The sequence below is a fragment of the Mycobacterium basiliense genome (assembly GCF_900292015.1).
Taxonomy (GTDB): Bacteria; Actinomycetota; Actinomycetes; order Mycobacteriales; family Mycobacteriaceae; genus Mycobacterium; species Mycobacterium basiliense.
The window spans coordinates 56,977-114,647 of the sequence record NZ_LR130759.1 but is presented as its reverse complement, the minus strand read 5'-3'; the positions used below and the strand labels follow the sequence as shown (position 1 = coordinate 114,647).

At 63.6% G+C, this 57,671-nt stretch carries 56 protein-coding genes and 4 pseudogenes (2 of these 60 only partly in view); 26 read left to right on the top strand and 34 right to left on the bottom strand.

What is annotated here, in order from left to right:
• A protein-coding gene (locus tag MB901379_RS00595) for an NADP-dependent isocitrate dehydrogenase (RefSeq protein WP_158014837.1) crosses the window boundary here: on the top strand, window positions 1–645 show its final stretch. Its footprint begins 1,593 nt before the window's first position; 645 of the gene's 2,238 nt are visible here — the last part of the coding sequence; its start codon lies beyond the left edge, outside the window; its stop codon occupies window positions 643–645.
• A gap of 322 nt (window positions 646–967) precedes the next feature.
• On the opposite strand, the gene MB901379_RS00590 is transcribed toward MB901379_RS00595, so the two are convergent.
• Together MB901379_RS00590 and MB901379_RS00585 are read right to left on the bottom strand one after the other, a co-directional pair.
• Window positions 968–2,008 carry an LLM class F420-dependent oxidoreductase gene (locus MB901379_RS00590; RefSeq protein ID WP_158014836.1) on the bottom strand — a complete coding sequence of 347 codons (1,041 nt, stop codon included), beginning with the start codon at window positions 2,006–2,008 and terminating at the stop codon, window positions 968–970.
• A gap of 60 nt (window positions 2,009–2,068) precedes the next feature.
• Complete coding sequence (locus tag MB901379_RS00585; RefSeq protein ID WP_158014835.1) at window positions 2,069–2,500, bottom strand: nuclear transport factor 2 family protein; 432 nt, start codon at window positions 2,498–2,500, stop codon at window positions 2,069–2,071.
• A 120-nt stretch (window positions 2,501–2,620) separates the two neighbouring features.
• On the opposite strand from MB901379_RS00585, the gene MB901379_RS00580 reads away from it, so the two are divergent.
• From MB901379_RS00580 to MB901379_RS00550, 7 genes and pseudogenes are all read left to right on the top strand, one after another.
• Window positions 2,621–3,184, top strand: coding sequence for a PadR family transcriptional regulator (locus MB901379_RS00580; protein WP_158014834.1), 564 nt, complete (start codon window positions 2,621–2,623; stop codon window positions 3,182–3,184).
• A gap of 42 nt (window positions 3,185–3,226) precedes the next feature.
• Window positions 3,227–3,415: pseudogene (locus MB901379_RS00575) on the top strand (GNAT family N-acetyltransferase); the annotation flags it as partial.
• A 163-nt stretch (window positions 3,416–3,578) separates the two neighbouring features.
• Window positions 3,579–4,526 carry an NAD(P)/FAD-dependent oxidoreductase gene (locus MB901379_RS00570; RefSeq protein ID WP_158014833.1) on the top strand — a complete coding sequence of 316 codons (948 nt, stop codon included), beginning with the start codon at window positions 3,579–3,581 and terminating at the stop codon, window positions 4,524–4,526.
• Between the two features lie 132 nt (window positions 4,527–4,658).
• Window positions 4,659–5,291, top strand: coding sequence for a TetR/AcrR family transcriptional regulator (locus MB901379_RS00565; protein WP_158018854.1), 633 nt, complete (start codon window positions 4,659–4,661; stop codon window positions 5,289–5,291).
• A complete protein-coding gene (locus tag MB901379_RS00560) occupies window positions 5,288–6,499 on the top strand; it encodes an acyl-CoA dehydrogenase family protein (RefSeq protein ID WP_158014832.1) in 1,212 nt (403 codons plus the stop codon). The genes MB901379_RS00565 and MB901379_RS00560 overlap by 4 nt, the downstream gene beginning before the upstream one ends.
• Window positions 6,500–6,525: 26 nt before the next feature.
• Window positions 6,526–7,734, top strand: coding sequence for a glycosyltransferase (locus MB901379_RS00555; RefSeq protein ID WP_158014831.1), 1,209 nt, complete (start codon window positions 6,526–6,528; stop codon window positions 7,732–7,734).
• Between the two features lie 52 nt (window positions 7,735–7,786).
• Entirely contained in the window at window positions 7,787–8,215 is a 429-nt protein-coding gene (locus MB901379_RS00550; protein WP_158014830.1) for a hypothetical protein, read from the top strand.
• Window positions 8,216–8,312: 97 nt separating this feature from the next.
• Here MB901379_RS00550 and MB901379_RS00545 read toward each other — a convergent pair whose 3' ends face one another.
• The gene (locus MB901379_RS00545) at window positions 8,313–9,476 is read right to left on the bottom strand and encodes an AAA family ATPase (RefSeq protein ID WP_158014829.1); all 1,164 of its coding nucleotides are present in this window, start codon (window positions 9,474–9,476) and stop codon (window positions 8,313–8,315) included.
• Window positions 9,477–9,597: 121 nt separating this feature from the next.
• Here MB901379_RS00545 and MB901379_RS00540 point away from each other — a divergent pair, with 121 nt between their 5' ends.
• The 5 genes from MB901379_RS00540 (at window position 9,598) to MB901379_RS00515 (ending at window position 13,754) form a co-directional block, all read left to right on the top strand.
• Window positions 9,598–10,089, top strand: a complete 492-nt coding sequence (locus tag MB901379_RS00540; RefSeq protein WP_158014828.1) for a MarR family winged helix-turn-helix transcriptional regulator — start codon at window positions 9,598–9,600, stop codon at window positions 10,087–10,089.
• A 24-nt stretch (window positions 10,090–10,113) separates the two neighbouring features.
• Window positions 10,114–10,530 (top strand): DUF5313 domain-containing protein, encoded by a 417-nt coding sequence (locus MB901379_RS00535; RefSeq protein ID WP_158014827.1) that lies wholly within the window; start codon window positions 10,114–10,116, stop codon window positions 10,528–10,530.
• A gap of 292 nt (window positions 10,531–10,822) precedes the next feature.
• Window positions 10,823–11,221, top strand: coding sequence for a Zn-ribbon domain-containing OB-fold protein (locus MB901379_RS00530; RefSeq protein WP_158014826.1), 399 nt, complete (start codon window positions 10,823–10,825; stop codon window positions 11,219–11,221).
• 30 nt (window positions 11,222–11,251) lie between these two features.
• A complete protein-coding gene (locus MB901379_RS00525) occupies window positions 11,252–12,463 on the top strand; it encodes a thiolase family protein (RefSeq protein ID WP_158014825.1) in 1,212 nt (403 codons plus the stop codon).
• A gap of 451 nt (window positions 12,464–12,914) precedes the next feature.
• On the top strand, window positions 12,915–13,754 hold the full coding sequence (locus MB901379_RS00515) for an acyl-CoA dehydrogenase family protein (protein ID WP_232021955.1): 840 nt from the start codon (window positions 12,915–12,917) through the stop codon (window positions 13,752–13,754).
• A 68-nt stretch (window positions 13,755–13,822) separates the two neighbouring features.
• Here MB901379_RS00515 and MB901379_RS00510 read toward each other — a convergent pair whose 3' ends face one another.
• The 4 genes from MB901379_RS00510 to MB901379_RS00495 all read right to left on the bottom strand — a co-directional run bounded on the left by MB901379_RS00510 (window position 13,823) and on the right by MB901379_RS00495 (window position 18,005).
• Window positions 13,823–14,095 (bottom strand): YdeI/OmpD-associated family protein, encoded by a 273-nt coding sequence (locus tag MB901379_RS00510; RefSeq protein WP_158014824.1) that lies wholly within the window; start codon window positions 14,093–14,095, stop codon window positions 13,823–13,825.
• 195 nt (window positions 14,096–14,290) lie between these two features.
• Window positions 14,291–15,010 carry an NUDIX hydrolase gene (locus tag MB901379_RS00505; protein WP_158014823.1) on the bottom strand — a complete coding sequence of 240 codons (720 nt, stop codon included), beginning with the start codon at window positions 15,008–15,010 and terminating at the stop codon, window positions 14,291–14,293.
• Between the two features lie 183 nt (window positions 15,011–15,193).
• A complete protein-coding gene (locus MB901379_RS00500; RefSeq protein ID WP_158014822.1) occupies window positions 15,194–17,527 on the bottom strand; it encodes an FdhF/YdeP family oxidoreductase in 2,334 nt (777 codons plus the stop codon).
• A gap of 115 nt (window positions 17,528–17,642) precedes the next feature.
• Complete coding sequence (locus MB901379_RS00495) at window positions 17,643–18,005, bottom strand: SRPBCC family protein (protein WP_232022175.1); 363 nt, start codon at window positions 18,003–18,005, stop codon at window positions 17,643–17,645.
• A 231-nt stretch (window positions 18,006–18,236) separates the two neighbouring features.
• Here MB901379_RS00495 and MB901379_RS00490 point away from each other — a divergent pair, with 231 nt between their 5' ends.
• The 4 genes and pseudogenes from MB901379_RS00490 (at window position 18,237) to MB901379_RS00475 (ending at window position 21,965) form a co-directional block, all read left to right on the top strand.
• Window positions 18,237–19,196, top strand: coding sequence for a dipeptidase (locus tag MB901379_RS00490; protein ID WP_158014820.1), 960 nt, complete (start codon window positions 18,237–18,239; stop codon window positions 19,194–19,196).
• Between the two features lie 295 nt (window positions 19,197–19,491).
• Window positions 19,492–20,616, top strand: coding sequence for a DUF6777 domain-containing protein (locus MB901379_RS00485; RefSeq protein WP_158014819.1), 1,125 nt, complete (start codon window positions 19,492–19,494; stop codon window positions 20,614–20,616).
• 84 nt (window positions 20,617–20,700) lie between these two features.
• A pseudogene (locus tag MB901379_RS00480) lies at window positions 20,701–21,528 on the top strand (serine/threonine-protein kinase); the annotation flags it as partial.
• A gap of 260 nt (window positions 21,529–21,788) precedes the next feature.
• Window positions 21,789–21,965: an NHL repeat-containing protein gene (locus MB901379_RS00475; protein ID WP_158014817.1), complete on the top strand. Its 177-nt coding sequence runs from the start codon at window positions 21,789–21,791 to the stop codon at window positions 21,963–21,965.
• Window positions 21,966–21,972: 7 nt separating this feature from the next.
• Here the strand turns inward: MB901379_RS00475 and MB901379_RS00470 are convergent, their stop codons facing one another.
• The 18 genes and pseudogenes from MB901379_RS00470 to MB901379_RS25230 all read right to left on the bottom strand — a co-directional run.
• Complete coding sequence (locus tag MB901379_RS00470; protein ID WP_158014816.1) at window positions 21,973–22,854, bottom strand: haloalkane dehalogenase; 882 nt, start codon at window positions 22,852–22,854, stop codon at window positions 21,973–21,975.
• A 98-nt stretch (window positions 22,855–22,952) separates the two neighbouring features.
• On the bottom strand, window positions 22,953–24,392 hold the full coding sequence (locus MB901379_RS00465) for an FAD-binding oxidoreductase (RefSeq protein WP_158018853.1): 1,440 nt from the start codon (window positions 24,390–24,392) through the stop codon (window positions 22,953–22,955).
• Window positions 24,393–24,589: 197 nt separating this feature from the next.
• Window positions 24,590–25,672, bottom strand: coding sequence for an LOG family protein (locus MB901379_RS00460; protein WP_158014815.1), 1,083 nt, complete (start codon window positions 25,670–25,672; stop codon window positions 24,590–24,592).
• Window positions 25,673–25,922: 250 nt separating this feature from the next.
• Window positions 25,923–26,936, bottom strand: coding sequence for a glycoside hydrolase family 6 protein (locus MB901379_RS00455; RefSeq protein ID WP_158014814.1), 1,014 nt, complete (start codon window positions 26,934–26,936; stop codon window positions 25,923–25,925).
• A 112-nt stretch (window positions 26,937–27,048) separates the two neighbouring features.
• Entirely contained in the window at window positions 27,049–28,893 is a 1,845-nt protein-coding gene (locus tag MB901379_RS00450; protein WP_158014813.1) for a flavin-containing monooxygenase, read from the bottom strand.
• A gap of 116 nt (window positions 28,894–29,009) precedes the next feature.
• On the bottom strand, window positions 29,010–30,269 hold the full coding sequence (locus tag MB901379_RS00445) for a cytochrome P450 (RefSeq protein ID WP_158014812.1): 1,260 nt from the start codon (window positions 30,267–30,269) through the stop codon (window positions 29,010–29,012).
• Entirely contained in the window at window positions 30,266–30,787 is a 522-nt protein-coding gene (locus MB901379_RS00440) for a nucleoside deaminase (protein ID WP_158014811.1), read from the bottom strand. Before MB901379_RS00440 ends, MB901379_RS00445 begins: the two co-directional genes overlap by 4 nt.
• A gap of 13 nt (window positions 30,788–30,800) precedes the next feature.
• Window positions 30,801–31,970 (bottom strand): molybdopterin-synthase adenylyltransferase MoeB, encoded by a 1,170-nt coding sequence (moeB, locus tag MB901379_RS00435; RefSeq protein WP_158014810.1) that lies wholly within the window; start codon window positions 31,968–31,970, stop codon window positions 30,801–30,803.
• Window positions 31,971–32,034: 64 nt separating this feature from the next.
• On the bottom strand, window positions 32,035–33,207 hold the full coding sequence (locus tag MB901379_RS00430; RefSeq protein ID WP_158014809.1) for an MFS transporter: 1,173 nt from the start codon (window positions 33,205–33,207) through the stop codon (window positions 32,035–32,037).
• Between the two features lie 2 nt (window positions 33,208–33,209).
• Complete coding sequence (locus MB901379_RS00425; protein ID WP_158014808.1) at window positions 33,210–33,926, bottom strand: HAD family hydrolase; 717 nt, start codon at window positions 33,924–33,926, stop codon at window positions 33,210–33,212.
• A complete protein-coding gene (locus tag MB901379_RS00420; RefSeq protein WP_158014807.1) occupies window positions 33,923–34,519 on the bottom strand; it encodes a class I SAM-dependent methyltransferase in 597 nt (198 codons plus the stop codon). Before MB901379_RS00420 ends, MB901379_RS00425 begins: the two co-directional genes overlap by 4 nt.
• Window positions 34,516–35,181: a molybdenum cofactor biosynthesis protein gene (locus MB901379_RS00415; RefSeq protein ID WP_158018852.1), complete on the bottom strand. Its 666-nt coding sequence runs from the start codon at window positions 35,179–35,181 to the stop codon at window positions 34,516–34,518. The genes MB901379_RS00420 and MB901379_RS00415 overlap by 4 nt, the downstream gene beginning before the upstream one ends.
• Window positions 35,182–35,215: 34 nt before the next feature.
• Complete coding sequence (gene moaC, locus MB901379_RS00410) at window positions 35,216–35,704, bottom strand: cyclic pyranopterin monophosphate synthase MoaC (RefSeq protein ID WP_232021953.1); 489 nt, start codon at window positions 35,702–35,704, stop codon at window positions 35,216–35,218.
• Window positions 35,701–36,072 (bottom strand): 4a-hydroxytetrahydrobiopterin dehydratase, encoded by a 372-nt coding sequence (locus MB901379_RS00405; protein WP_158014806.1) that lies wholly within the window; start codon window positions 36,070–36,072, stop codon window positions 35,701–35,703. The genes moaC and MB901379_RS00405 overlap by 4 nt, the downstream gene beginning before the upstream one ends.
• Before the next feature lie 96 nt (window positions 36,073–36,168).
• On the bottom strand, window positions 36,169–37,227 hold the full coding sequence (moaA, locus tag MB901379_RS00400; RefSeq protein ID WP_158014805.1) for a GTP 3',8-cyclase MoaA: 1,059 nt from the start codon (window positions 37,225–37,227) through the stop codon (window positions 36,169–36,171).
• 674 nt (window positions 37,228–37,901) lie between these two features.
• Window positions 37,902–39,122: a PPE family protein gene (locus MB901379_RS00395; RefSeq protein ID WP_158014804.1), complete on the bottom strand. Its 1,221-nt coding sequence runs from the start codon at window positions 39,120–39,122 to the stop codon at window positions 37,902–37,904.
• A 725-nt stretch (window positions 39,123–39,847) separates the two neighbouring features.
• Entirely contained in the window at window positions 39,848–40,342 is a 495-nt protein-coding gene (locus MB901379_RS00390) for an SRPBCC family protein (protein ID WP_158014803.1), read from the bottom strand.
• Window positions 40,343–40,586: 244 nt separating this feature from the next.
• Window positions 40,587–40,864, bottom strand: a pseudogene (locus MB901379_RS25230) (VOC family protein); the annotation flags it as partial.
• 243 nt (window positions 40,865–41,107) lie between these two features.
• Here MB901379_RS25230 and MB901379_RS00380 point away from each other — a divergent pair.
• Entirely contained in the window at window positions 41,108–41,461 is a 354-nt protein-coding gene (locus MB901379_RS00380; protein WP_158014801.1) for an ArsR/SmtB family transcription factor, read from the top strand.
• Window positions 41,448–42,086, top strand: coding sequence for an SRPBCC family protein (locus tag MB901379_RS00375; protein ID WP_158014800.1), 639 nt, complete (start codon window positions 41,448–41,450; stop codon window positions 42,084–42,086). The genes MB901379_RS00380 and MB901379_RS00375 overlap by 14 nt, the downstream gene beginning before the upstream one ends.
• A gap of 118 nt (window positions 42,087–42,204) precedes the next feature.
• On the opposite strand, the gene dnaB is transcribed toward MB901379_RS00375, so the two are convergent.
• The 9 genes from dnaB to MB901379_RS00330 form a co-directional block, all read right to left on the bottom strand.
• On the bottom strand, window positions 42,205–43,584 hold the full coding sequence (gene dnaB / locus MB901379_RS00370; protein WP_158014799.1) for a replicative DNA helicase: 1,380 nt from the start codon (window positions 43,582–43,584) through the stop codon (window positions 42,205–42,207).
• Between the two features lie 583 nt (window positions 43,585–44,167).
• Entirely contained in the window at window positions 44,168–44,626 is a 459-nt protein-coding gene (gene rplI, locus MB901379_RS00365; RefSeq protein ID WP_158014798.1) for a 50S ribosomal protein L9, read from the bottom strand.
• Between the two features lie 54 nt (window positions 44,627–44,680).
• Entirely contained in the window at window positions 44,681–44,935 is a 255-nt protein-coding gene (gene rpsR / locus MB901379_RS00360) for a 30S ribosomal protein S18 (RefSeq protein WP_158014797.1), read from the bottom strand.
• A gap of 41 nt (window positions 44,936–44,976) precedes the next feature.
• Window positions 44,977–45,504, bottom strand: coding sequence for a single-stranded DNA-binding protein (locus tag MB901379_RS00355; protein ID WP_158014796.1), 528 nt, complete (start codon window positions 45,502–45,504; stop codon window positions 44,977–44,979).
• A 98-nt stretch (window positions 45,505–45,602) separates the two neighbouring features.
• Window positions 45,603–45,893, bottom strand: coding sequence for a 30S ribosomal protein S6 (gene rpsF, locus MB901379_RS00350; protein ID WP_158014795.1), 291 nt, complete (start codon window positions 45,891–45,893; stop codon window positions 45,603–45,605).
• Window positions 45,894–46,024: 131 nt separating this feature from the next.
• Window positions 46,025–46,663, bottom strand: a complete 639-nt coding sequence (locus MB901379_RS00345; RefSeq protein WP_158014794.1) for a DJ-1/PfpI family protein — start codon at window positions 46,661–46,663, stop codon at window positions 46,025–46,027.
• A complete protein-coding gene (locus MB901379_RS00340) occupies window positions 46,663–48,321 on the bottom strand; it encodes a glycosyltransferase family 87 protein (RefSeq protein WP_158014793.1) in 1,659 nt (552 codons plus the stop codon). The genes MB901379_RS00345 and MB901379_RS00340 overlap by 1 nt, the downstream gene beginning before the upstream one ends.
• Complete coding sequence (locus MB901379_RS00335) at window positions 48,318–50,708, bottom strand: transglycosylase domain-containing protein (RefSeq protein WP_158018850.1); 2,391 nt, start codon at window positions 50,706–50,708, stop codon at window positions 48,318–48,320. Before MB901379_RS00335 ends, MB901379_RS00340 begins: the two co-directional genes overlap by 4 nt.
• 145 nt (window positions 50,709–50,853) lie before the next feature.
• The gene (locus tag MB901379_RS00330) at window positions 50,854–51,288 is read right to left on the bottom strand and encodes a DUF5318 family protein (RefSeq protein WP_158014792.1); all 435 of its coding nucleotides are present in this window, start codon (window positions 51,286–51,288) and stop codon (window positions 50,854–50,856) included.
• Window positions 51,289–51,401: 113 nt separating this feature from the next.
• Between MB901379_RS00330 and MB901379_RS00325 the strand changes: the two genes are divergently transcribed.
• From MB901379_RS00325 to MB901379_RS00295, 7 genes and pseudogenes are all read left to right on the top strand, one after another.
• The gene (locus MB901379_RS00325) at window positions 51,402–52,271 is read left to right on the top strand and encodes a DUF1707 SHOCT-like domain-containing protein (protein WP_158014791.1); all 870 of its coding nucleotides are present in this window, start codon (window positions 51,402–51,404) and stop codon (window positions 52,269–52,271) included.
• 188 nt (window positions 52,272–52,459) lie between these two features.
• Window positions 52,460–53,002: a PadR family transcriptional regulator gene (locus MB901379_RS00320; RefSeq protein ID WP_158014790.1), complete on the top strand. Its 543-nt coding sequence runs from the start codon at window positions 52,460–52,462 to the stop codon at window positions 53,000–53,002.
• A gap of 69 nt (window positions 53,003–53,071) precedes the next feature.
• A complete protein-coding gene (locus MB901379_RS00315; RefSeq protein WP_158014789.1) occupies window positions 53,072–54,178 on the top strand; it encodes an inositol-3-phosphate synthase in 1,107 nt (368 codons plus the stop codon).
• 261 nt (window positions 54,179–54,439) lie between these two features.
• Window positions 54,440–55,345, top strand: a complete 906-nt coding sequence (locus MB901379_RS00310) for an alpha/beta fold hydrolase (protein WP_408632403.1) — start codon at window positions 54,440–54,442, stop codon at window positions 55,343–55,345.
• A gap of 94 nt (window positions 55,346–55,439) precedes the next feature.
• Window positions 55,440–56,234 carry an LLM class F420-dependent oxidoreductase gene (locus tag MB901379_RS00305; protein WP_158014787.1) on the top strand — a complete coding sequence of 265 codons (795 nt, stop codon included), beginning with the start codon at window positions 55,440–55,442 and terminating at the stop codon, window positions 56,232–56,234.
• Between the two features lie 370 nt (window positions 56,235–56,604).
• A pseudogene (locus MB901379_RS00300) lies at window positions 56,605–56,970 on the top strand (ABC transporter permease subunit); the annotation flags it as partial.
• On the top strand, window positions 56,970–57,671 hold the 5' portion of the coding sequence (locus MB901379_RS00295) for an amino acid ABC transporter ATP-binding protein (protein WP_158018849.1). The gene runs 45 nt beyond the window's last position; only the first 702 of its 747 coding nucleotides appear in the window; its start codon is at window positions 56,970–56,972; the stop codon falls past the right edge of the window. The pseudogene MB901379_RS00300 and the gene MB901379_RS00295, both read left to right, overlap by 1 nt.

Here is a 57,671-nt window from a genome sequence, read left to right as displayed (position 1 = left end):
CTGGAGCGCCTGATTCGCGGACTGGACACCATCGCCGCGACCGGCAACATCCTGCGTGACTATCTCACCGATCTGTTCCCAATCCTGGAGCTGGGCACCAGCGCCAAGATGCTGTCCATCGTGCCGCTGATGGCCGGCGGCGGGATGTACGAAACGGGAGCCGGTGGCTCGGCGCCCAAGCACGTCAAACAGCTAGTCGAGGAGAATCACCTGCGCTGGGATTCGCTCGGTGAATTCCTGGCCCTTAGCGCAAGCCTCGAGGATATGGGTATCAAGACCGGCAACGAGCGCGCCAAGATTCTCGCCAAGACGCTCGATGCCGCGATTGGAAAACTACTGGACAACAACAAGAGTCCTTCGCGCAAGACCGGTGAGCTGGACAACCGGGGAAGCCAGTTCTACCTCGCCTTGTATTGGGCGCGGGAACTTGCCGATCAGACCGACGACGACGAGTTGGCCAAACACTTCACCACGCTCGCGGATGCGTTGGCCAAGGATACGGACACGATCGTGGCCGAACTCGCTGAGGCCCAGGGCGATCCGGTCGACATCGGTGGCTACTACGCACCGGACCGTGAGAAAACCGCGGCGGTGATGCGGCCGAGCAAGACGTTCAATGCTGCGTTGGAGGCCGCTCAGCGCTGACGTCGACCGCCTGCGCAACTCCGGCCACAGCAGTCACCAGCGGAAGTCGGTGGCTTTGTGTCCGCCTCACAGCGACTCGGGCGCTAACGCGGCGCGCCAAACGCGCGGTTGTCGCTCCGAGGCGGGCAGATCGCACATCCTGAATTCCCTGTGACAGGTGGGAATCCGGAGTTTGGCGACATCGGCGACAACGTCGACATCGAGACGTCGACCGGGCCATCGCCGCTCAAGAGCTGCGCAAATACCTTTTCCGAGCACGTTCCCGCAGGCATACACCGAGCCCGCAGGCCACTCGCATCGCCGCGGGAACCGCGGCGCAGTCCTAGTCGAGTAGCCCGCGCAGCGCCTCGATCAGCTTCACCCGCTCCGCGGGCGTTGCCGCGATGGGTGCCACGTTCAAGGTGGTGACGCCGGCCTCCCGGAACGCGGCCACCCGTTCTTTGACGAATCCGGGTGTGCCGATCAGGTTGACGTCGCGCACCAGCTCGTCGGGAACCACCTTGGCGGCGCCCTCTTTATCGCCGGCCAGGTAAAGCTCTTGGATCCGGTCGGCCTGCGGTCCGTAGCCATATCGGGTCGCCAGTGTGTGATAGAAATTCTTGCCTTTGGCGCCCATTCCGCCGATGTATAGCGCCAGATGGGGTTTGACGAACTCTCGTAGGGGCTCCACGTCATCGCCGATCGCCAGTGCCGGCCCGGCGTACACTTCGAGCTCCCCCAAGGCGGGGTCGCGCTTGGCGCGGCCGGCCGCCAGCGCCTCGCCCCACACGTCCTGCGCCTTCTCGGGCAGATAGAAGATGGGCTGCCAGCCCTCGGCGGCTTCGGCTGCCAACTCGACGTTCTTGGGCCCCAGCGCGGCCAGCAGTATCGGGATACGTTCCCGGACAGGCGTATTGATGAGTTTGAGCGGCTTACCCAATCCTGTGCCCTGACCGGGCGGCAGCGGAATCGTGTAATTGGCGCCCCGATGTTCCACCCGCTCGCGCCGCCACACCTGACGACAAATGTCGATGACCTCGCGGGTACGGGCGATCGGGGCGTCGTAGGGCACCCCGTGGAAACCCTCGATCACCTGCGGTCCGCTGGCGCCCAGCCCCAGGGTGAACCGGCCGTCGGAGACGTAGTCCAACCCGGCCGCGGTCATCGCGGTCAAGGTGGGCGTTCGAGTGTAGAGCTGCAGGATTCCCGAGGCCAGTTCAACCCGGTCGGTCGAGGCCGCCAGATAGCCAAGGGCGCTGACCGCGTCGAACGAATACGCCTCGGGGACAAAGACGATATCCAACCCGGCACGTTCAAGGTCGGCCACTTCGGCGGCCACCTCCTTGAAACCGCCCGCATAATTGATGGCCAATCCGATTCGCATGATCAGACCCTTTCTCCAAGATCGTCCGCGACTCTACAGTCGAGCCCGGCGGTAAGCGCCCTACGCGCTGGTGAACTGGTCGGCCAGGTCCAGCGCGTCTTGCTGGATCCGCTCGAACTGGGCACCCATCGCCTCGGACAACGCCATCGCACCCGACAGCGGCCGCACCATCACCATAAAGTCATCGATAAGCCCGTCATCATTGAAGTGCAAGAAATCGCAGCCAACGACCTTCTTGCCCGATGACTCGGATCCCCCAGAAATAGTTGCCTCGAACACGAAGGCATGATCGCGGCCGTTGGCGTCGTGGATCTCACGCAGATAACGAAAGTCCTCGAAAACGCGCAACACACCACGCAGGAGCGCGGCGGTGATCGGCTTGCCGACATATGGCTTGAAAACCACCGGGCTGGTGAATACGACGTCGTCGGCCAGCATCGCCTGGATGGCGGCCTCGTCGCGCTCTTCGACTGCCTTTCGGAAGGGATGCATCGAGCACCTCACATAGTCAACTTGTTGAGTAGGTTTGATTGACGGTAGAGGTTGGTCGGCTATATGTCCATACACGATTAATCACATTGTTGATTAGTCGCATCGTTGTACGATAGGCCGATGTCGCTCCGTGATGCGGTATTGGCAGCCCTGCTTGGTGGCGAGTCTTCCGGATACGACCTGGCCAAAGAGTTCGATGCCTCGATGGCCAACTTCTGGATGGCCACACCGCAGCAGTTGTATCGCGAGCTGGAACAACTGGCCAAGCAAGGTCTCATCCAGGCGCGCGTCGTTCATCAGGAGCGCCGGCCGAACAAGCGCATGTACTCCCTTACCCAGGCCGGCCACCAAGCGATCGGGCACTTCACCGCCAAGGCGCCCAAGCCGTCGGTAATTCGCGACGAGCTACTGATCAAGGTTCAGGCCTCCGATGCCGGCAACGCGGCAGCGGTCCGCGAATTCATTTTGGAACGGCTGCAATGGGCCGAGGCAAAACTGGAACGCTACGAGCGGTTGCGGACTCGCATGCTCGACGGTTGCACCGAGCAGGACTATCTCGCCCAAGCCGAACGTGTGGGTCCCTACCTCACCCTGCTGCGGGGAATATTGTTCGAGCAAGAGAACATTCGATGGGCCGAGCGGGCTCTGACAATCATCGAGCAGCGCCGGCTGGCGCGGGCATAACTGTGAAGGGGGCGGGACATGACCCCCGAGATCCGTGTTCTCGACGCCGCGTCTGGCGGCCTGACCCTTCCCGGCGGTGCGATCGTGGGCCACGCGGCCGTGACCCATATTGGCGTGCTGCCGTCATTCACCCGACAAGGGGCGGCAACGGCCCTGGTAGACCACCAGCTGCGTGATTTTGCCGCCCACGGCGAGGCGGTCGCGACGGCGCGGGCCTCGGAGGCGACCATCGTTCGCTACCGCCCAGTCGACACCGCGTCGTGGTTCGTCAGCGAACAGCAAATCTTGCAGTCGCCGGGTTGGCGCGGGTGATCGATCCGTCGGCAGTTGAAGTGGCTGACCAGTTGTTCGCAGTGCGTGAGGCACCGCATTCTTCTAAGGGGCTCGCACGGCCGTGATCGTCATCATTGGTGCGGGGATATGCGGACTCGCTACCGCCTACGAGTTGGCGCGGCGTGGCGAGCAGGCAATTGTGTTGGAGCGCGGAGAACCTTTCGGCGAGCAGTCGACAGGTCTGGCGCGAATTTTTCGCGTCGCGCACCGACGGCCGACATTGTGCGATCTTGCGCTGCGGGCCCGGGCCGGCTGGCAGCGTTGGGAAATGGAATTCGGCGCCGGGTGCCTCCTTGGCTGCGAGGGCTTTGTCGCCGCCGGTCTCCGCAACGACACCGCAGCGGCCATGACGGCTGCCGGCGCCGAGTTCCGCTGGCTCAACCGTGCCGAGATCGCGGCGCGCATCCCGTTCGCGGCCGCGCCCTGGGACACCGGGGTTTTCGATCGGTCGGGCGGCTGCCTTCGCATCCGACGTGCGCTGAGGGCCCTGTCCCGGCGGGTAGTGACTCGCCGTGCACGAGTGGTGTCGGTCGCCGACGACGGCTCGACGACCCTTGCCGACGGCACGGTGGTGCGAGCCGACCGGGTGCTGATCTGCGCGGGGGTGGAAACGCCGACGCTGTTCGGCCCGCTTGGCCTCGAATTCGTGCCACACACTCGCTTCAGCTACCAGGGCGCCGACGCCACCGGTGCGGCATGCCTGTCCGCGCCCGAAGGCTACGGCCTACCACTAGGCAGTACCGGCCGGTGGGCCTTCGGCCAGGAAACGCCCGACCCCGCGACCGTACGTGCGCTGTTCCCCTCGCTGGTACCGGTGGGACAGGTGGACTGTGTCACCGTTCGGGCATCATGGCTCGACTCCGGCGGAGACGGATGGACAGTGGCACGTCGCGGCCGTGTCGTCGCGTTTGTCGGCAGCAACCTGATGAAGTTCGGGCCGCTCCTCGGCGAACTGCTCGCCGAGGCGATGCTGGGCGACGAACTACCCGGTGACCTGCGCATCGACTGACCGTACTTGCGCGCCGAGCGTGTTCTGACTGCGAAATTTTGGCGATATTTTCGCACTGCTTTCACGTTCGACGACGCCTGCGGTACCGGCCGCGGCTTGCAGTTCGACCTGGTGAGTGAGTACTCTCTCACCATGCTTGTGTCAGGTCGGGACCGGTTGCTGGCCGCAGCACTGAGGCTTTTTGCCGAGAAGGGGTACGCGGCGACGTCGGTAGCCGACATCCAACGCGCGTCCGGGCTCGCGCCGGGGTCGGGCGCGCTCTACAAGCATTTCGGGTCCAAGCGTGAACTGTTGGAAGCCGCCGTCACGCACCGCATCGACAGCATCGTGGCCGCGCGGGAGCAGTACGACGCCGGAGATCCGGGCAATGTCGAACAGGCGGTGCGCACCGCGGGCCAGCTGATTTGGAACAACCTGAAACAAAGCGAGGATCTGCTCAAAGTGATGTTGCGGGAGCCCGATGAACTCGGCGATCTCGATGAGAAGACCTGGCAGGTTATCACCGACAACTCCTACCAGCGGTTCGCCGACGAACTGGCAGCGTCTAATCGTGCTGGCCGCACGAACATCCCGGATCCCGAAGCGACGGCGGCGGTGGCGATCGGGTCGCTGTCTTACGCCGCCACGCTGCGAGCGTTGACCGGCCGCTCTCCAGGCAACGTCGACGACGATCGCTATTTCCAAGCCTGGGTCGACCAGACAGTCACTGTTCTTGCCCGCCATACAAACCGTAGCCGTCAACCTACTTCCGGAGTAAAACCATGACGTTCTCACTGCAGCTCAGCGACGACTTGATCGAAGTCCGCGATTGGGTGCACAAGTTCTCGGCGGAGGTCATCCGCCCGGCGGCCGCCGAATGGGACGAACGCGAGGAAACCCCGTGGCCGGTGATCCAGGAGGCCGCCAAGGTCGGCATCTATTCGCCCGACTTTTTCGCCCAGCAGTCCGCCGACCCCACCGGATTGGGCATGCTCACCGCGCTCGAGGAGCTGTTCTGGGGTGATGCCGGCATCGCGATATCCATCATGGGCACCGGACTGGCCGCGGCGGCGCTGGCGGGCAATGGAACCCCCGAGCAGTTGGGCCGCTGGCTTCCCGAGATGTTTGGTAGCGCAGACGATCCCAAACTCGGCGCGTTTTGCTCCTCGGAACCCGATGCGGGTTCTGACGTCGGCGCGATCCGCACTCGCGCACACTACGACGAGGCGGCCGGCGAGTGGGTGCTCAACGGCACTAAAACGTGGGCGACCAACGGGGGCATAGCCAATGTGCACATCGTGGTGGCGTCGGTCTATCCCGACCTCGGCACCCGAGGCCAGGCCACATTCGTGATTCCCCCGGGTACAAAAGGTCTGTCCCAGGGGCAGAAGTTCAAGAAACACGGCATCCGCGCCTCGCACACAGCTGAAATAGTGCTCGATGATGTGCGCCTAGCCGAGGACCTAATCCTGGGCGGCCGAGAGAAATTCGAAGCGCGGATCGCTCGGGTCAAGTCCGGCGCCTCTGCACGCGGGCAGGCAGCGATGAAGACCTTTGAGCGCACTCGGCCCACCGTAGGGGCGATGGCCGTTGGCGTGGCACGGGCCGCCTACGAGTACGCCCTCGAATATGCCTGCCAACGCGAGCAATTCGGTCGCAAGATCGGTGAGTTCCAGGCGGTGTCATTCAAACTGGCCGACATGAAGTCTCGGATCGACGCGGCTCGGTTATTGGTATGGCGAGCCGGCTGGATGGCGCGCAACAACCTGGACTTCGACTCGGCGGAGGGCTCGATGGCCAAGCTCGTGGCAAGCGAGACTGCCGTGTATGTCACCGACGAGGCCATCCAGATTCTGGGCGGAAATGGCTATACCCGCGACTACCCGGTGGAGCGGATGCACCGTGATGCAAAGATTTTCACAATCTTCGAAGGGACCAGCGAGATCCAGCGGCTGGTCATTGCGCGGGCGCTCACCGGCCTGCCAATCCGCTAGGCAACCGTGCTCGTTGGGTTGCACCGATGAAGATCGTGGTCGCAAGCTACGGAAGTCGCGGCGATGTCGAGCCCGGCGCCGCGGTCGCTCGCGAATTGCTGCGGCGGGGTCACGACGTGCGCATGGCCGTGCCGCCCAACATGCTCGACTTCGTCGAGTCGGCTGGACTCGCTGCGGTCAGCTACGGTCCTGACGCGCGCGAGCGGATGAACCCGGCCCAGGATTTGGTGCGCGACCTGGCGACGAAGCTGCACAATCCCATCGGCATCCTGTCCGAAGTGACCGAGCATGTCAGCCGGGTTACCGCGGACAAGAGTGCGGCGCTGACGTCGCTGGCGCACGGGGTCGATCTGCTGCTGGCCAGCTTCAACGAGCAGGGGCTGGCCGCCAACGTCGCGGAGTATCACGGCATTCCGCTGGCAGCGCTGCACTTCTTCCCGAAGCGGATCTGGGCGTCGGGACAGCTTGCACCCCTGGTCACCCGGGAGGCCGAACACGCTCAACGCCGTCTGCTGGGGTTACCGGAAACGAGCGAGTCCGCCTTGCAACGGAGGGCGCAACGCGGCTGGCTCGAGATCCAGGCATACGACGAGTTCTGCTTGCCCGGACCGACCGCCCAATGGGTGGAGCCCGACGGCCTACGACCATTCGTCGGCGCCTTGACGCTGGAGTTGCCGACGGAAGACGACGCCGAGGTCTTGTCGTGGATTGCCGCGGGAACACCGCCGATCTACTTCGGGTTCGGTAGCACGCCGATCACCTCCTGGGCTGAGACGGTCACCATGATCGGTACGGTCTGCGCCGAACTGGGTGAACGTGCGTTGATTTGCAGCGGCGCAAATGACTTCAGCGATGTCTTGCCCCCCGAGGGAGTCAAGGTTGTGCGGGCGGTGAACCACGCGGCGATCTTTCCGGCTTGCCGTGCGGTCGTCCACCACGGCGGAGCGGGAACTACCGCCGCAGGCATGCGAGCCGGAATCCCCACGCTGATCCTGTGGCTTTGGCTCGATCAACCGATCTGGGCGGCCGCGGTCGAGCGGTTGCAAGTCGGCTTGGGGCGGCCCTTCTGGGCGGCCACAAGTCAATCGCTGCTGGACGACTTGCGTGCCATCCTTGCGCCGCAGTGCAGCGCTCGAGCCACTGAGGTTGCCGCTCGGATGAGCACGTCCGCCGATAGCGTGGTCAGGGCCGCCGATCTCCTGGAAGACGCCGCCCGTCTGGACTCCGTCGACTGATCGGCCATCCCGCCATCGCGTTCGAAGCCGATCAGCTGAGATGATGGGGCGCATGGCAGTCGCATGCGAGTCGACGGTGTCCGCCGACGCGGGCACCGTTGTGGGCTCGTTGGCCAGCCAAGACAGCATTGCCGTCGCGGGGTCGATCGCCACCGCGGGTGCGGCCGCGGTGGCCGGATCGGTGTCGACCGCGGGCAGCGTGGCGGTGGCGGGTTCGGTCGCGACCGCGGGCAGCGCGGCGGTGGCGGGCTCGGCGGCCACCGCGGGCTGCGTCGGAGTGCTTGCCAGTGCGTTGACCGTGTTGTCCGTAGCCGTCCGGGAATGTGTGGCGTGCGTGGCATGCGTAGCCTGCGCCCGGTGCGTGGCGTGTATAGGGTGCGTGCGCTGCACCGACTGTGTGGGCTGCATCGGCTGCGTGAATTGCTCGGGACTACGAAACGCTAAGGGTGCCAGGAATATTCATGCGCAACCCGCTGAGTGAATGATTCCCAGCCCCGCGGTTGGCGTGGCCAAAACTCCACGCACCGATTTGCTGGGGCGCTATGTGACCTTGCCCTCGCAAGGCCAAGGACCGTCGTCTACCGTGGCGGCCAATGCCATGGCGGCTGGTCAATCATGCGCTGCCCCACTATCCGGGTTTCGCCAAGTTCTTTTGCCAGGCGAATCGTGTGCACATCAGCGGCCTCCTGCAACGAGGACACCAGAGATTCCGAGTGGGTGACGACGATCATCTGACTGTGTTGGGCAGCTGTGGCAATCAGTGACGCCAAGGCCGGCAGCAGATCGGGGTGCAAACTGGTCTCAGGTTCGTTGAGTACCAGCAACTGTGGTGGGCGCGGCGTCAGCAGGGCCGCGGTCCACAGGAGGTAGCGCAACGTGCCGTCGGAGAGCTCGGCCGCGCACAATGGCCGCAACATTCCGGGCTGTTGCAGGGCCAGCTCAAAGCGACCGTTTTCGCTCACGATATCGACACGACTGCCTTCAAACGCTCGATCGATGGCCGCCACCAACGCGACGTCGTCGCCGATCTCGCGGATCGTTTGAATCGCCGCAGCTAGATCCGCTCCATCGTGACCCAATACTGTTGTGCGCGTGCCTATTCGGGCCTGCCTCGCGGGCGCGTCGACGTCGGTCCGCAGGTGATCGTAAAACCGCCAGTTGCGCATGCGTTCACGCATTTCGATGAGTTCCGGCGCCCGCACCGGATCCGCCAACTCACTCAGCATCGAGTCGAACGGTCGCAGCGCATCGGTGATCAGTTGCCAGTTGTCATCACCATCGCGCAGCTGGACGACCGGGCCGCCGCGGTCGGCGATCGCTGTGGCGCGACGCCACGCCGGCCCCACCCACAGCGATTCCACCTTGACCTCGGGATCGAGCTTGAACTTGCTGCTCGTCGGACGGGGTAACCCGAGATCCATCGCATAACCGAAATCGGACCCGGCAAAGCCGAGTTTCAAGCTGACCGATTCGTTACGGAGCGTACCCTGGACCGGCTGCCGCCCCTGGCGCACGGACTTGCCGATCACAGCCGGCCCGGCCCACATCGTTGAACTCAACCCGCCTTCCCGGGCCAGCGCAGCGACCGCGCCGTTGCGCGCCGAGTTCGCCAACAGGCGCAGCGCTCGGTACAGGTTCGACTTACCACTGCCGTTGGGTCCGGTTACGACATTGAGCTGGCGCAATGGCAACACCAGCTGGCGCAACGAGCGGTAGTTTTCTACTGCTACGGTCACCAGCATGCGGCCACGCTAGTCGACCGTTGGTGCCGACCCGAAGCCGCCACCATCGACTCGATGCCAGCCCGGAAGTGTGCCGATCGCCCTGTTGCTAGCGCACTAATCGATCGTGCACTATCTATCTGTGGCCACCCGGACCGCACCGCCGATTGATCCGCTCGCCCTTGAGCACCAGGTTTGTTTCGCACTGGCCATCACCAACAGGGCCGTGTTGGCCGTTTACCGGCCGCTTCTGGAGCCATTGGGCCTAACCCATCCGCAGTATCTGGTTATGCTGGCCCTCTGGGACCACCACAGGGCAAGGCCCGAACAGCGGCTTGCGCTTTCGGTCAAGCAGATCGCCGAGGCGCTGCAGCTGGATTCGGCTACTCTCTCGCCGATGCTCAAGCGCCTGGAAGCACTCGGCCTGGTTACCCGGACCCGCAACGCCGCCGATGAGCGCTCCACCGATGTCAAGCTAACTCACGCCGGAATTGCTCTGCGGGAGCGGGCGCTTGAAGTCCCGCGCACCGTCGTCGAGCGTCTGGGCGTCGACATGGCCGAACTCGAGCACCTCCACCAGGTGCTCACTCGCATCAATTCGGCCGCATTGGCGGCCGGCGCGCTACAGTCTTGAATCACCGTCCCCACAGGAGCTCCCATGGCCACCGGTAAGCCCAGTTTTTGGCAGTACATCGCCTACTCATACGGGCGGTGCCTGCCGGAGTCGATGCGGGCCTGGGTTGCCCAGGATTTGGCCGGACCGGGAGCGGTACGCCGACACATGATCCGGTGGGCCATCCCGCCGATCCTGGTCCTGGCCCCGTTTTGGCTGTTGCCGGCTTCGGTATACGTACACACCGAGATGACAGCCCCGCTGTATGTGTGGTCACTGCTGATTTCGCTCGCGCTGAACAAGGTTTGGCGCCGGCACCGACTGGCACAGCATGGCCTGGACCGCAATCTGGTCGACGTGATCAAACGCAAGAAGGACGCGAAGATGCACGAGGACTACGCCCGCCGGTACGGCCCGCGACCCGAATCGGCGGAGTGGCAGTCCAATAGCAGCCCCTTCTGAACGGGCTCAGTAGTACTGGGCGTCAATCGCCTCGGCGAGGTCCGTACCGGGGCCGGGCCGGGGAACGACATCGTGTGCACCCGGGGTGCGCGAGTCGGCCATTCAACAGCTCGACCGGCTGGTCACCACCGGAGCCATCGATCCGCTGGTGGGTTCGGCCTATTCGCTCGACGACATCCAGTAGGCACTCCGGGATCTGGCCGAGCGCCGGTCCGCCGGAAAGTTCGTCCTCGAGCTCAGTTGATCGCCACCTCCCGCGCTACGGTCGGTAATAGACATCGCGGAGGTATCTATGGCCGGGCAGATCCCATTGGTCGACTATCTGGTGCTCGACGACGGCGAGCCACACCTCGTCGCACAGGAATGCACCCACTGCGGTGCCCGGTTCTTCGACCGACGCAATGCGTGCGCTAATTGCTTCGCTACCAACTTTATGACCGTCCCGATTGCGACCGAGGGCACGGTGCGGACGTTTACCATCGTCACCTTCGCCGCACCCGGGATTCCCACTCCGTTCGTCGCGTCGGTGGTCGATTGCGGCGGAACCCAGGTGCGGGCCAACCTGATCAACATCGAGCCCGATCCCGAGCACATCCACGACGGGATGAAGGTACGCCTGGCCACCTTTCCGATCGGCACCGACTCCGAAGGGACCGAAGCGATTGGCTTTGGCTTCGAGCCTGCCACCTGACCATCGATCACCGACGAAGGAGCAGCGACGATGAGCGCCAGCGACGAGGTTTGGATCCTCGGAATCCGGATGACCAAATTCGGCAAGCACCCCGACCTGGACACCGTTGACCTGGCAGCCCAGGCGGCGCTGGGCGCACTCGCCGACGCCGGCGTGACCATGGCCGACGTCGGTGTGCTGGCGGCGGGCAACCTGATGCAAGCGAATGCCGGGCTCGGTCAGCAGCTTCAGAAGCAAATCGGCCAGACCGGAATCCCGGTGTACAACGTGGCCAACGCCTGCGCCACGGGTGCCACCGCGTTGCGAACCGCGATCATGGCGGTCAAGGCCGGCGAGGTCGACTACGGCATGGCGGTGGGTGTGGAGAAACTGTCCGGCGCCGGGCTGCTCGGCGGAGGCGGAAAGAAGAAGAGCGACGCCGATGTCTGGACACCGGCCGGACGCTACGGCGCGGTGGCGCCGGTCGACGGGCGGATCGGCACCGAAACCATGCCCGGAGTGTTCGCTCAAATCGGCACCGAGTACGGCCATAAGTACGGTGGCACCAGCTTCGAACTGTTCGCCAAGATCAGCGAGAAGAACCACGCCCATTCGACGCTGAATCCGCTTGCCGCCTATCAGAAACGGTTCACGCTCGAGCAGATCATGAGCGACGTCATGATCGCCTACCCCAACACTCGGCCGATGTGCTCGGCCAACTGCGACGGCGCTGCGGCCGCGATCGTGTGCAACGGCGAGACCTTGAAATCCTTATCGCTGCACCAACGTCGGCGCGCGGTGAAGGTGTCGGCGTCGGTGCTGACCACCGATCCCTACGAAGCGGGCTGTCAGGTCCTGCCGAACGTCAACACATTGACCCGCAATGCCGCCAAGACGGCGTACGAACAAGCGGGCGTAGGCCCGGGTGACCTCGACTTGGTCGAGTTGCACGACTGCTTCGCTACCGCTGAGTTGGTGCACTACGACAACCTGATGCTGTGCGAAGAGGGTGGCGCCGCGGACTTTTTCGACTCAGGCGCCCCCTGGCGCGACGGCTCTACGCCGGTGAACGTGTCGGGTGGACTACAGTCGAAAGGTCATCCGATTGCGGCTACCGGGATCGCCAACATCTGGGAGGTCTGCCACCACCTCCGCGGTGAGGCCGGCGATCGTCAGATCGAGAACGCCGCGGTGGGGCTGGCCCACGTGATCGGCCTGGGTTCCGCCTGCGGTGTACACATCCTGGAAAAGTCGGCGGCATAACACCGGGCTTCACGTATGCGGCTGGCGGTCCTCGAGCAGGGCACGTGCGACCCACTCGACATGACCGAGCGATTCGTCCCTTACCCTGCCGGTGAGCAACCCGGTCAGCCCACCGGTCAGGGTGGCGTTGAGACCGAAACTGACGTTCGAATATCCTCCGGGGCAACACCATGCAGCAGGCGATTGAACATCTCAACATTCGTGCGATCCGTCTGGTCAATCGTCGCTTTCGCCTCCGGATCGGTGGAGGTCATCATCTGGAGCATCAACGCCGTCATCTCGGGATTGCGATGAAGGCACGTAAGGCACGTCGCAGGTAGTCCAGAATGCCGGACAACGAGTCGGGTTCAGGTGAACCACCGGCCGGCAAGACATATGACTCCAGGGATCCTGGTCTAGCGCACGGATCGCAGCGTGACCTGCTATCCGAAGCGGGTCTAGCCGCCCCGCAGTGACCAAGCCGTCACTAGGCATCACGGAGTGGATGTTTCCGACGATTCTTGAGCGCGGGTCCGAGCTCCAGCGCGAGCGGTTCGGGGTGGCCGATCCCGCGGGGCACCCAACGATGGTGTCAGTTATTCAGCGAACCAGCGGCAAGCTCGGACCTCGCCTCGCTGAGTACCGCGCCGTCAAGGTCGACGACGGGTGGCTGGTCAACGGGCACAAGATCTGGACCTCGATGGCCGATCGCGCCCAGTTTGGGGCGCTGCTGGGGCGCACCGACCCGCACGCGCCAAAACACCGCGGGATCAGCTACTTCCTTGTTGACGTGGCCACGCCGGGCATCGAGGTCTCACCGATCCAGCAGGCCAGTGGCCGGTGCGACTTCAACGAGGTCTTTTCCACCGTTGTCTTCGCGCCCGACGACATGCTGGTGGGCAACCCCGGCGAGGGGTGGGAGCTGGCGGTGTCGACCATGGCCATCGAGCGCACCGCGATCGGAAACTACGTGAACATCGATCGCACCGTCGCACTTCGGCGGGTGGCGGCCATCGGCGGTCCCGACCAAGACACGGCGCTGCGGGCAATCGGCGACGTCGAGGCCCACACGACCGCGATCAAGGCCATGGTGTTGCGCGAGACCTTGCGGCTGATGGAGGGTCAGGTTGCCGGCCCGACCTCGAGCATCGCCAAGTACGCGATGGTGATGCTGCTGCGCCGGGCAGGGACGGCAACGTTGGGCCTGACGAGCCGCATTTCGACATGCCATCGGAGCTCATCGGCGGGCGGCACCGCCGAGATTCAGCTGACCGTTATCGCTTCGATGATCCTGGGTCTGCCCCGCAAATAGCCCCGTTGCCAACCGCCGTCCGCATGACGCGTCCAAAGCCTCGATCCGTCGGCCGGTGTAACAGCAGCCTATTTCGCCCGGCCGGTGCGCTCGCGATGCTTGCACCCCGGCCAGCAGCAGGGCCGGCGCTGGCCTTCTTCCAGCTCTTCCTGGGTCCGGCGAATGCGGCGATCTCGTGTCGTCTGTTGCTTGGCATCCTCGACCCAGCAGATGAACTCGTTGCGTGCTAGGGGCGTGATGTCGTGCCACGCGGCCAGCGCTGTGGAGTTGGCCACCAGCGCCTCGCGCAGGTCCCCAGGCAGCTTGTGTACCACCCCACCGGGTATTTGCTTGCCGCTCACCAGCACAGCCTAGGCGATCACCTCGGCCCGCATGCAAGGGTCAGCAGCGGATGCCCTAGCCACCGCGCTTGGGCCGCGAGGCGCGGTCATGGCTCCGCCCGCGAGATCGACGTTTTGCAGAAAAAGTGCGAGAAGGAGTCTGCAAAACGTCGATCTCGGTGAAGGTGGTGACGGTATTGCCCCCTACCGACTTGCCTACTGCCAGGCGAAGACCGGTTGCTCAAGTTCGTCGACCGGATCGTCGCGGCCTTCCAGGCACAGCCACCGCAGCTGCAGCAACACCGCGCCCGTCGGCGCGTGGATCAAATCGTTTCCCAACGGGACTTGGACCACCGGTCGCGGGCTCTCCGGGATGGCGACAAATCGCGGCGAATCCTCGCGTTGCAGTTGGTGCAGCCCAACCCGGTACACCGCCACCACCTCGTCGGGCACCGGCCGGGGATCGAGGCGACCCCCGCCCCAGATCACCACCGGGGTGATCACATATCCCGATCGCGTTGGGTAGTCATCGAGCAGACCAAGCACCGTCGAGTCGGGCAGCGTGATGCCGATCTCTTCGTCTAGCTCGCGCAAGGCAGCGTCGACCGCGCTTTCGCCCGGGTCCACGCGACCGCCGGGCAGCGCCCATTGTGCGGCGTGCGTACTGAGCCGAGATGCTCTGCGGCACAGAAAGAACGACGCTCCCCCCGACACGTTGACCATGTGCCCGTCGAGGCCGGCCTCCGGCATCGGGCGCTCACCAATCCACTGCTCAACCGGCGCCGGATCCACCCTGTCCTCGCCAACCTCGGAGTCGACCAGGACCACCGCAACGGCCGCGTGCCGTTTGGCTGGGTCGGTTACCGCGCGGCGCTCGTGCGCACACAGGTGCGCCCGGATCCGCGTCCGCAGCGCATCGTCGTATGTGATCGTCACCGGTCGACTCTATGTCGAGCGCGCCCACCACAGTGCGGTTTCCCGACGGTTCGACCGCGCCTCCCGAGTTCGCTCAAGCCGCCCTTCGAGCATTCGACGCCGGTGTGCCAGCGCATCGTCGGCCAACCGGCAAAGGCAGCCGCTATCCCCAGCCAAACCCTCGCCCTCCAGAGCTAGCGGCCGTCACCGCCCACTCGAACCCGACTCCACCCGGATGACGATCGCTTTCGAAACCGGCGTATTCGATTTCTCCGCGGTATGGTCCAGTGGCACAAGCGGATTGGTCTCCGGATAGTAGGCTGCGGCGTTGCCGACCGGAATCGAATAAGCGACGACCAGAAAGTCCTTTGCCCGCCGTTCCTGTAACCGGCCATCCGCATCGTTCCACTCGGACACCAAGTCGACGCGCGCACCCGCCTTCAGCCCCAGCGCTTCGATGTCGGAGGCATTGACGAACACCACGCGCCGACCACCCTTCACTCCGCGATAGCGATCGTCGAGCCCATAAATCGTGGTGTTGTACTGATCGTGGCTGCGCAGCGTTTGCAGGATCAGCCGCCCCGGTGGCACCGAAACCCACTGCAGGGGATTAACGGCGAAATTTGCTCTGCCGGTGCTGGTTTGGAATTCGCGTGCATCCCGCGGCGGGTGCGGCAATTGGAATCCATCTGGCTGCCGAACCTTGCGGTTGTAGTCGGTGCAGCCGGGCACTACCGCGGCGATGGCGTCGCGAATGGTGTCGTAGTCGCTTGCGAATCGCTCCCACGGCACCGGGTGCTGCGCTCCGAGCAGAGCCCGCCCCAGCTGGCAGACGATTTCCACCTCGCTACGCACCTGGTCACTCGGTGGATGCAGGCTGCCGCGTGACAGGTGCACCATCGACATCGAGTCTTCCACCGAGACGACCTGCTTGCGCCCGTTACGGATGTCGCGGTCGGTGCGACCCAGCGTCGGCAGGATCAGTGCCGTCCTGCCGTGTACCAGGTGGCTGCGGTTGAGTTTGGTCGAAATCTGTACGGTTAGTGAACAATTGCGCAACGCCGCTTCGGTGACCGCGGTATCTGGCGTGGCCGATGCGAAGTTGCCGCCCATTGCCATGAACACCTTGGCCCGCCCATCACGCATGGCCCGGATCGCTGCCACGGTGTCGTAGCCGTGCTTGCGAGGACTGACGATGCCAAACTCTTCGTCCAGCGCGGCCAGGAACATCTCGGGCATCTGCTCCCAGATGCCCATGGTGCGATCGCCTTGCACGTTGGAATGCCCGCGCACCGGACACACACCGGCACCCGGTTTGCCGATCATGCCGCGTAGCAGCAGCAGGTTGGTCGCCTCTCCTATGGTGGCGACGGCGTGGCTGTGCTGCGTCAAGCCCATTGCCCAGCAGACGATGGTGCGCTGCGACGCCATCACCAATGCCGCCACGCGCTCGAGCTGCCGGGCATCTATGCCGGTGGCGGCCAACACGGTGTCCAAGTCGATCTGCAGAGTGCGACGTCGATATTCGTCGAACCCGGCACAATGTTGATCAACGAACGCCTGATTCACCACCGTGCCGGGGGCGCGTTCCTCGGCCTCGAGCAACAGCTTGCCTAACCCGGCGAATAACGCCATGTCTCCGCCGATACGGATCTGCACGAATTCGTCGGCGATCGGCACACCGCGTCCCACCATCCCGTTTACCTTCTGCGGGTCCTTGAACCGGATCAAACCGGCCTCAGGCAGTGGATTGACGGCAATAATCTTGGCACCGTTGGCTTTTGACTTCTCCAGTACCGAGAGCATGCGCGGGTGGTTGGTGCCCGGATTTTGGCCGGCGATGATGATCAGGTCGGCCTGCTCGACGTCCTCGACGGTGACCGATCCTTTTCCGATACCGATCGACTCGCTCAGCGCGGCGCCCGAGGACTCGTGGCACATATTGGAACAGTCCGGCAGGTTGTTGGTCCCAAAGCTGCGGACCAGCAGTTGATAGCAAAAGGCGGCCTCGTTGCTGGTACGACCCGAGGTGTAGAACACCGCCTGATCGGGACTGTCCAGCTTTTTGAGGTGGTCGGCGATCAACTGGTAAGCGTCACGCCAGCTGATCGGCCGGTAGTGGTCGTCCTCGGGCCGCAAGACCATCGGGTGGGAAAGACGGCCCTGCTGTGAAAGCCAGTATTCGGGCTTGGCCGACAATTCGGCTATGGAATGCCGGGCGAAGAATTCCGGTGTGACAATGCGCTTGGTGGCTTCCTCGGCGACGGCTTTGGCGCCGTTCTCGCAGAATTCGGCCCATTTTCGTCCACCGTGGTCCTCGGGCCATGCGCACCCTGGGCAATCGAAGCCGGTGCGTTGATTCAGCCGGGCCAGGACGGCGGCGGTGCGCATGGCTCCCATCTGCTCCAGCCCGCGCTGCAGCGAGACCAGCACCGCGCGGGCACCGGCCGCCTCATGCTTGCGCGGCGTGATGGTGATCGCGTGCTCGTCGTAGTCGGCAGCGACGTCGTTGGACGGGGCTGAGCGCTTGAAACCCACCAAACCAAATTACAACGATTCGGCTTTCCGGATTCGGCGTACCCAGGCGCCGTGTCTACCGCACAACGGACTTCACCCGACCCAGCCAGCGGACTGCTGCTGTCGTGCCCGACGGCTAGCGCAATATCTGCGTAAGCCTGCGCCACCGGCGGTGGCGGTGGCGGAACATGAGCCTGATGAACAACCGCGTCGGGGCGCCACGTAGGCCGTCGTCGGTTTCGATCTCGTCGGTGTAGCGGCAGTGGTGAGCGTCAATGGGTTCGAAGATCAGGCGATGATTCCAGGTGCGCACGGGTCCGCCATGTTCGTTGGTGTAGATCTCTGTGGGGTCGAGTTGTTTGATGGTCAGGTGGTGGGTCCAGGCGGGTATCACGCCGAACCACCACAAACGCATTGATGCTCGGGTACCGACCTCGATATCTTCGGGCACTTCAAGGTGGAAAGCGCGCACAATGGGGCTTAGCACGTAGGTCATCATCGCGGGTTTGCGCGCCAGCGCCGCGGCCGTTTCCGCCGAAATCGGCAGTTCGGTAGTTAGGGTCACCTTACTCACCCGTCGATGGTGCACTGTCCGGTGACCATCAGGCAAGGCAGGCGGTGGGGCCACGCGGAGAACGAGCGACGGGGCGATCACCTGCCCGACGACGGGTAACAAGGATGTCCGGATGTCCCGGTCGCCAGGTCTGACGGCCGGGCGCACTATCGGTCTATGACTTCGTTCCTGTGGGATCAACACACCTGCCTACCGCTGACGACCGACGCCAACATCGAGGAGCTGACGCGTTACCGCCATCGCGACGTGGCCGCGTTGGTCTCAGTCAATGCCGGGTATTCACCCCACAGGTTCAGCGACACGATGGCGCTGCTGCGGCACTTCCGTGCAGCGGTCACCGCACACCCCGATCTCGAATTGGCCTCCAGCACAGCTGATGTCGCTGCGATCGTGCGCGCCGGGCAAATCGCGGTGGTGTTCGACCTCGAAGACTCGGGCCCTCTCGACGACAACCTTGACAATCTGGCGACCCTGGCCGAGATGGGGCTGCGCACGTTGCTACCGACCTACAACCATGCCAACCGTGCCGGCAGCGGCTGTCTGGACACCACCGATGGCGGTCTGACCAGCTGGGGCCGCGCGGTGGTCACCGAAATGAACAACGTCGGCATCGTTGCCGACGGATCTCACTGCAGCGTCCGTACCGGGCTCGATATGTGTGAAATATCTTCCAAACCAGTCATTTACAGCCATTCCTGCATGCGCACTGTTTGGGATCACCCCCGCAATATCACCGACGAGCAGGCCCGGGCATGCGCAGCTACCGGTGGGGTCATCGGGATCACCGGCGTCGGAATCTTTCTTGGCCCCAACACCCCCACCCTCGAGGCGATGACGCGACATCTGGAGTACGCCGCCGACCTGGTCGGCATCGAACACGTGGGCATCAGTACCGATTTCTCCTTTGACCTCGCCGATTTCTACGACGAACTCGACCGCAATCCACACCTATTCGATGACAGCTACACGCGCTGGGGGCCGATCCAATGGATGTCGCCCGAAACGCTGCTGACGCTTGGCCAGCACCTCGACGGGCGCGGTTGGACCGATGATGACATCCGCGCCGCGCTCGGGGGCAACTTCCATCGCGTGGCTCAACAGGTGTGGCGCACCTAAAGCTACGGCCTACCCATCCCGAAAAGGCCGGAACCGGTATGTCGTCATCCTGCTCATCATTTGCGCACTCAGCGCATTCGAACATCGTCGGTGGTCGCATCTTTCATCGCCGACAGCGGTATCGCCCACTCGTCATGCGTTTTGTCCGCATTCCGTCACGCGTGGTGAGCCAGCAACTTTGCCAATTCTCTGAAATACGCCGACGCGCGGCCCGTATCGTAACGATATGTCACTAGGCCGACATGTCCGCCTATCGCATCCAATGTCGTCCCACTGTGCGCCGCTGGACCGTGCAATGCGTTTAGGTCTGGCGATTGTCCTATTGATTGGCCTCGTCGGTTGCACTAGCCGAGGAGACGGCAAATCGCCTGCGGCCGGCGGGGAGCTCTGGCTCACCGCCGCCGACGATCCTGGCCCGGATCCGTTCATGCCGTCGGTGGCTTCGCCGCAGTCGGGTAAACCGCTGCCGGGGCCGAATTTGACGCCACAAGGCAACGGCACCGACGTGGTCGCGCAGCAACAGCCTGGCGACAAGGCCGGACTCTACGGCGGGTCGCTGAACAACTCTTCATGCGACCGGGAAAAGATGATTTCGTTTCTCAAGACGCACGATGCCGAAGCTCGGGCGTTCGTGGCTGCACTCAATTCCGATGTGTCGTTGCGGTGGTCAAAAGGAACATCGGTTTCTGTCGATCAAATCGAGCCGTACATCCGTGAACTCACCCCGGCCTTCCTGCGGGTAGACACACGAGTCACCCTATACGGCTTTGACGGCACCAATCCGGTTCCGCTGCAATCGATTCTGCAGGCGGGCACCGCTATACTCCTCGATATCTACGGGGTTCCACGGGTGCGTGGTGCCGGCGGCAACCCGTTGACGGCACCCGTCGCACTCGACGTGAGGCCAACAGTGCGCGGCACGGCGTGGGCCGGTTACAACCCCGGGGTGATCGTCGTCGTGCAACCCGCCAAGGCTGTCATCACGGTGTTTGTGCTGTTCGATGTCTACACCGGTGTCACGTTTGACCGAATGGCCGGGACCAGCGGCGCGGACGCTCAGCGCAGCGGTCCCCCCGCCACCCAGCCCGGTGGCGAGAACACCACCTATGACGGCACTTATGTCTCGGTGAACTCGCCGTCGACAGCAACGGTGGTGGTTCGCAATGGCCGGATCATCAGTTTTGCAGAAGAGGCGGCCGCGGCTGGCAAATGCGAACTCGCCGTCAAAGCCGACTTCCTCATCGCACCACCAAACGGGGAATTTTCGGGGAATTACCAGGGTTCGGTGAGCTCTGGTCCATTTTGGTGCGTGCCCACCAATGGGACCATGTCCGGGCGGGTAGACGGCGCCCAAATGACCATGACTTACACCAACGCGGCGTCTGGGGCGTCGTTCGATCTGCAGTTGGTGCGCAAATAGCCGCTTTAGCATTCCGATCGGGCGGGGTCGTCGATCGCGCTTGGCTACTGTGAGGTGGTTGATCCTCTGAACGAGAGGGCGCTGGTGGAGGGCACAGCGTTCGGACGCTACCGGCTGGTGAGCCTGTTGGGTCGCGGTGGCATGGGCGAGGTGTGGCGTGCCTACGACACAGGCACCGACCGAGTGGTCGCCCTCAAGTTGCTCCCGATGAACTTCGCGCAGGATCCGAAGTTCTCGCAAAGGTTCCGCCGGGAAGCCCACGCCGCCGCCCGCTTGCAGCATCCGCATGCCGTGCCCATCCATGACTACGGCGAGATCGACGGAAACCTGTTTGTTGACATGGCCTTGATCGAGGGCCGCGACCTTGCTTCGGTGATCACCGCCGGGCCACTGCATCCGGTGCGGGCGGTGGCGGTCGTCGAGCAGATCGCCCGCGCGCTGCACGCCGCGCACAAGGTCGGCCTCGTGCATCGCGACGTCAAACCGTCCAACGTGCTTCTCGACGAGGACGATCACGCCTACTTGATCGACTTCGGCATCGCCCGTGCCACGGCCGACACCAAACTCACCGGCACCGGGGCCACCATCGGCACCTGGGCTTACATGGCCCCCGAGCGGTTCACCGCCGACGAGGCCACACCCGGCTGCGACATCTACGCGTTGGCCTGCGTCCTGCACGAATCCCTTACCGGTACCACGCCTTACCCGGGTGAGAGCTTGGAACGCCAAGTCGCCGGACATCTGACGTCGCCACCACCACGACCGTCCCTGGTGCGGCCCGGCCTACCTCCGGCATTCGACGATGTCGTTGCCACCGGCATGGCCAAAGATCCGCAACCGCGCTACGCCACCACCAAAGAACTGGCCACTGCCGCCCGCGCCGCCCTCACCGCGCCCGCGCAGCGAGTTCCCCGCACTTCGAGTGACCGACCCGCGCTTTCCCGAGCGGCCAACCCACCGACGGTGGCCACACCGGCCGCGCTCGGGCCGCGAGCGACCCGAACGAATCGCAGGGCATTCGTCGTCGCGGCTGCCACGATCCTGACCATCGCCGCCGCCCTGACAACCGTCCTGCTCATCGCCAGGAGCGGTCCCGCCGCCACGGGTTCGGTGTCGTTGCCGTTTTCCGGGCTGTACCGCCGCAGGGGCTGGCGGTCGAAGGTAGCGGCACCGTGGACGTCACCGATGTCTTCCACGACAGGGTGCAAGCGCTGACGACTTCCGACAAGGAGACCGTGCTGCCATTCACCGGATTGAAGTCTCCGCAAGGGCTGGCCGTCGACCATGACGGCGCCGTGTTGGTTGTCGATGCCGGCAATCGTCGGGTGCTCAAGCTGCCGGCCCGCTGATCGTCTTTCAGGGGATTGAGGTGAGCCACTGGGCGATCGCCTCGCCGATCTCGTGTGGGCTGTCCTCCTGGATGAAATGGCTGCCGGACACCGTGACCTCGGTGAGGTTGGCCCAGCCGCGGCAGAACGCACGCTGCGGACCGGTGAGAATTGCGCCAGGTTCAGCGTTGATGAACAGCTTCGGGAATTCGGTGCTGGGCAGCCACTCGGCGTAGGAGGAGACGATCTGATGAACGTCGGCAGGCTCGCCCGCTATCGGTATCTCGCGCGGCCAGGAGAGGGTGGGCCGGCGGTGTTCGGGCGCGACGAACGGGCGCCGGTACTCGTCGTGCTCGGAGGGCGCCAGGCTGCGCAGGATCGAACCCGGCAACACCGCTTCGACGAACAAGTTCTTGTCGATGACCATCTGCTCGCCCGCATCGGAGCGAAATCCCCGAAAGATTCCCGCGGCGGCTTCAGGCCATTCGTCCCACGTCACCGGCCGCACGATCGCTTCCATGAAAGCGATGCCGCCAACGCGATTACGGTGGCGATTGGCCCAATCAAAGCCCAGGGCGGAGCCCCAGTCGTGGATCACGAAGACGACATCATCGCCGAGGTCGAGCTGGTCAAGTAGTCCATCCAGGTAGTGGCGGTGCTGGACGAAGCGATAACTGTCTGCTCCGGTGTCGTCGAGTTTGTCCGAGTCGCCGTGACCGATGAGGTCGGGTGCGATGCAGCGGGCGCGATCGGAGACATGCGGGATGATGTTGCGCCACAAATACGACGACGTCGGGTTGCCATGGAGGAAGACGACCGAGCGGCCCCGTCCGCTTTCGTGGTAAGCCATTTGCTTGCCGTCGACTGCGCGGTAGCGCTTGGTGAGCGGGGCGGTACTGATCGCGGTCATCGTGGCCTCCAAGAGCGTCGGTATAACCGGCACGCTATGTGAACCCGGCAGCGGACGACAATGGGGCCACTGGCCCCGGTGTGGCTTCGCCGGTACACCTAGAAGTTCAAACCGGAGAACATGACGCGGCCGGGGTCATACTTCTGCCGCACGGCGCTCAGCTTCGATAGGTTGGGCCCGAAGTACCGCGACGCCGGTTGGTTCGCCTCGAGATAGTTGACGTAGCCGCCAACCGAATACGGTTGCACCGCTTGGTGTGCCGTGTTGAGCCAGCCGGTCGCCGTCGACGGAGAACCGGAGGTTTCGACGTACCACTGCACCAGCGCGGACTGCTTGCGCCACGGGAAGGCGGTTGCTCCCGGTGCCACAGTGGCCAGGGCACCGTCGAGTGCATGCATGATCGCCAATGCACGACCAGCCCCGCGGGGAAAGGCTTCGATTGCCGAGGCGATTCCCTTTGCGGTGCCCGCGTTGATGGTGGGCAGCACATCGGAGCCGCCGACATAGCCGAGCGGTGCGGGATTGAGGTTCCCGACGGCCAGATGCCTGACCAGGTCCAGGTAGTTGAACGTGTGGTTCTCGGTACCGAGCGGTTGCACTCCCACAGCCGTAGTGATGGCCGACGCCACGCTGCTGCCCGAACCGACCGGACAGGTCGCCAGGATTCGACAATGTGTACCCATCGGGTCGACGGTGGCGTCCGCCAAGGCCCAGCTGTTTCGGTCGGCGGTACGCAGCCATTGCTGCCAACCGAGCAGGACCTGAGCGAATGCCTGGGGCGGGAAATTCAGGTTCACGACGTCGAGATCCGTGCTGGCGAACGTGGCAAAGGTGAGCGATGTCGTCACCCCGAAGTTGCCGCCGCCACCGCCGCGCAACGCCCAGAACAAGTCGGGGTTGCTGGTAGCAGACGCGGTGACCGCCTGGCCGCTGGGCAGCACCACCGACGCAGACGTCAGGGCGTCACAAAGCAGGCCCGCGTGTCGCGAATTGGCGCCCAGGCCGCCGCCGAGGGCGTGACCGCCGGCACCGACGCTGGGGCAGGTCCCGGTCGGGATGCCCCGACCAGCCTCGGCCAGTGCCTGGTGCATGGCGTACAGGTCGGTTGCGGGCGCAACCGTAAGCTGCCCGGTCGCGGCATCAAGGTTGATTCCCCCCGGAAGTTGGCGCAGGTCAAGCACCATGGTTCCGTCCGCCGTGGACGCCCCCACATAGGAATGTCCACCGCTACGTGGGGCGACCTTGAGATTGTTGGCGGCAGCGAATGCCATCGCCCGTTGTACGTCCGCCTGCGACGTGGGGGTGACTATCGCCGCAGGCGTCAGGCCGTTGTAATTGGTGTTGAAAACCTGTTTAGCCGTTGCGAATTGGGGACCGTCGTCCGGTCGCAGCACCTTCCCACCCAGGGCGGACGAAAGGCCTTCCCACCCGGAAACGTTCGGCTCGGCGGTGGCGCGGACCGCGCCGAAAACGACCCCGGCCGCCAACGCGCCAGCGGCGCCCCGCAGGAATGCCTGGCGCGAGATCTCAGCGGCCAACGCCGGCCCCCCGCCGCCATGTGCCGGTCGGCGCGGGCCGGCACCATCGAACACTGTCGGTCGGTGCGGGCCGGCACCATCCCGCGATTTGCGTCATGCTCGGCATTGTCATCCACGAGAACCTCTGTGGCGCATGACGTGTCAAGCGCCAGCCGAAACGTGCCCGAACCGTTACCTCGGCCCGGCCGAACTACCGTTTACTGGGAGCGCGGATTCGGAGCCCCGTTGGGAGCACTGCCGGCGGCCGCCATGATCGGTCCGAACCCCACCGCTTGCATGCGGTTCATCATTTTCTTCGTTGACGGATGATGCTCCAGCAGGGCGTCGACCGCCTCCTCGGCGGTGTCGACTATCCGGACCAGCCGACGGAATTCCATGGGGGTCAACTTCTCGTTATCCACGAACAGTCCTTCAAGAACCGGCAGCACGGGTAGCTTCTCGGTCCAAAACTCCCTGCCGAAGAAAATCATCGGGGAGAACGCCTGATCGTTTCGGGGGTAATAGTTTTGCGCGGCGTTCTGGAAGACTTCCTGCAGTGTGCCCGACGCGCCGGGCGTGTAAACAATCCCATTGGCGGCCAGCGACAACAGAATGTCTTCGCGGATGCTGTTCTGGAAGTACTTCGCGACATGGGTGGCCAGCGGGGTGAGCGGTTCGCAGCCGTAGTACCAGGTGGGAACGGCGAGGCTACGCCCTCCGGTTTGGGTGAACGTTTGGGCGATCTCGAAGGCGGGTTTGGCCCAACTGTGCAACTGACACACGATCGCCGTATCGACCTCGCCGGTCTCTGATACCACCGACTCGCTGGCGGGCAGCGTCGGCCGGGACTTCAATTGCTTCAACGCGTCTGCCACATCTTGATCCGATGTCGGCGCGAGCAGTGCACCTAGATGGGTGGCTTCCATCGCGCCGGGCCCACCGCCGCTTGCCACCAGGCAGCCACATTGAGTGAGGGCCCGCGCGATGCGCATCACATCCACGTACTTCTCCGTGCCACGCGCCTCATCATGGCCACCCATGATGGCGACCGTCGGTGCGTCAACGCTGGCGAAGAACTTCGAGATGGCACGCATGATCGAGTGGTCGTGCAGTGCCTGCATCATCCCCGCGTACGGGTCGTTGGGACACGGGCCACCGTTAGCGGTGAAGTAGCGATAGGACTGAAAGTCCAAGGTCTCGGCGGCGCTAAGCGGACGGTCCGGATCGAAGCCGCTCATCAGCTCCATTGACGTGTATAACGAATTCCGCAGCGGCTGAAACGGAATTTCACGGTTCGACATACTCACTCCCGAGTGTGCAGAGCATCGCTAAGCACTGACGCGACCGTACTACTCCCGCAACGGACTCGCCGCGTTTCGGGGAACTCACCCCATGCACCGGCCATCCCCGGCGTTGGCGTCGGGGCAACCAGGCCCGCAGAAGCGCCGTCCTCAAGTTATTGGTGACTGACCGCAGGCGGGTCCCTGTTAGGGGGCACCCGAGGCAGCGAGCTATGCGCAGCGCACGCCGGTTAGGCCTGCGTGTGGCCCGCTACTGACCCGCGTTCTGGGCCAGGTCGATGGCGTACTGGCTGACGAATCGACCGGCCTGAGGCTCCCCGCGGCCGCATGATCCGTCGGATTCACCGGGCCGTTTGATCCACAAGTAGGCATCGGCGTGCGCGCCCGCGGTATCGGTGGTGGGCGGCACGCCCAGGGCACGGCCACCAGGGTTGCACCAGTTGAGCGGTGACTCCGGGGCCGGGCCGGCACCGTTGCGCCCCGTGTCGATCACGTAGTGCGAACCATTCGTCATGCCCGAAATCGCTTCGCCGTAACCGATTTCCTCATCGGTAGTGTAGAAGTTCGAGATGTTGAGGCTAAACCCCCGCGCGTGACCCACATCGACTTGGTTAAGTCTGGCGGCCATCTCCTGGGCGTTCACCCAGCGTGAGTGTCCCGCGTCGACGTACACGGCGGCGGCCTGATCGCGGGTCAACGTGTCCACAGCGTAGCGGACCAAGTCGAAGCGTTCCTGGCGCTGCTCGGCCGAAAGGCAGTCGGCCATGGCCAGGGCATCGGGCTCCACGATGATCGCCGCGGGCGATGCGCCCAAGCCAGCAGCGACGGCGTCGATCCACGCACGGTAGTCCGCGCCCGTCGCGAAGCCGCCCGAGGCGAAACTACCGCAGTCTCGATGCGGGATCCCGTAGAGCGTCAGGATCGGCATGGCACCGGCGGCCTGCGCGGCACCGGTGTATTTGGCAACCGTGCCACCGACGGTGCCCGCGGGGAACGCCTGGTCAAGCCAGTAGGACTGCGGCGTATTGGCGACGGCGGTCAGCTGGGAACTTGGCGGGTTGGCGTTGCGCGCGGCGACCATGGCGGCCGAACCGGGATCGACGTAGAAGGGCTGCCCGGCCAGTGGGTTCGACCCATCCACCAGGGTCATCGGCGGAGCCGGCACCACCTGCGCCAGGTCGGCGAAAAAACCCAGGTACGCAGCGGCCGCAACGGCCAGCAAGGGGGCGATCCGGCGCGCGACGGCACCAACGGCTGAGGACATCACCCCAGCAAGATAGTGCCCCAATTCAACAAATGCCAATTAACCGCCCCGGCCGTCATGGGCGCCCGCACCGACCAGGTCTTCGCCGCCGTTCGCTGGACGCAGTCCCGCTCTAGATGGCTGGGTTGAGCGTGTCTGAGTACGACGGGGGCATCAAGAAATTCAGGCCGGCGTACTGCTCGACGTCACGCCAGGCGGCCAACTGTTCGAAGAATTCGACGGCCGGTCCCGGGTAGATGCCTGCGCGCGGAGGTTGCTGGTCGACGTTGCCGTTGTTGTTGCGTCGCCCTGGTGTGCATCGCAGCTTGGTGGTCCGGGACCTCGCCGTACCGGACTCGATCAGCTTGACCCATTGCGCTTCGGTCTCGGGCTCGATCTCGCATGCCCGCGCTCCCCGCCGTCTGGTTTCGCAAACGATCTTCGCGATGTGGTCCGCGACCCCGCCCAACGTGTAGCTCATGTTGACCGACAGTGTGGCTTGACCGTCGACGGACGCGAGGTTGAAGAAAAGATTCGGAAACCCGCTGCTCAGCACGCCGTGCAGCGACAACATTCCGTCTGACCAACGCTGCTTCATCGAGACTCCGCGGCGACCGATGATATCGATGCCCGTCTTCTCGGGGTAGTTACCGATGCCCTCGAACCCCGTTGCGAAGACGATGCAATCCACGGGGAATTTCTGACCGTTGGCCACGACGCCAGCGTCATAGATCCGTTCGATCCCGCGTCCGTCGGTATTGATCAGCTCTACATTCGATCGGTTGAAAGCATCGAGGTACTCGTCGTGGAAGCAGGGGCTCTTACAGAGGTAGTGGTAGTACGGTTTGAGGGCCGCTGCGGTGGCTGAGTCTGTGATGGTGTTGTCGATGCGAGTCCAGATGCGCGCCATTTGCCGCAAGTCAGCCTCGTCACGCCGCTTCGCTGCTTCCGAATCCGCCATCGCAGCGAACTCCGGATTGAGCAGCGCCTTATACAGGTGCGTCCACCCGTCATCGACCAAATCCCGGTCTACCGGGTATCCGCTCACGATTCGGGCCAGATTGTGTATGCGCCGCCGCTGCCAGCCCGATTCCAAGGAAGCGACCCAGTCCGGGTCGGTGGGTCGGTTATTGCGGACATCGACCGCCGCGGGGGTACGTTGGAAAACCAGCAACTTCTTGGCGGAAGCGCCCAGAGGTGGAACGACTTGGACCGCCGTGGCACCGGTTCCCACCACCGCGACCACTTTGTCGTGCAGTTTCGAAAGGCGGCTGGTGGCATCGCCGCCGGTATAGGAGTAGTCCCAGCGGCTGGTGTGAAATGAATGGCCTTCGAATGACTCCAGGCCCTCAATGTCGGGCAAGATGGGGTTGCTGAACGCTCCGGTAGCCAGCACGACATATGACGTCGTGATTGCATCCCCCCGATCGGTCCGCACCGTCCAGGTGAAAGTCGTTTCATTCCATACCATCTGACGGACCCGTGTCTGAAACAGCGCCAGTTCGTAGAGAGCGAAATGGCGGGCGATCCGCTGGGCGTGCGCCCTGATTTCCGGTGAATGCGAATACTTTTCGACCGGCATGTAGCCGGTCTCTTCCAGTAGCGGAAGATAGCAGTAAGAGTCTGCGTCGCATTGGGCTCCTGGGTAGCGATTCCAATACCAGACCCCGCCCACATCGCCGGCGCTGTCGATGATGCGGACTCGACGCAAGCCCGCTTCTTTTAGTCGCACCGCCGTGAGCAGACCTCCGAAACCGCCACCTACGACTAATGCGTCGACCCGGTCGGCCAAAGGATTTCGGGCTATTGGTGGTGTATAGGGGTCGTCCAGGTAATGCTGGACAGTGCCCGACGCGGGAGTGATGTAGCCACGAGATACCGCCAGACGCTTATCTCGCTCTCGAAGGTACCTTTCCCGGATATCGTCATTTGGTGTTTCGAAATCAGTCGATTGGCGGGCATTGTGAAGCTCGACCATGACACCCCCTCTTGGCTCTTGTGACGTTGAATTCACCAGAGCGGTAGTTATTTTCGGCGTATCCGCGGGCCCCCGAATGATCCTGCCGTCGGAGTGCCTGAGAGCCCACGTCGACTTCACACAGCCAAGTCATGCGTGCTCGACAACGTAGCGGTTGTTGCTGCGCCTTCGGCTGGCCAGGTGATCATGAGCTCGCGCAGGTCGACCGAATGCAAGCCCTTTGCGCGTCGGGTCAGGTCGTCGAATGAGGTGGCGAGTTCCAAACCGGGAAAGCGTCGGACCAGTGTTCCGAAAAATATTGTCAGGAAAAGCCGAGCCAGCGCCGACGCCGGACAAGCGTGCGGTCCGTGTCCGAACGCAATGTGGGGATTCGGGTGGCGCCGGATATCGAAGTCTGCCGGTGCCTCGAACTGCCGCTCGTCGCGGTCGGCTGAGGTAATCGACGGGAAGACCGAGCTTCCGGCCGGAATGAGCGTGCCGTCGAGTTGGACGTCCGCGGTGGTAACCCGAAGGTGGTCGACCTCGACCGGGGCATTGAATCGCAATATCTCTTCCACCGCCATGGGTACCAGATCGGGATCCCGTACCAGCGCCTCATATTGATCTCGATGACGCAGCAGGGTCGCAAGTCCGTTGGTGATCTGGACGATGGGGGTGACGACCCCGGGGGTGACCAAACTAAGGATCATTCCCACCACCTCCGGGTCGGTCATCGATGGGTCGGACCGGTGGGCACTGGCGATCGTGCTGAGCAAGTCGTCAGCGGGTTCGGCCAGTTTGCGCTCTAGCAGTGCGCCAACCATATTGGACAGCTCCGACCATCTGCGCTCAATTTCGTCGTCAGTGATCTCGTCGATCGAGATGGCAGCGTCTAGATGACTTCTCAACTCGGCGACCACATCGGTTGTGACGCCCAGCAGTTCAGCCATTACCGCTACCGCGAAAGGGACGTTTACTGCTTGCATGAAGTCGATTGGCGGGCGCGAAGCGGCCATTTGCTCAAGGCAGTCATCGACAATGCGTTGCAGGGCCGGCCGCAGTCTTTCGATGAATCCGGCGTTGAGGCCGCGGCCGAGAAGCTTTCTTGCGACGGTGTGTTCGGGTGGGTCGATGCTGAGCAGGCTCCGGCACAACTGCACGAACGGGACAAAGTGCGGGGCCTCAGGGCGAGCGGCAGCGGCACAGCTGAACCGGGAGTCAGCTAGCAATTGCTTGACGTGCTCGTAGCGGGTCACTAACCACGCCGGGTGTCCGGACGGCAGTTCGATCTGTGCGACCGGACAGCTACGCCTGAGCTCGCCGAGCACTGGTGACGGCTCGGTCGGGACCGGACGGGCAAACGGAAAGCGGGGGACCTCATCAGCTGGCGTGGTCACTGTTCTCCTCCATATGGTTGGGTTTGGTACCGCTGATAGAACAGGTCGGTCTCGGACTCGAGAAAGTGTGGCCGAACCTCGATCCGAGGACTGCCGTGCGCGATGACAGTGGCTGCGGGAAGCTGGATTTGACGCCAACCGAGCTGGACGAGCGTCGCAATTGAGGTGCCAAACGCGATCGCTTTGACCTGGCCGATGATCGCCGCGGAAGCGCACATCGGGCAGGGTTCCGCCGTGGACAACAGGATATGGTTTGACAGGTCCGAATCACTCTGCGCCGCAGCTCGGAGTACATTCATCTCGGCGTGCGCAAACGGGTCGTGGTCCTCGCGGGTCGTGTTAGGACGGCAATATGCGACGCGTCGGCGTGTGATGTCGAACAGGGCCGCGCCAAAGGGGCGCCGTGCTCGCATCGCCACCTCGAGAGCTTGCCGCATGGCGGATTCGAGCAGTTCATCCGAGATGTCGTCGACGCGGTCAAGTTTCGTGCTAGCGAACTGGTCGCTGTCGTTCTTCATGCGCCAGGACGCCTCAGTAGGTCGGCAGCGATGGGTCAATTGCCTTGATCCAAGCCAATATTCCGCCCTCCAGATGTAAGACGTTGCTGTACCCAGCCGCCTTCAGCTTTCCCAGTGCCTCGGCTGAGCGAATGCCGGTCTTGCAATACAGCACGGTCTTCTTGTCTCTGGGTATCCGCGGTAGCGCGGAGCCCGACACGATCTCCCCCTTGGGGATCAAGACGCTGCCCGGAATGTGAACAATGGCAGACTCGGTGGCCTCCCTGACGTCCAGGAGAAGAAAGTCATCGCCGGCGTCCTGCCAGTCGTGCAGCTGTTGGCTGGTAACGATCGATGCCGCGTCAGTGCTTGCCGGTGCCGTTCCGCAGAACGCGTCGTAGTCGACAAGCTGGGTGATACTGGGGTTGTCGCCGCATAGGACGCAGTTGGGGTCCTTGCGGAAATCGATGGTGTGGAAGGACATTGCGAGCGCGTCGTACAGCATCAAGCGACCGATCAGCGGTTTGCCGATCCCGATGAGGAGTTTGATCGCCTCCGTCACCTGGATCGAGGCGATGCTGGCACACAGGACGCCTAGAACTCCTCCTTCAGCGCACGATGGCACCGTCCCCGGCGCCGGCGGCTCCGGATATAGGCATCGGTAGCAGGGGCCGTGCTCCGCCCAGAAGACGCTTGCTTGTCCATCGAACCGGTAGATCGAACCCCAGACATAGGGTTTGCCGGCGAGCACCGCTGCGTCGTTGATGAGGTAGCGGGTCGCGAAATTATCGGTGCCGTCTACGATCAGATCGTATTCCCGAAAGAGTTGCACCGCATTTTCGTTGTCAAGCGCGGAATTATGGACAATAACCTCGGAGAGTGGGTTGATCTCGCGGAGCGTCGCCGCGGCGGATTCAACCTTCGGCCGACCGATATCGGAATGCCCATGGATGATTTGGCGTTGTAGATTGGATTCCTCGACGATGTCAAAATCGACGATGCCTAACGTGCCGATACCGGCCGCCGCCAGATACATGAGCGCAGGCGAACCCAAGCCACCGGCACCGACACACAACACCCGTGCGTTCTTCAGTCGCTGCTGCCCGGCCATACCGACGTCCGGAATGGTCAAATGCCTTCCATAACGCCTTATTTCAGCGTTGCCCAATGCGGCTGCTGGCTTGACTAGCGAGGACGGAGCCATTTGTCATTCCTTCCTGAGGTGAATCGCCTATTTCACGCGGGCACTCGAATTGTTTGTGGTCGCATTAGCGATCCAAGCCTGGGCGTACTAGGGCGGTGAGGGAGGCGCCGAGCAATAGGGAATTCGCGAAAAACACCGCGGTGATTCCGTAGGGGCCGGCAACTGTCCCGACGAGGATTGGAATAGTGGTCTGCACCAGCCTGTTTGCCGAAGTGCGGAGGCCGAGAGCCTGGCCCTGCATGGGTCGCGGCACAAGAGAAACTACCCACGACATAGTCAGCGGCTGCGGGATACCGAGTACCACTCCGAGTGCAGCCATGACGACGATCGCTCCCTCCGACCTGACAAACGGCAGGAAGGCGATGGCCAGCGCCGCCGTGCCGATCGAGACGCGCAGCAGTACGGTCGGACCGAATCGTTTGACCAAGCGGGCGAGCTCGATTCGTGTCGCTATCGAAATCGCGGCGCGGAGCGCAAATAACCATCCCACCGTGGTGGCCGCGATGTTGCGCTCGGTTGCCCAGGCCGGGACGAATGCATACATCAGATCGACGGTGGTCAGCACCACGGCACTGATCGCGATGGATTTCGCCATGCCAGGCAGCCGAAACAGCCGCAGCGCGATGCCGGCATCGCCCGAGTCGAATTCCTTGGGCCCGCTGCCCCGATGACGCCACATCCACAACGCCGTCGGCAGCGCCGACAAGCCAAAGATCCCGGCCGCGATGATCCCGGCGTCGGTATTGACTTCATGGGCCGATGTGGTGATCGCCGGCATTGAAGCCAAGGCGGTGATCACCAACGGCCCAATGAGCTGTCCGGTCGACGCCGCCGCGGTCACGGTACCGAAGGCGCCGTCTCGGGTTGTCTGGACTGACCAATGCGCGACGTAGGTCTGTTGTCCCACCATGATCATCAGATACCCCAGTCCGACGATCGCGGCCGCAGCTGGCAGCAACCACCGTCCATGTGAGAGCAGGACGATGCATTCGCCCGCACTCGCGACCGGAACACCGAATACCACCACGGCGGCACCGCCGAATCGGTCGGCGAGCCGGCCAACAAGAATCGCCGCGAACAATGCCGGCGTGACGAACGAAGCGGCAATAACGCCCAGAAACGCGGCGTCTGCTCCGTCGGCGAGAGCACGATATCCGATCATCAAGCGGATCGCTGCCCAGGCCGCGTGGGCCAGCACGGTCTGCGCCACCACGGCCCGGGTTTCGTTGCGGTCCACGGTCAGGACCGCGTTTCGTCTGTTCCCGCGGTGGGCACTCGGCCACGCCGTCCTGCCAAATGGAGCGCCAGTTCAACGGCCTCGGCTGGGCTGTGAGCCACTGGAACTGCCATCGCCGCAACATCACTCGGGTCCAGACGGGCCAATGAGGCGCCAACAACCAGTACGGATCCGATCCCTGCCGCAGTTGCCGCAGCGATGTCGTCCTGTGTGTCGCCGATCAGCACAACGCGGTCGGGGCTCAGCCGATTGCGGTGCAGGAGGTCCCCGATTCTGTCTTCCTTGTTTTGGCAATCTTCGCTGCGGCCCCATACTTCGTCGAAGAAGCCGGTCAAGCGATGCCGTCGAATGATCTCGAGAAGGTCGCCGTGTGGCCACTGCGACAGCAGCGCTTGCCCTTGGGCTTGTGCCCTGCCACGGACAAGTGCTTGGTGCACGTCCGGGACCAGGGCGCCCCTAGACAGTTCGCCTTGGTAGATGTTGTGAAAGTCGCGCTCCAACCGCCCCCAGTCCTGGGAGCTCAGTTTGCCGCCTATCAGGCGTTCGAATAGCGCGCGCAATGGGCGAGTGAATTTCGCGACGATTTCGGCCGATGAGGGTTCGCCGTATCCCCACTGTTGTAGGGTCGCAGCGATGGACTGAAAGAGCAGGCTCCGGTCATCGAAAAGCGTGCCATTCCAGTCCCATACAAGATAGAGGCCGCCATTGGTCGCACTCACACCGGTAGGCGCCGAGCGAACATGCTGCGAACGGACTCGCCATCTTGGGCACGGTCGAATTGCTGAAGCACCTCGAAGCCGTCCGGCAAAAGACTGGCGGGCTCCCCCGGCGCGAGGCACCACTCGGCACGGACGTGCGTTGAAGGGGGATCGGTGAGTGCGGGCGCTTCCCAACGCAGGATCCCTCCTGGACGGACAGCGCCGCAGGCCCTAGCGAACACCGTTGCACTCCAGAAGAAGCGGCACATTACGACCGCATAGTTGGCACCATCGGGCGCCCACTGGTGGAGATCCGCATGAAGTAGCGTCAGTCGTTCGGCGATGCCACGCCGTCCGGCTTCCTCGCTCAGTTGACGAAGCGCCGTGTCCGACACATCGATCACAGTGACGTTTCTGCCCAACTCTGCCAGTGCCAACGCGGTACCCGAGCGGCCACCGGCCAACTCCAGGGCGGCGCCGTCTGGCGGCAGGTGCGACAGGATCTGTGCGACCGCCGAACCGGAGGCAAACGTGGTGTCGGTCCGTGCATACTTTTCGTTCCACTTGAGCCGATGGGGATGGTCGACAAGCCCGGGACTAACCGCAATGCTCATGGACGGGTCCCGATCCATTCAGCCCCATCTGGGGAGAATTCCTTCTTCCAGATCGGTGTTTCCTCCTTGAGGTATTCGATGCACATCCGGGCGGCCTGGAACGCCTCGGCACGATGCGGGGCAGCGGCCGCGATGATCACCGCTGAGTCGCCGATCTGCAGGTCTCCCGTACGGTGCGCGACGGCGACTTGCACGCCCTCACCGATGGCCTCGCATCTCTCAATGATCGATTCCAAGGTGCGATACACCATGGCGGGATAGGCCTCGTAGTGTAGGTGGGTGACCGAGTGTCCCTGGTTGTGGTCTCGTACGTTGCCGATGAACACCACGACTCCGCCTTGCCCCGGTGCCGTTACCGCGGCTAGTAATTCGTCGACGCTCAACGGCTGATCGGTCAGGCGGCAGTAGCGATCCGAGCCGCCGGCGACCTGCGGAATGAAGGCAACGGTATCCCCGTCAGCCAGCACCGTTGAGCACCGCACGATGGATTCGTTTACCGCCATCTGTACGCGATTGCGATACCGGTCCAACGCTGGATAGCGATCGACAAGGCCCGCAACCAGATCGTCGACGGTGGCACCGACGGGTACCTCAACCTTGTCCTCGCGCACATTGTCGCAGCACTCACGGATCAACCCGAAATACAGCACTCTGACCGACATCTGTGTCATCTGACCAACTTTCGCTAGGTGAGAGTCATGCGTGGCGGATAAAATGGCCCGACCGGCCACCGAACTTCTCTTCTAGGCGGATATCGGAGATCACCATCTCCCGATCGACCGCCTTGCACATGTCGTAGACCGTCAGTGCGGCGACCGATACCGCGGTCAAGGCTTCCATCTCAACTCCGGTACGCCCGGTGGTCGTCACCGTCGCGGTGATCAGCAGTCGATCGGTTCCGGCCGGGGTGAGCTCCACGGTGACAGCGTCCATGCCCAGTGGATGGCACAGTGGGATCAGCTCGCCGGTCCGTTTGGCGGCCATGATCCCGGCCAGCCGCGCGGCGGCGAACACGTCGCCCTTCTTCGCCGCCCCATCGGTGATCATCTCAAGTGTCTTCGGGTTCATGATCACTGCGCCCGAGGCGCGAGCTTGCCGGCGGGTGACGTCCTTAGCCGACACGTCGACCATTCGAGCCGCGCCGTGCTCATCAAGATGTGTCAACATCGCCTGGCTGTCCGTCATGAGCTCACCGCCGCCGTCAGCTCGTCATACGCCGACCCGATCGATGCCGCGAGATCGAAATCCAGCTTCGTCAAGCAGTTCATCTTGTGCGTCCAGATCACAACCGAAACTCGCCTCTTGTCTATTACCCAGAAGTTCGGGTGATGGTTGAGATCCTCAGCAATCTGTGCAAGCTGATTGACAAATCCGACCGATTCCGCGAAGTTCCGGCATCGAAACGTCCGCTCCAAGCGGCCATTCCGTAGATCCCAGTCGCACAGTGCGCCTAGCCGGACCGCCACCTCCTCCGTCGTCAACGCCGACAGCTGCCCGTCGCACACCGCATGGTTCCTGCTGTCGGCATGCCCGGCCGATCGACTAACGTTCATGACACTCCCACCATCCTCGCGGCAATCCGTCGGTGCATTGTCACCTCGCCGCTATACTTCTAACGGAAACCATCAATATGCCAATGAATCTCACGCCTAACCGCCCCGAGTGTGCATCTCCAGATGAGGGTCTCGCTTGAGCTTTTCGATGCTGACAAACACCGCGCGATCCCGCTGGGCCAGCCGGTTCTCCGCGCCGCGATCCGCGCGCCTGCGCCAGCCATCGGTGATGATGTTAACGAGTTCGGCATCAGATACACCAGACCGCAACGGATCTCGAAGGTTTGTCCCGCCCAGGGCGTATAGGCAGTGCAGCCACATCCCATCGGCAGTTAGCCGAGACCGATCGCAGGTGGCGCAGAACGGTTCGGTGGTAGAGGCGATGATGCCAAACGTCGTGCCATCAGGCAGCGCATAGCGGTTGGCCGGCGCGGCGTCATACTTCGGAAGCGGTTCGACCTTCCCGTACCGCCGACCAATCGTGGAGAGCATCTCGCCTTTGGGAAAGACTTTGTTTTTAGACCAGTGGGTGGCGCCACCGACGTCCATGTATTCGATAAATCGAATCTCTGCGGGAACCGATCGCGCAAACTCGATCAGATCGAGAATCTCATCATCGTTCACCCCGCGCATCACCACGGTGTCCAGCTTGGTATCGGTGAACCCCGCGGCGGGCACCGACCGAATGCCGGCAATCACCCTTTCCAGATGGCGTCGCCGACTTAGTTCGAAGAACCGCTCTGGGCGTAGTGTGTCCAGACTAATCGAGACACGCTGCAGTCCAGCCTCTTTCAATACGGCTGCTTTGGCCTCCAGCAGCACACCGTTGGTGGTGATTGCCAGATCCCTAAGACCCGGTGATCCGCCCAGCTTGGCCGCCAGCACTCGCACGATCTCCGGCAAATCAGGGCGGATCAGGGGTTCACCGCCGGTCAACCTCACCTTTGTGGCGCCGACCGCCATGAAGGCATCGACAATTCGACTGATCTCGTCGATCGTGAGCAGATTCTGCTTGGGCAGCCAGGTGTAGTCCTCCCCCGGCATACAGTACTGACATCGCAAATTGCATTGATCAATCACCGACAACCGCAGATCACACACCGGACGACCGAGCACATCTTTCACAGGCGTGCGAACAGCGGACGGAATAGCCATTAGAGGCTCCTTGGGATCTCGGCGATTGCTGTCGAAGGAGTCGCTGAAGCATAAGCACGCCAAAAGTTTTCGTGCAACGCTTCAGTTTTCCGCTTGCGGCGGTGGTTGGTGCCACCTTTCGGCCCTCTTGCCGGCACTTAATTCACCCCCGCGGCTACCGCTAGATGTATTGCGACACGGACTGTGCCACAAGGATTTACGCCCCCGTCAGTTATCGGGTGTCGGCGTCCAAAGCTGCCGGTTTCCGGCCCGTATTTGGCGGGTGTCGCGCCAAGCTTAGGGAGTGATGGCATCTGGAATTCTGTGCACACTGCCAACAATTCGCTAGCTACAGTGTGCAAAAGTCACTGGTGGCGCCACCCGTCCTGTGTGATGCTAGTCGACTAGGTTTGCGCGATGATGACCCGACTTATCGGCAAGGCGCCAACATGGTGCGGTGAGTACTTGCTTCGTCGTGATGCGTTGAAGCACAACACGTTGCCTGTTCAGGGTCCTACCGCCGGTGCTTATCGCTATGAGACCTGTTGGACGCGCGATTTTCGGCGTTGTGAACTTGCGTCCTAGCTCACCAACTCGACTGAGGCAGCGGCCCTCCCGCGTCGGCAGCCGGTCGGCAGGCGTTGGCCTTGCGGGTTGACGCTGGGAGTCGCCGTTTGGCTAGGATCGTCCGTCTGCTAGGGCTCCTGTTCTTTGATGACAACGACTGCCGGCTTGAATCCGGATTCACCTTGGCTGTCTTCTCGAGTCGTGTCCGACCGCGTACGGGTAGGTGCCCCGCCCGCGCTTCGTCCGCCCAGGCCCGCTAAGGCCATTCCGCTCAAAAGCCCTGCCGGAGCGCCGCTTACGTCCAGCGCGGCGCGGCCGAGGCTCGAGCCGGGTAGTGCCTGGACCGCCATCTTGACTTCGGGGGCGGCCAGGGTCCAGCCGTGTGGCACAGTCAAGCTTCCGACCATTGCGGCGCGACCCGAGCTAGCCGAGACCGGCCCGCCGCCTGGCTGCGAGACCAACACGCTGGAAGGGGGTACGTCTCGGGGTGGCGAATCAGCATCGCTAAAGGCAGCATGCCACGCACCGGCCGTCCCCGTGTGCAGGGTCCACGACTTGACCATGTTGACTGCCGAAAATGCCAGGCCGGCGGTTGAGGTCGACATCAAATAGGCGGCGGTCACTTCCAAATCCCCGATAGGCGTGGGAATTTTGACTATGTCGCCAGGTAGCGTGGCGTAGAGCTGGGATACCGGTGTGGCCAACGCTTGCACGGTCTCTTGACAGATGGTCACCAATTGCGTCAACACAGCCTGCACGCTCGTTTCGATACCGGTGTTGTCAGCTGCCGTGACAGCTGCGGCTTGAGCCGCGGTACCGCCCAAGTCGGCGGCGGAAGACAAGGGCTCGAACGGAGTCATCGCCGACGCAGCCGCGGACTCGGCTTCGTAGTTGTACATGGCGGTGGCGTCCTGCGCCCACATTTCGGCGTATTCGGCCTGTGTGGCTTCGATCGCGGGACTGTTCTGCCCTAGAACATTCGTCGTAGCTAGCGCCAGCAACTGACTACGGTTGGCGGCGATCAACGAGGGGGGCACGGTCATCGCATGTGCAGTCTCGAAAGCCGCCACCGCTTCTTCGGCATGACCGGCGGCTTGCTTTGCCTGTACCGCTGCGGAACTCAGCCAGCCGATGCAATGGGCGGCCACCGCGGACATTGCCGCCGCGGCTGGCCCTAGCCAAGAATCGATGGCCAGCTCCGCCACCACCGAGCGGTACGATGCGGCGACGCGATCCAGTACTTCGGCCAGCCCTTCCCAGGCAACGGCAGCGTCCAGCAGCGAGGAGGATCCCGGTCCCGCATACATTCGGCCCGAATTGACCTCCGGAGGCAGCACCCCAAAATCCACCGTCCCCCCCGTCTCAGTCCAGCCGCGAGCACGTCGAAGACCTCGCCTTCCTGATTCCCGGGCCACGCGCGCAGCCGAGGCGTCGCATACGAGCAGGGGCCCAGGTTTGCCGCGTCATGTGAAATGTCCCGGCGCGCATGGCTCGGTCTGCCGCCAGCGCCGCGGCACCCTCGAGGGTTGTTTTGCCACCCGCGGTCGTCCGGGCCGCAACGGGGCGAGGGTTGGGGGGGCCGACACACTGCCGGTGCGGTTGCGGGGCTAGACCTGTGCTTGATCTAGCGGCGTCGACGCGCATGGACATTCACCAACGCGTCCGGATCGGGATTGGCCAATTCGTGTGCATTAGGGCATGGAACTCCGAATGCAGTTCGGTACCTCACGACCAGCAACCACAAGCTGCCTTTCCGCCAACATAGTTTTCGCGTGGCCGCGGTACGCCATGGTCAGGCTCCCACGGGTAGTAGGAGCAGGAGCTTGCCAGCCGAAAAGGCCGGGCGACAAGGTGATTGTGCATACCGTTCCCGGGTCGCATTGGGCCCTATGCACATAAGTAGTCGCGCCGAGGGCAGTGCGGGCCGTGCCGACCGGCGGCCGGAAGCGATATTCGATGATCGCGCTACCCGGAGAGGGCTTGCCGACAGGTCGGCTTCAAAGTCCAGGCGGAAGCAGCCCCGTGCACGCGGGGGCCATGCCGGATGCCGAGCGCGTGTGAGATGGCCAGCTAGTCAGGCAGCCCCGGTGAGCACACCGTCGATCTGGCCCATGGCTTCGCGCATGCCGTCCTCCATGCCCATCGCGAGCATCTGGTTCATCGCATCCGTCGACGCGAAAGTCGAGACGACGGTCATGGTGGTGCCGCCGTCGCCCCGTGCGGCCAGGGTCAGCTCCATGCGGGTGGTAGGCAGATTCGGCGCCGGTTGACCGTCTTCGCCGGCGAACCCGTCGTTGACCACGAAACGGTGTGGCGGATCAACGTCGAGCACGTCCCAGTAGCCGGCCGACTTTTGGCTGTCGGGTCCGCGCATGACATAGGTGACCCGGCCGCCGGGACGAAGGTCGTGGTCGACAACGGTGGCCGGCCATGTCGGCGGACCCCAGAACCGCTCCAGCTGTCGCGGGTCGGCGTAAAGCTGCCAGACGCGATCGGCCGGGGCGTCGTAGTCGGCGACGACAGTCAGCGTGTGAGTTTCGAGGTTCTTGTCGACACGAGTGATAGGCACGGATCTCTCCTCGGATTCGGCTCAAAGATCCTCGGCGAGGATCTGGTCCCTCTGTGCAACGCGGTCTCGCCACAGCTGCTCAAGATCGTCGAGCGCACGTCGAGCGCCCCGCACTTGGTCAATGACCTACTCTAGGGACCTACTCTAGGCTTTCCGCGCACAGTCCCGGGTCGTGGATCGTTGTCACACATGCTGTGCGCGGCACCTGATGCGCACCCGGTGGGGCGCGTCGCGGTCAGACCGCTCAGGACATCGGAAGTTCTTGAGCGAGCATGACGAGGATGTCGCTGGGCCACGAACGTACGTGAGCTTGTAAGCGTCCTGGTACTTCGCGACGCCGCGAAGGACGTCACCACTGTGCTTGCGGACGATTCCGACGGCGGCGTCGATGTCCTCGACGGCGAGCGCGACGCGGTGCATGCCCAGCCTGTTTGGCTGGACGGGGGCGGTTTCGATCGCGTATGGGTGCACGTACTGGAACAGTTCGATGCGGCCGTGCCCGTCGGGGGTCTGAAGCAGGGCTCGATGTCGCGGACGGCGATGCCGACATTGTCGAGTCGGTTGGGCACGACTTGAACACTAGCGACTTGGCGCTGTTCGTCGAGGAGTGTCAATACTTTTGGATGCGAGCGGTCTGGGAGACCCTCGATTTTCGGTTGACTGTCGCGTTGCAGCAGGGGCAGCTCCCGAACCGTCCCGCAGGTCCCTGCGGCACCCGAATAATAATGATTGACTTATATAAGTCATAGCTTCTACAGTACGGCTGTGCACGCGTTCGACGTCCTGGGCGATCCAGTACGCCGCCGCATCCTCGAATTGCTCGCCGACGGCGAGCTTTCCGCTGGGGCGATAGGCGCTACCGTCCAGGCTGAGTTCGCGATCACTCAGCCCGCAGTTTCGCAGCACCTGAAAGTGCTGCGAGACAGCGGCTTTACCTCGGTCCGTCCGGAGGGGCAGCGCAGGCTGTACGCGGTAAACAGTGCACCGCTGCGTGATATCGACGATTGGCTGGACACGTTCCGACGGTTCTGGACACCACACCTCAATGCGCTGGCGACCGAGGTCGCACGCGGCAAATCACAACGAAGAACGCAAGGGAGTCACCATGATCGAAGTTGATGTCGACTATCAAATCAACGCGGTCCGTCGCACGGTCGGCACCCGCGTGCTTGAGGCAGGCGAGGCACACGTCGTCACTGTCAGCCAGTCCTACGCCACCGACCCCGAAGATCTATGGGATGCGGTGACCAACATTGAGCGAATCCCTCGGTGGTTTCTGCCGATCACCGGTGAACTGGAGGTGGGTGGCCACTACCAGTTGCAGGGCCAAGCCAACGGGACCATCCTGACCTGCGACCCGCCGAAGAGCTTCACCGCCACCTGGGAATACGGGGGCAACGTGAGTTGGATCGAGGTGGGCGTCTCGGGCGAGGGATCGGGCCGGGCCCGATTGGTCGTCGAGCACATCGCCCATGTCGACGACGAGACCTGGCGCCAGTACGGACCGGGTGCGGTCGGCATCGGCTGGGATTCGATGCTGTTGGGGCTGGCACTCCACGTGAGCACCGGCGAAGCCGTCGATCCCTCCTTCGGCCAGCAGTGGGTGATCACCGACGAGGGCCGGAGCTTCATGAGAATGGCGTCGGAGGCATGGTATGCGGCGAATGTCGCGGGTGGCGCGAACGCAGAATTGGCGCGCCAGTCCGCCGACCGCGCGACCGCCGCCTACCTCGGCGAGGAATGAGGAATAAGGGATCCGGTACAGACGATCCACAGGTCCTTAGCCGACCGCGCAGCTACACCACCATCCACCTGGGCGCTTCACGCGGCGATCAGGAATGAGGACCGACAGCGGGCCCACCTCACCTGGCCATGTTGGCAAATCGCGACAAGTGCAGCTGATGCGCAACGGTCACGGTCTTGGTCGGACCGTTGCGGTGTTTGGCCAGAATGAAATCCGCCTCTCCCCCGCGCGGATCGTCTCGCTCGAAGGCATCCGGACGATGCAGCAGAATGACGACGTCGGCGTCCTGTTCCAATGAGCCGGACTCACGCAGGTCGGACAGCATCGGCTTCTTGTCCGTGCGCTGCTCGGGGCCACGGTTGAGCTGGCTGATGGCAATGACGGGAACCTCGAGTTCTTTGGCCAGCAGTTTGAGATGCCTGGAGAACTCGGAGACCTCGACCTGCCGCGACTCGTGCTTCTTACCCGACGTCATCAGTTGCATGTAGTCGACGACGACCAGCTTGAGGTTCGCCTTCTGCCGCAAGCGGCGTGCCTTGGCGCGGATTTCCATCATGGTCAGGTTCGGCGAGTCGTCAATGTACAGTGGCGCCTCGCTGATTTCGCTCATCCGCCGAGCCAGCCGCGTCCAGTCATCATCGTTCATCCGGCCCGAACGCATGTCGGCGAGTTTGATTTTCGCCTCCGCCGACAGCAGCCGCATCACGATCTCGGACTTGCTCATCTCCAGCGAGAAGATGACGCTGGCCATGCGGTGCTTGATCGAACAGGACCGCAGGAAATCCAACCCAAGGGTGGACTTACCCACACCCGGTCGTGCCGCGACGATGATCATCTGCCCAGGGTGCAGGCCGTTGGTCACCTCGTCGAGCTCGGTGAAGCCCGTGGGTACACCGCGGGAGATCCCGCCGTTGGAGGCGATGGCATCGATTTCGTCCATCGTCGGCTGCAGCAGATCTTCAAGTGGCACGAAGTCTTCGGACAACCGCCGGTCGGCGACGTCGTAGATCTCCGCCTGCGCGCGGTCGACCACCTCGGCCACGTCGGCCCCCTCGGCGCCGGCGTAGCCGTACTGCACCACCCGCGTCCCAGCCTCCACCAGCCGGCGCAGCAACGCCTTCTCGGCGACGATGCCCGCGTAGTAACCCGCGTTGGCGGCCGTCGGCACCGTCGAGATCAGGGTGTGCAGGTATGGGGCGCCCCCGATCCGGCGCAACAACCCACGACGGTCCAATTCGGCCGCCACAGTCACCGCGTCGGCCGGCTCGCCACGCCCGTACAGGTCCAATATGGCGTCGTAAACGTTCTGGTGCGCTGGTCGATAGAAATCACCGGGCCGCAGCCGCTCCAGCACATCGGCCACCGCGTCCTTGCTCAGCAACATGCCGCCCAGCACCGACTGCTCTGCGGCGAGATCCTGCGGTGGCTGACGGCCGAAGTCCTCGCTGGGTGGCGGGGCATCCATGCCCGGGTGCGACAGGTCGTCAACAACCGCCATGGGCACTCACCTCCTCCGGCACAAGCATCCGAACGTACATTCGATCGCCAATATCCAGAGCGTAAGTCACCGCACAGACAACCCCGCCCACTCAATTCCCCGGCTCCTCCGCCGACCGCTCCGCAGCCCGCTTCGTCGCCGTTCGCACGCTCCCACATCGCCACGCGACGGGACGACGCTAGACGTTGCTGACGAGTACTCCAAGGGGTGGCTGTTTATGAAGCTGTGCATCGTGTGTGCATATCCGAAGACACCTGTGTTAAGCGGGGTGTGGAAAACCTGTGGATCAATGCTGGGCGATACGACATCACTGCTGATACGCACCGTACAACGGTGCACATTCGATGTGGACAAGAATCTCTTCGGCGTGTCGGCCCAGGTTACTGCGCCGGGCGTGTTGGATTTCTACGAGATTTTCGAGGAGTTAATCACCGGTAACGAGGGTCGAGCTCACGCGACCTCGGATTTGTTCGCCAGCACCAAGCCGCCCCTCACGTCATGCAAAGCAATTGCCGAACAATTTCACCGCAGCCTAAAACCCCGGTGGGCCTCCACGGATCCCCGGGGTATCAGCGTTGCGCAGTTAGCTGTCGGCGACGACGTCGACCGAGACTTCGACGTCGATTTCCGGGTGCAGGCTCACCACCACGGCATGTGTGCCGATCGACTTGATATGAGCTTTGGGCAGCTGGACGATCCGCTTGTCGAGGTTCGGGCCACCGGCCTTCTTGATGGCAGCGACAATGTCGCCAGCGGTCACCGAGCCGAACAGCTTGCCGGAATCACCGGCAGTCTTCACCGGCAGGGAGACGGGACCCAGGGCATCGATCGCCGTTTTGATTTCATTGGCGTGCTCACGATCGCGCACGGATTTGGTTTCCCGAGCCCGGCGGATCTCGTCGGCCTGCTTCTGGGCACCGCGTGAGGCGACGATCGCCATCCCGCGCGGTAGCAGGAAGTTGCGGCCGTACCCGTCCTTGACCTCGACTGTGTCACCGACGGAACCGAGGTGGTCGACGTCAGCCGTCAGAATCAGCTTCATCGTTATGCGTACTTTCGTTGGGCGTTCAGCGGTTAGGCTTCGACTACCGCGGGTTTATCGTGTCGACGAGGTGAAGGGCAGCAGCGCAACCTCGCGGGCATTCTTCACCGCGAGCGCGATGTCTCGCTGGTGCTGCACGCAGTTGCCGGTAACCCGGCGCGCCCGGATCTTGCCGCGCTCACTGATATAGGTCCGCAGCAGCGCGGTGTCCTTGTAGTCGATCGCTTGGTCTTTCTTTGCGCAGAAGACGCATTTGCGCGTCTTGACCGGCTTTTCCGGAGCCGGTCGACGCTTGTTGGACTTGGCCATGTGAGTCTTTCTTCCTGTGTCCTAGATGCTGGGGTGTTTGATCAGAAGGGGGGTTCGTCGTCGCCACCGAACGAGCCCGATGCCGGGGCGCTGCCCCACGGGTCGTCGCCACCCGATCCACCACTGCTCTGTGCGGGCGCCTGACGGGATGCACCCCCGCCACCACCGCCGCCGCCGAAGCCGCCACCACCGCCGCCGCCACTGCGGCTGGCCTTGTTGACCTTGGCGGTCGCGTACCGAAGCGAAGGCCCGATCTCGTCGACCTCGACCTCGACGACGGTGCGCTTCTCGCCCTCCCGGGTTTCGAACGAACGCTGCTTGAGCCGCCCGGAGACGATCACCCGCGCTCCCCGGGTGAGGCTCTCCGCCACGTTCTCAGCGGCCTCCCGCCAGATGTTGCAGCGCAGGAACAGCGCCTCTCCGTCCTTCCATTCCCCGGTCTGACGGTCGTAGATGCGGGGCGTCGACGCCACGGTGAAGTTGGCGACGGCGGCCCCTGACGGCGTAAAGCGCAATTCGGGGTCAGCGGTCAGGTTTCCGACGACGGTGATGGTTGTGTCACCAGCCACAATTTCCTCCTGGGTCCGCCTGGTGGGCATTGGTCATGAGCATGTATTTTCGGGCCGCTAACCGATCCTGTGCGGAGCTTAGGCAACCGTACTGACAGCTAGTGCTTGTCGGTACGCATCACCTTGGTGCGCAGCACTGACTCGTTGAGGCTCAGCTGGCGGTCGAGTTCGGACACCGTCGCCGGGGCCGCCTTCACGTCAATGACGACGTAGATGCCTTCGGCGTGCTTAGCAATCTCGTAGGCCAGCCGCCGCCGACCCCAGATGTCGATCTTCTCGACCGTTCCGCCGTCTTTGCGAACGACGTTCAAGAACGTCTCCAACGATGGGGAGACGGTGCGCTCGTCGAGCGTGGGGTCAAGGATGACCATGATTTCGTATGGACGCATAGGGACCTCATCACCTCCTCTGGTCTACGCGGCCACGGTCCGTCCGTGGCAGGAGGGTCGCCTGCGTCGGCAACCGCCCCAGGCTACCGGATAGCGGGCCGGCCTAAAAATCCGCGGGATCAGGCCAAAGATCACTTACGTGATTGCAGGAACTCAGCGGCCCTGGCCCTGGTGCTCGCATCGGCCTTGACCAGCGCACCCGAATCGAAAGGCGGCTGGGGATCGTATTCGATCAGCAGCTGGGTGGCCTGGGCGGCCTCGCGATCAAACAGCAGCTCAACCAACCGCAATGCCATATCGATCCCGCTGGACACCCCCGCGGCGGTGATGATCCGCTGCGGTAGATGCTCGACCACACGCTCCGTCACGTAGTGCGCGCCCAACTCGTTGAGTAGCTCGCCGGCCCGCCAGTGCGTCGTCGCGGTCAGACCGTCGAGCAGGCCGGCCGCGGCCAGCAACAATGCACCGGTGCAGACCGAGGTGGTGAATTTGGTCTGCGGATGCACCGCCTGCAGCCAGCCGCGGATGCTTTCATCCTCGAGCAGCACCCGGGTCCCGATCCCGCCGGGAAAGACCACGACATCCGGTGCCCCGACTTCGTCAAAGGTGGCATCGCAGGTGACGCCGAGCATCCCGTTCTCGGTGCGCAACTCGCCGCGCTGATGCCCAACGAACACCACATCGATCGATGGAACGCGTTGCAGAACGTCATAGGGACCCACCGCATCCAGTGCGGTAAATCGCGGGAACAGCGGGATCGCGACCTGCATCACTCCACCCGACCTGCAGTCGCTGGTGACGGTGTCCGTTGTGCCGGTTCCGCCGTCCGCCGCGTCGAGAGGGGACGCAACCATCCCGGCAGCCAGCCGGGTGGTGCGTCTGGGGCGCGGTCATAGACTCCCCCCGCCGGGTCGTCGATCCGCCCGTGCCAACGCACCAAGTCCTCTCCGGGGCGGTAGATCTGTCGAATTATCAACACGCACAGCACCATAACCGCGATGTCACGGAACAGCACGGTTGCGGTGAACCACTGTTCCGGCAGCGAACGATTCGGGTTTCCGTATAGGTAGTACATGCGGGGTACCCACACAAGCGCATCAATTGTCATCCACGTTAAGAGAAGTCGACGGTGCGGCGCTGCCAGCACTGCCAGCGGTACCAGCCACAGCGAGAACTGCGGGCTCCATACCTTGTTAGTCAACAGGAATGCCGCCACCACCAAGAAGGCCAGCTGCGCCACCCGGGGCCGCTGCGGGGCGGTAAGCGCGATATAAACTATTGCTACACAGGCTAATCCGAACAATATCGCGACGACAGTGTTCAACACTATCGGCGGCTCCCAGAAGCCTAGAGTGGGATCAAAGCCACGCCATCCGGTGAATGACTTCACGACGTTGTACAGCGAATCCATGTCGTCACCGCGACGGGTGTTGAGCCGGAAGAATTCCGACCAGCCCCGTGGGTAGAAGACCATCACGGGCAGATTCACCACCAGCCACGTCACCGCGGCGGCAAGGGCGGTATGCAACGCTCCGCGGACCCGACCGGACCGGACTGCCAGCGCCAGCAGCACGCCCAGGAACAACAGCGGATACAACTTTGCCGCGGCGCCCAACCCAATCAGCACGCCGGCAAGCCGCGGTCTGCGGCGAGCCCAGGCAAGCAATCCGCCCATCGCGAAAGCCGTTGCCAATGCGTCGAAGTTGGTGAAGATCTGAAAGATCACCAGGGGTGAAGCCGCCACCAACGCCGCATCCCATATCCGTCGGCCCGCCAACCCTGAAGTCGCCCACACGGTAGCCAACCAGGCCAGCGCCAGCCCGAGCGCCGCGGCGTTGAAGAACATCACCACCTCGGCGACCACCGGCAGGGGCGCGACCTTGCTCAACGCGGTATAGGTTTTGGCAATCGCCATCGACACATACTGATAGACCCCGGTCAACACCGGATATTCCATGTAGCGCACCGCAATCCGGCCGTCATACCGAATCTGCGGTGCGCCGTTGGCGTCGGTTTCCACCCAACTCGATTTGTATGGGAATTTGCCCTGGCTCAACAATTCCGCCCCGTAGAGCGGCACCGTATCGGAATAGCACAACTCGTAGTAGGCGCGTTGGTTGTCCCAGTTGGCCACTCTTTCATCACCCGGACCCGTCCCGTGGCTCTGTAGGCAGGCGGCCTTGGTCGACCAACCGAGCGCGAGAAACACCAGCGCAATCAACAGCATTACGCGCAGCGGGGTCATGAATCGTGTCCGCCCGATCAGGGCATGTCGACCCACCGGTCCACCGATGACATCCGCCAGAGCGGAGCCCAAAGTATCAGTCCGACTTGGGCAATCACGGTTTTCGGCGCTGCGCCGATCGCCGGCCAACGGCTGCGGCGAGATAGGCGAGATGGTGGATGGCGGTGTCGGAACGCCCGTCACGGTGGCGGGTTGGGATTGTCAGCGGGTGGCGGAGCTGGCGGCGGCGGCGCCAGAGTGATGGTGGTGGGTGGACCGACGGGGATGGTGATTCCGGGCGCCACCTCGACGGTGGGTTGGATGACGGTCTCCGAAGGAGGCGCTGCCTCCGGCGGGGGCGGCGGTGGTGCGGGCACACCTGCGTAGCCACCGATCTCGGTCGGCTTGGGGAAGCTCTCGCTCTGGGTACCCTTCAAGGCACCATCCATGGTGGCCTTCCAGATGTCTGACGGCAGGCCCGAGCCGTAAATCGGTGCGCCCGAAGCGGTGACCAATGGCTGGTCGCCTTTGACCGTCCCCACCCACACCGCGGTGGATAGCGACGGCGTGTAGCCGACCATCCAGGCGTCTCGGTTGGCGTTGGTGTCACCCAGTTGCACGGTGCCGGTCTTGGCGGCGGACGGCCGGCCGCCGGCCAGGTTGTGGCCGCGTGAATAGCCGGCGATCGGCTCCATGGCGGCGGTCACGTTGTCGGCGACCGCTTTGGGAATGCGCTGGTCGCCGGTGTTGTCCTGGGTGCTTGCGTCAAAGAGGACCTGGCCCTCGGCATTGACCACTTTCTGCACAAAGTGCGGCGGGTGATAGCTGCCGGACGCGGCCAAGGTGGCGTACGCCGATGCCATGTCGATCACCCGGGTTTGGTATTGGCCCAACACGATTCCGTTGTTCGGCGGTCCACCATTGCCGTCCTCCGAGAGGGTATGGGCAACACCCGGAAAACTGGTGGCGATGCCGGCCTGGTGCGCCGCGTCGGCAACCGCCTCCGGACCGCCCTTGAGTTTGAGCATCAACCGGTAGTAGGAGGTGTTCAGTGACATCTTGAGCGCCTCGGCGATATTGCACGTCCCACAACTCTCGCCGCCGACGTTGGTGATCTTGATACCGTCGACGGTTAAGGGCGCACTATCCACCTGGTAACCAAGGCCGATACCCTGCTCGAGCGCGGCCACCAAGGCAAAGACCTTGAACGATGATCCGGTCTGCAATCCGGCCTGGGCGAAGTCGAAGCCGTTGGCGTTGTCGCCGCCATAGTAGGCGCGGACCGCTCCGTTGTGCGGGTCGATGGAAACCACCGCAGCCCGCATGTCCGAGTCCTGCCCGTCGAGGTATTTCGCCACCGCCTTCTCCGCCGCCTGTTGGGCTTGCGAGTCGATCGTGGTGGTGACCACCAACCCCTGGGTGTTGAGGGTCTGCTCGTCAATGTTGAACAGCTCCAGCAGCTCCTTGGTCACCTGTCTCTCGATCAACCCGTTGGGTCCGGTGGTCTGATTCGCCGCGCGGGCCTGATCGGGTGGGACGGTGCTGGGGAAAACCTGCTGCGCGCGGTCCGTGGCGGACAACGCCTTGATGTCGACCATGCCGTCGAGCACCCAGTTCCACCGCGCGAGTGCACCGTCGGGGTCGACCGCCGGATCCAGCGTGGACGGCCGCCGGATCAGAGCCGCCAGCAGTGCCCCTTCGGACACGGTGAGTTGTTCGACGGGCTTGTTGAAGTACGCCTTGGCCGCCGCGGAAATCCCATAGGCACCTCGGCCGAAATAGATGATGTTCAGATATGCCTGCAGCACATCGTCTTTCGACCACTCCCCCGACATCTTGGTGGCGATGACGAGTTCCTTGGCCTTGCGCATCAAACCACTCCAACCGTGTTGGGCGGAGCCGACCAGCGCGTTCTTGACGTATTGCTGGGTGATGGTGGACCCACCCTGCAGATCGCCGCCGAACAGGTTGTTCTTTATCGCCCGGGCGAACCCGCTGAACGAGAACCCCGGGTTGGAGTAGAAGCCGCGATCCTCGGCAGCGATGACCGCCTGACGGACGTGCACCGGTACCTGACTTAGGTTAACGTCCACCCTATTGCCCTCGGGCGGAACAATTTTGGCAATTTCCGACCCGTCGCTGGCCAAGATCGTGGACACCTGGTTGGTGCGGATGTCACCGGGCCTGGGAATGTCGACGATGAAGTAGGCCATGGTGAAGGTGACGATCGGTAGCAGGATCACCGCGGCCGCGGTGAGGTAGACCGACCGCCGCACCCACTTCCAGTTGATCCGGCGGATCCTGTCTGGCCCCGCCGGCGATCTGCGGGCCCCTCCGCCCCGCGGCCCGGGCGGTCCCGGCGGCCCCCCCGGGCCCGCCGGTGGGGGTCCGTCTGGCTGGCCCCGCCCGGTGCTTGGCTGCTCGCGTAGCGGCCGGGTGGGCGGACCATCCAACGCCGCCTTGACCTGATCGAGCTGGTCGCGCCGTAGCGGCGGCGTGGGCGGATTGTCGAGTGCGGCCTTAACCTCTTCGAGCTGGTCGGCGTGTCGAGACGACCGCTCGTCGGCCACCGGCGGCAGGATCGTCGTCAATCTGTCGTCGGGGGGAAGCGCACGCCGTTGGCCCCGCGCCGGACCGTTCCGCTCGTCGGCCGCGGAATCGGCAAAACCCTGGTGTCCGCCTTCGGCCTCCGGACCGCCTGTTGCGTCATGGGACGACCGGTGGTGGCGCCCTTCGTTATTCACTGGCCGTCCGGGCGCCGTTCCGCGCCGTCCGCCTACCCCCGGACCCCCGAGGGGGCCGAGCCGGGCGTGCCGCACCGAGGACATACGACTTCACCAGATGGTTCCAGCTGCAGGTTCGGCACACCTCCACCACGTGGACGGCGAACTCCGAGAACCGGGTGGTCAGCATGATCAACTCTTCGGCGGTGCGCGCCGAACCCGATACCGCCCCCAGGTGTTCACCGAACACCCAGGACACGAGTGTGAGCTGCTCCTTACGGCAGATCGGGCAGATCACCTGGCTTTGTTTCCCGTGAAACTTCGCAGCGCGCAGTAGGTAGGGGTTTGCATCGCACACCTCGGAGACACCGGTGCGTCCCGAATACACCTCGGCCAGCAGTGAGCGCCGCCGAAGCGCGTAGTCCACCACCTGTCGCTGCAGTCGCACGGTGACCAGAGTACGTCGCCATCGGCACCACCGACACGCAACCGATGCTGTTATTGCGCGTCCGCTGGGTATTCGATGATCAACTGCGGGTCCGGACTTCTACGATCATCCCCGTGGCGAAATGGCTGGGCGCATCTGTCGCCCGTGGCGGCTCGACGACTACCCGTGCCAAAGATAGCGACCGGCACGACGCATGCCAGATACTCGACAACGCTCTAAGCGATGGCCAGCTCTCGATGGAGGAACATCGAGAGCGGGTCAGCACGGCCACCAACGCCGTGACGCTCGGAGATCTGCAGCACCTGATCGCCGATCTGCAAGCCGAGAGTGCGCCGGCGGAGGTGCCGGCGCTTCGAGCGCGCACGAGACGCAACAGCGTGGGCCTGCTGGCCGCGGCGCTGGGGGTGTCGGTGCTGCTGGGCGTCGGCATCGGCTGGGGGCTCTATGGCAACAGCAGCTCACCGCTGGACTTCACCACCGATCCGGGCGCCAAGGCCGACGGCATCCCCGCCCTGGTGTTGACTCCGCCGAAGCAGTTGCATTCGCTGGGTGGGCTCAGCGGTTTGATGGAGCAGACCCGCAAGAAGTTCGGGGACACCATGGGCTACCGGATGGTGATCTATCCGACATATGCCGTGCTCGATCGCAGAGACCCCGCCGACGACCGCCGAGTCTTGAGTTACACCTATCGCGGCGGCTGGGGCGACCCGACCAGCTCCGCCAAGGGCAGCACCGACAACACGCTAGTTGACCTCGGCAAATTCGACGTGAAAACGGCGGTCGGCATCATGCGAGGCGCCGCAGAAACCCTGGGCATGAAGCAATCGGACGTCACCAGCATGCATCTGTCCATCGATGCCGCCGCTGACCCCACTACACCCGGAGCGATATCGCTGGAGTTGTATGTATCCAGCGACTACGGCAGCGGCTACCTGGTCTTCGCCGGCGACGGCACCATCAAGCAGGTGAACTACCCCACGTAGGGGTGGCCACCCCCGAGGGGGCCGGTCGGTCGCCCGCGGCTCGGCATAGTGCGAATTCGCTCGTTGTGACCAACAGCGCACTAACACCCGGTGGTGTTGTGGCTAATATATCGAAACGATACGATTGCGCGAGGCGTCGGACCCTAGTAACGGACCAACGTAGCTAGCTGTGCAAAGGAGGTGACTCGATGCTGGAACTCGCCATCCTGGGTCTCCTGATCGAATCGCCCATGCACGGCTACGAATTGCGCAAACGACTGACCGGCCTGCTCGGCGCGTTCCGGGCATTTTCCTATGGTTCGCTCTACCCGGCGTTGCGGCGCATGCAGGCCGAAGGGTTGATTGCGGAAAATGCGGCCCCCGCGGGCACCCCGGTGCGGCGCGCCAGGAGGGTCTACCAACTGACCGACGCCGGGCGTAGACGCTTTGGCGAGCTGGTGGCCGACACCGGCCCACACAACTACACCGATGACGGCTTCGGCGTGCATCTAGCGTTTTTCAACCGGACGCCGGCAGAAGCGCGGATGCGCATCCTGGAGGGTCGTCGGCGCCAGGTCGAGGAACGTCGGGAGGGTCTGCGCGAGGCGGTGGCGCGGGCCAGCAACTCGTTTGACCGCTACACCCGCCAACTGCATCAGCTCGGGCTCGAGTCCAGCGAACGTGAAGTCAAGTGGCTCAATGAGCTCATCGCCGCGGAACGGGCAGCACCCAATCACGCCGAACAGACGTGAATCCCGCACAGGCCCCGCATCAAGATTCTCAAGGCACTACGGAAGTTATGACGTTAGGAGAACGCCCGAATGAGTGAGTACAAGCCGCTAGGGGCGCCGGGGGCGCAGCCCGAGGTACGAGTCGCCATTGTCGGCGTCGGCAACTGCGCGTCCTCGCTGGTCCAGGGCGTCGAGTACTACCAGAACGCCGACGACAACTCCTCGGTGCCCGGCCTCATGCACGTGCGGTTCGGTCCGTACCACGTCCGCGACGTCAAGTTCGTGGCCGCCTTCGACGTCGACGCCAAGAAGGTCGGCTTTGACTTGTCGGACGCGATCTTCGCCTCGGAGAACAACACGATCAAGATCGCCGACGTGGCACCCACCAACGTGGTGGTGCAGCGCGGCCCGACGCTGGACGGCATCGGCAAGTACTACGCCGACACGATCGAGCTCTCCGACACCGACCCCGTCGACGTGGTGCAGGCGCTCAAGGATGCCAAGGTTGATGTGCTGGTGTCCTACCTGCCGGTGGGCTCAGAAGAGGCGGACAAGTTCTACGCCCAGTGCGCCATCGACGCCGGAGTCGCGTTTGTGAACGCGCTACCGGTGTTCATCGCCTCCGACCCCGTTTGGGCCAAGAAGTTCGAGGACGCCGGCGTGCCGATCGTCGGTGACGACATCAAGAGCCAGGTCGGTGCCACGATCACGCACCGGGTGATGGCCAAACTCTTCGAGGACCGTGGCGTGCAGTTGGATCGCACCATGCAGCTCAACGTGGGCGGCAACATGGACTTTCTGAACATGCTCGAGCGCGAGCGGCTGGAGTCCAAGAAGATCTCCAAGACCCAGGCCGTGACGTCCAATGTGCAGCGCGAATTTAACTCCAAGGACGTCCACATCGGCCCATCCGACCACGTCGGCTGGCTCGATGACCGCAAGTGGGCCTACGTCCGCCTTGAGGGCCGTGCCTTCGGCGACGTGCCGTTGAATCTGGAGTACAAGCTCGAGGTCTGGGACTCGCCGAACTCGGCGGGTGTCATCATCGACGCGGTGCGGGCGGCCAAGATCGCCAAGGACCGCGGCATCGGCGGGCCGGTGGTCGCGGCGTCGGCCTACCTGATGAAGAGTCCGCCCGAGCAGCTAGCCGACGACGTCGCGCGCACGCAGCTCGAAGAGTTCATTATTGAGGCCTAATTCCTGGTGACGCGACCGGGCGGTCAAGCCGTCCTTTTCCGCCCGGCTCGTCATTCACATTGGTCATAGAGTTCGGGGTACCCCGAGTTGCCCACCTCTTCGCGACAAACCTCGGTGTGTCAGACAACGCGGCGCGGATTGTCGCTCTGAGGCGGGCACGATCCCACCCCACCAGTGCAGTTACTGAAGTGACAGGTGGGTCATTGATGTGCTGCTTCCGAGCTCGCGGCGTAGTTCGTAGTGTCAGGGATCGTGACCGAAATCTCCGACGACCAAATCTCCGGACTCAGCGAATTCGATCTGCTGGCCGAGAACGCTGAGCAGGCCGGCGTGCGCGGCCCGCTGCCTGAGGTAGCGCGGATCGAGGCGGGCACCGGCGAAGCCAGAGTCAGTGCCCTACGCTGGGGCAGCTCGACGCCGCGGGTGATCTTCCTACACGGCGGCGGGCAGAACGCCCACACCTGGGATACCGTGATCGTCGGCCTTGGAGTGCCCGCGTTGGCGGTGGATCTGCCCGGGCACGGTCATTCCGCTTGGCGAGGGGACGGCGACTACTCACCGCAACGCAACGCCAACACCCTCGCACCGGTGCTGCGCAAGCTGGCGCCGAGCGCCGAATTCGTGGTCGGCATGTCGCTGGGCGGGCTGACCGCGCTACGGCTTGGAACATTGGCGCCTGAGCTGGTGGACGAACTCGTGCTGGTCGACGTTACCCCGTCGGCATTGCAACGCCATTCCGAAATGACCGCCGAACAGCGCGGCACGGTGGCGCTGATGCATGGGGAACGGGAGTTCGGCAGCTTCCAGGCCATGGTGGATCTGACGATCGCCGCTGCACCACATCGGGAGGTCAAGGCGTTGCGACGCGGCGTGTTCCATAACTCTCGTCGCCTCGACAACGGCCACTGGACATGGCGCTACGACGCCATCCGCACGTTTCCGGACTTCGCCGGCCTCTGGGACGATGTCGAGGCGCTGTCGGCACCCATCACCCTGGTGCGGGGCGGCAAATCAGGCTTTGTCGACGACCAGGATGTTGCCGAACTGGGTAGGCGCGCAACACATTTCCGGGGTGCACGCGTCGTCGAGGATTCGGGACACTCGGTGCAAAGCGACCAACCCAACGTGCTGACCGGCATCCTGCGTGGGGTGCTCGACAAACGCTGAGCCTGCGCTGAAGGCGCCGAGCCTGCAGTGGCGGAGGATCACCGCGTCGCTCACCGACCGTGGACGCAGAGTCGAACGGGCCTACCGTGGTCCCATGACCTCACCCGCTCATCCTGATCGGCCCATCCGTATTGGCGTTCAACTGCAGCCGCAACACGCCCCGAACTATGGCCATATCCGCGATGCCGTTCGCCGCTGCGAAGACATCGGTGTCGACATCGTGTTCAACTGGGACCACTTCTTCCCGCTCTTCGGCGATCCCGATGGTGCTCATTTCGAATGCTGGACGATGCTCGGCGCCTGGGCCGAGCAGACCTCACGCATCCAGATCGGTGCCCTGGTCACCTGCAACTCCTATCGCAATCCAGAACTGCTCGCCGACATGGCTCGCACCGTCGACCACATTTCCGACGGTCGGCTCATCCTGGGTATCGGCTCGGGGTGGAAGCAGAAAGACTACGACGAATACGGTTACGAATTCGGCACCGCCGGTACCCGACTGGACGACCTCGCCGCTGCCCTCCCCCGCATCAACGCACGGCTGTCCAAGCTGAACCCCGCCCCGACCCGTCACATCCCGGTATTGATCGGCGGCGGGGGTGAACGCAAGACCCTGCGGCTGGTCGCCGAACACGCCGACATCTGGCACAGCTTCACCTCAGCTGGCCAGTTCCCGGCCAAATCCGATGTGCTCAGCAGGCACTGTGCCGAGGTCGGTCGAGATCCGGCCGCCATCGAACGCTCGGCCGCCGTCGGCAACGATGGCGAGCTGATCGCCAGCGCCCAGGCCCTCACCGACCTTGGTGTCAGTCTGCTGACCGTCGGCTGCGATGGTCCCGACTACAACCTGGCCGCAGCCGAGGCGCTCTGTAGATGGCGCGACAGTTAGCCACGGCTGGCATAGGCGCGGCCGCCGCCATCGGGGCCATCTGGTGGCGGTGACGAATTCCAGCGGGCCCCGCCCCGTCGACGCAAACCAAGATGGCTCGCGATGCCCGCGGGCCCTACCGGAAGACCTGTCTAGGGCTGCGAGCGGTCCCGGTGTCGACGATTCCGGCACGACCGCCTCGGTCGTGCCGTTGAGCTCGGTGAACATCGATGCACTGGGCTTGGGCACCCCCGGGGTTCTGACGGCCGGCACGCTATCGGACGCCGAACACCTGCATCAACTCCACTGGGCGATTCACCGGCTTCGGTAACGAACCACTCCGAGCCGTCGCCGCCAGGCTGGGCCTACACGTCCGATTCGTGGGCACCCCGCTCGCGCGCTTGGTTTCAGCTATTCGGGTGCGATGCGGCTGGTTGTCGTGCCGCGAGGAGTACGGAGGGTGCTGCCGGCACTGGTCAACCAGTTCATCGCACTGCTCAAAGCCTCCGCGTTGGTCTACTTCCTGGGTCTGGTCGCCAATCAGCGTGAGCTATTCCAGGTCGGCCGTGACCTCAACGCCCAGACCGGCAATCTGTCGCCGCTGGTGGCCGCGCGCATCTTCTACCTCGTGTTGACGGTCCCACTGACACACCTGGTCAACTACATTGACGCCCGGCTGCGGCGCGGCCGCGCCAAACCGGATCCCGAAGACCCGTCCGAAATCGTCACCTCGACCCTCGGTCCGGCGATCACATGATGGGCGTTGCACCACACGGAATCCCAGTTTCGCTGGCAGCCAAGGATATTCATCAGACTCTGGGCGGTACCACAGTCCTGCGCGGTGTCGATATCGAGGTGCCGGCAGGGACGACCGCGGCGGTGATCGGTCCTTCCGGGTCCGGCAAGTCGACGCTGCTTCGCACCCTGAACCGGTTGCACGAGCCGGACCGGGGCGACATCCTGCTGGACGGACGATCGGTGTTGCGCGACAACCCCAACCAACTGCGCCAGCGCATCGGGATGGTGTCCCAGCATTTCAACCTGTTCCCGCACCGCAGCGTGCTCGACAACGTCGCGCTGGCGCCGCGAAAGCTGTGCCGGTTGCCATCCGGCCAGGCCAGGGAGCTGGCCCTCGCTCACTTGGACCGAGTTGGCCTGAAACACAAGGCCAGTGCCCGCCCCGGCACACTATCGGGTGGCCAGCAGCAACGCGTCGCGATTGCCCGTGCACTGGCGATGGCACCGCAAGTGATGCTCTTCGATGAAGCAACCTCAGCGCTCGACCCCGAAATGGTCAAAGACATCCTGGCACTGATCGCCGACCTCGGAGCCGACGGTATGACCATGGTGGTAGTCACCCACGAAATGGGCTTCGCCCGCTCGACATCGGATGCCGTCGTATTCATGGATCATGGGAAGGTTGTCGAAGCCGGCCCCCCGGCCCAAATATTCGAGGCC

Excerpts from the sequence above, each read along its gene's own strand:
- MB901379_RS00590 (WP_158014836.1), bottom strand. The coding sequence starts at position 2,008 with ATGCGAATCGGATTGGCCATCAATTATGCGGGCGGTTTCAAGGAGGTG.
- MB901379_RS00585 (WP_158014835.1), bottom strand. The coding sequence starts at position 2,500 with ATGCATCCCTTCCGAAAGGCAGTCGAAGAGCGCGACGAGGCCGCCATC.
- MB901379_RS00580 (WP_158014834.1), top strand. The coding sequence starts at position 2,621 with ATGTCGCTCCGTGATGCGGTATTGGCAGCCCTGCTTGGTGGCGAGTCT.
- MB901379_RS00565 (WP_158018854.1), top strand. The coding sequence starts at position 4,659 with ATGCTTGTGTCAGGTCGGGACCGGTTGCTGGCCGCAGCACTGAGGCTT.
- MB901379_RS00560 (WP_158014832.1), top strand. The coding sequence starts at position 5,288 with ATGACGTTCTCACTGCAGCTCAGCGACGACTTGATCGAAGTCCGCGAT.
- MB901379_RS00555 (WP_158014831.1), top strand. The coding sequence starts at position 6,526 with ATGAAGATCGTGGTCGCAAGCTACGGAAGTCGCGGCGATGTCGAGCCC.
- MB901379_RS00550 (WP_158014830.1), top strand. The coding sequence starts at position 7,787 with ATGGCAGTCGCATGCGAGTCGACGGTGTCCGCCGACGCGGGCACCGTT.
- MB901379_RS00545 (WP_158014829.1), bottom strand. The coding sequence starts at position 9,476 with ATGCTGGTGACCGTAGCAGTAGAAAACTACCGCTCGTTGCGCCAGCTG.
- MB901379_RS00535 (WP_158014827.1), top strand. The coding sequence starts at position 10,114 with ATGGCCACCGGTAAGCCCAGTTTTTGGCAGTACATCGCCTACTCATAC.
- MB901379_RS00530 (WP_158014826.1), top strand. The coding sequence starts at position 10,823 with ATGGCCGGGCAGATCCCATTGGTCGACTATCTGGTGCTCGACGACGGC.
- MB901379_RS00525 (WP_158014825.1), top strand. The coding sequence starts at position 11,252 with ATGAGCGCCAGCGACGAGGTTTGGATCCTCGGAATCCGGATGACCAAA.
- MB901379_RS00495 (WP_232022175.1), bottom strand. The coding sequence starts at position 18,005 with ATGATGACCTACGTGCTAAGCCCCATTGTGCGCGCTTTCCACCTTGAA.
- MB901379_RS00490 (WP_158014820.1), top strand. The coding sequence starts at position 18,237 with ATGACTTCGTTCCTGTGGGATCAACACACCTGCCTACCGCTGACGACC.
- MB901379_RS00485 (WP_158014819.1), top strand. The coding sequence starts at position 19,492 with ATGCGTTTAGGTCTGGCGATTGTCCTATTGATTGGCCTCGTCGGTTGC.
- MB901379_RS00470 (WP_158014816.1), bottom strand. The coding sequence starts at position 22,854 with ATGACCGCGATCAGTACCGCCCCGCTCACCAAGCGCTACCGCGCAGTC.
- MB901379_RS00460 (WP_158014815.1), bottom strand. The coding sequence starts at position 25,672 with ATGTCGAACCGTGAAATTCCGTTTCAGCCGCTGCGGAATTCGTTATAC.
- MB901379_RS00455 (WP_158014814.1), bottom strand. The coding sequence starts at position 26,936 with ATGTCCTCAGCCGTTGGTGCCGTCGCGCGCCGGATCGCCCCCTTGCTG.
- MB901379_RS00450 (WP_158014813.1), bottom strand. The coding sequence starts at position 28,893 with ATGGTCGAGCTTCACAATGCCCGCCAATCGACTGATTTCGAAACACCA.
- MB901379_RS00440 (WP_158014811.1), bottom strand. The coding sequence starts at position 30,787 with ATGAAGAACGACAGCGACCAGTTCGCTAGCACGAAACTTGACCGCGTC.
- moeB (WP_158014810.1), bottom strand. The coding sequence starts at position 31,970 with ATGGCTCCGTCCTCGCTAGTCAAGCCAGCAGCCGCATTGGGCAACGCT.
- MB901379_RS00420 (WP_158014807.1), bottom strand. The coding sequence starts at position 34,519 with ATGAGCATTGCGGTTAGTCCCGGGCTTGTCGACCATCCCCATCGGCTC.
- MB901379_RS00415 (WP_158018852.1), bottom strand. The coding sequence starts at position 35,181 with ATGTCGGTCAGAGTGCTGTATTTCGGGTTGATCCGTGAGTGCTGCGAC.
- moaC (WP_232021953.1), bottom strand. The coding sequence starts at position 35,704 with ATGACGGACAGCCAGGCGATGTTGACACATCTTGATGAGCACGGCGCG.
- MB901379_RS00405 (WP_158014806.1), bottom strand. The coding sequence starts at position 36,072 with ATGAACGTTAGTCGATCGGCCGGGCATGCCGACAGCAGGAACCATGCG.
- moaA (WP_158014805.1), bottom strand. The coding sequence starts at position 37,227 with ATGGCTATTCCGTCCGCTGTTCGCACGCCTGTGAAAGATGTGCTCGGT.
- MB901379_RS00375 (WP_158014800.1), top strand. The coding sequence starts at position 41,448 with ATGATCGAAGTTGATGTCGACTATCAAATCAACGCGGTCCGTCGCACG.
- dnaB (WP_158014799.1), bottom strand. The coding sequence starts at position 43,584 with ATGGCGGTTGTTGACGACCTGTCGCACCCGGGCATGGATGCCCCGCCA.
- rplI (WP_158014798.1), bottom strand. The coding sequence starts at position 44,626 with ATGAAGCTGATTCTGACGGCTGACGTCGACCACCTCGGTTCCGTCGGT.
- rpsR (WP_158014797.1), bottom strand. The coding sequence starts at position 44,935 with ATGGCCAAGTCCAACAAGCGTCGACCGGCTCCGGAAAAGCCGGTCAAG.
- rpsF (WP_158014795.1), bottom strand. The coding sequence starts at position 45,893 with ATGCGTCCATACGAAATCATGGTCATCCTTGACCCCACGCTCGACGAG.
- MB901379_RS00345 (WP_158014794.1), bottom strand. The coding sequence starts at position 46,663 with ATGCAGGTCGCGATCCCGCTGTTCCCGCGATTTACCGCACTGGATGCG.
- MB901379_RS00320 (WP_158014790.1), top strand. The coding sequence starts at position 52,460 with ATGCTGGAACTCGCCATCCTGGGTCTCCTGATCGAATCGCCCATGCAC.
- MB901379_RS00315 (WP_158014789.1), top strand. The coding sequence starts at position 53,072 with ATGAGTGAGTACAAGCCGCTAGGGGCGCCGGGGGCGCAGCCCGAGGTA.
- MB901379_RS00305 (WP_158014787.1), top strand. The coding sequence starts at position 55,440 with ATGACCTCACCCGCTCATCCTGATCGGCCCATCCGTATTGGCGTTCAA.